This window comes from Nitrospira sp. (assembly GCA_029194535.1).
GTDB lineage: Bacteria > Nitrospirota > Nitrospiria > Nitrospirales > Nitrospiraceae > Nitrospira_C.
This window is the reverse complement of record JARFXR010000001.1, coordinates 1,208,464-1,266,134: the sequence shown is the minus strand read 5'-3', so window position 1 is coordinate 1,266,134 and position 57,671 is coordinate 1,208,464. Positions and strand designations below refer to the sequence as shown.

General features: G+C 60.9%; 54 protein-coding genes (1 of these 54 running past the window's edge). 11 read left to right on the top strand and 43 right to left on the bottom strand.

Annotation, left to right across the window (positions count from 1 at the left end; translation table 11 throughout):
- Window positions 1-77: 77 nt before the first annotated feature.
- The 28 genes from P0111_05785 to bamA form a co-directional block, all read right to left on the bottom strand.
- On the bottom strand, window positions 78-1,217 hold the full coding sequence (locus P0111_05785) for a DegT/DnrJ/EryC1/StrS family aminotransferase (GenBank protein ID MDF0643520.1): 1,140 nt from the start codon (window positions 1,215-1,217) through the stop codon (window positions 78-80).
- A gap of 16 nt (window positions 1,218-1,233) precedes the next feature.
- Window positions 1,234-2,856, bottom strand: a complete 1,623-nt coding sequence (locus P0111_05780; protein ID MDF0643519.1) for a Gfo/Idh/MocA family oxidoreductase — start codon at window positions 2,854-2,856, stop codon at window positions 1,234-1,236.
- 52 nt (window positions 2,857-2,908) lie between these two features.
- Entirely contained in the window at window positions 2,909-4,114 is a 1,206-nt protein-coding gene (gene lhgO / locus P0111_05775) for an L-2-hydroxyglutarate oxidase (GenBank protein MDF0643518.1), read from the bottom strand.
- A 48-nt stretch (window positions 4,115-4,162) separates the two neighbouring features.
- Window positions 4,163-4,693, bottom strand: coding sequence for a UpxY family transcription antiterminator (locus P0111_05770; protein ID MDF0643517.1), 531 nt, complete (start codon window positions 4,691-4,693; stop codon window positions 4,163-4,165).
- The gene (locus tag P0111_05765; protein MDF0643516.1) at window positions 4,677-5,297 is read right to left on the bottom strand and encodes a winged helix-turn-helix transcriptional regulator; all 621 of its coding nucleotides are present in this window, start codon (window positions 5,295-5,297) and stop codon (window positions 4,677-4,679) included. The genes P0111_05770 and P0111_05765 overlap by 17 nt, the downstream gene beginning before the upstream one ends.
- A 71-nt stretch (window positions 5,298-5,368) precedes the next feature.
- Window positions 5,369-6,055, bottom strand: a complete 687-nt coding sequence (locus P0111_05760) for a hypothetical protein (protein ID MDF0643515.1) — start codon at window positions 6,053-6,055, stop codon at window positions 5,369-5,371.
- Window positions 6,056-6,309: 254 nt separating this feature from the next.
- Window positions 6,310-7,353 (bottom strand): putative lipopolysaccharide heptosyltransferase III, encoded by a 1,044-nt coding sequence (gene rfaQ, locus P0111_05755; GenBank protein MDF0643514.1) that lies wholly within the window; start codon window positions 7,351-7,353, stop codon window positions 6,310-6,312.
- A gap of 2 nt (window positions 7,354-7,355) precedes the next feature.
- Window positions 7,356-8,471 (bottom strand): glycosyltransferase family 1 protein, encoded by a 1,116-nt coding sequence (locus P0111_05750; protein MDF0643513.1) that lies wholly within the window; start codon window positions 8,469-8,471, stop codon window positions 7,356-7,358.
- A complete protein-coding gene (locus P0111_05745) occupies window positions 8,455-9,606 on the bottom strand; it encodes a glycosyltransferase family 4 protein (protein MDF0643512.1) in 1,152 nt (383 codons plus the stop codon). The genes P0111_05750 and P0111_05745 overlap by 17 nt, the downstream gene beginning before the upstream one ends.
- Entirely contained in the window at window positions 9,606-10,382 is a 777-nt protein-coding gene (locus P0111_05740; GenBank protein ID MDF0643511.1) for a glycosyltransferase family 2 protein, read from the bottom strand. Before P0111_05740 ends, P0111_05745 begins: the two co-directional genes overlap by 1 nt.
- An 18-nt stretch (window positions 10,383-10,400) precedes the next feature.
- A complete protein-coding gene (locus tag P0111_05735; protein MDF0643510.1) occupies window positions 10,401-11,402 on the bottom strand; it encodes a glycosyltransferase in 1,002 nt (333 codons plus the stop codon).
- A 4-nt stretch (window positions 11,403-11,406) separates the two neighbouring features.
- Complete coding sequence (locus tag P0111_05730) at window positions 11,407-12,252, bottom strand: glycosyltransferase family 2 protein (protein ID MDF0643509.1); 846 nt, start codon at window positions 12,250-12,252, stop codon at window positions 11,407-11,409.
- Window positions 12,253-12,265: 13 nt separating this feature from the next.
- A complete protein-coding gene (locus P0111_05725) occupies window positions 12,266-13,018 on the bottom strand; it encodes a glycosyltransferase family 2 protein (protein MDF0643508.1) in 753 nt (250 codons plus the stop codon).
- Window position 13,019: 1 nt separating this feature from the next.
- On the bottom strand, window positions 13,020-14,180 hold the full coding sequence (locus P0111_05720; protein MDF0643507.1) for a glycosyltransferase family 4 protein: 1,161 nt from the start codon (window positions 14,178-14,180) through the stop codon (window positions 13,020-13,022).
- The gene (locus tag P0111_05715) at window positions 14,177-15,220 is read right to left on the bottom strand and encodes a glycosyltransferase family 9 protein (GenBank protein ID MDF0643506.1); all 1,044 of its coding nucleotides are present in this window, start codon (window positions 15,218-15,220) and stop codon (window positions 14,177-14,179) included. The genes P0111_05720 and P0111_05715 overlap by 4 nt, the downstream gene beginning before the upstream one ends.
- A 37-nt stretch (window positions 15,221-15,257) precedes the next feature.
- Window positions 15,258-16,985: a lipopolysaccharide heptosyltransferase II gene (waaF, locus tag P0111_05710; GenBank protein ID MDF0643505.1), complete on the bottom strand. Its 1,728-nt coding sequence runs from the start codon at window positions 16,983-16,985 to the stop codon at window positions 15,258-15,260.
- Window positions 16,978-18,057, bottom strand: a complete 1,080-nt coding sequence (gene lpxK / locus P0111_05705; GenBank protein MDF0643504.1) for a tetraacyldisaccharide 4'-kinase — start codon at window positions 18,055-18,057, stop codon at window positions 16,978-16,980. Before lpxK ends, waaF begins: the two co-directional genes overlap by 8 nt.
- Window positions 18,058-18,063: 6 nt before the next feature.
- Window positions 18,064-19,419, bottom strand: coding sequence for a 3-deoxy-D-manno-octulosonic acid transferase (locus P0111_05700; protein ID MDF0643503.1), 1,356 nt, complete (start codon window positions 19,417-19,419; stop codon window positions 18,064-18,066).
- Between the two features lie 118 nt (window positions 19,420-19,537).
- Window positions 19,538-20,170, bottom strand: coding sequence for a lysophospholipid acyltransferase family protein (locus P0111_05695; GenBank protein MDF0643502.1), 633 nt, complete (start codon window positions 20,168-20,170; stop codon window positions 19,538-19,540).
- Window positions 20,163-21,881 carry a lipid A export permease/ATP-binding protein MsbA gene (gene msbA / locus P0111_05690; GenBank protein MDF0643501.1) on the bottom strand — a complete coding sequence of 573 codons (1,719 nt, stop codon included), beginning with the start codon at window positions 21,879-21,881 and terminating at the stop codon, window positions 20,163-20,165. Before msbA ends, P0111_05695 begins: the two co-directional genes overlap by 8 nt.
- 14 nt (window positions 21,882-21,895) lie before the next feature.
- On the bottom strand, window positions 21,896-23,026 hold the full coding sequence (lpxB, locus tag P0111_05685; GenBank protein MDF0643500.1) for a lipid-A-disaccharide synthase: 1,131 nt from the start codon (window positions 23,024-23,026) through the stop codon (window positions 21,896-21,898).
- 16 nt (window positions 23,027-23,042) lie between these two features.
- Window positions 23,043-24,002, bottom strand: coding sequence for a Gfo/Idh/MocA family oxidoreductase (locus P0111_05680; GenBank protein MDF0643499.1), 960 nt, complete (start codon window positions 24,000-24,002; stop codon window positions 23,043-23,045).
- Window positions 23,999-24,862 (bottom strand): UDP-2,3-diacylglucosamine diphosphatase LpxI, encoded by an 864-nt coding sequence (lpxI, locus tag P0111_05675; GenBank protein ID MDF0643498.1) that lies wholly within the window; start codon window positions 24,860-24,862, stop codon window positions 23,999-24,001. The genes P0111_05680 and lpxI overlap by 4 nt, the downstream gene beginning before the upstream one ends.
- Entirely contained in the window at window positions 24,859-25,668 is an 810-nt protein-coding gene (gene lpxA, locus P0111_05670) for an acyl-ACP--UDP-N-acetylglucosamine O-acyltransferase (protein ID MDF0643497.1), read from the bottom strand. The genes lpxI and lpxA overlap by 4 nt, the downstream gene beginning before the upstream one ends.
- An 89-nt stretch (window positions 25,669-25,757) precedes the next feature.
- Window positions 25,758-26,207: a 3-hydroxyacyl-ACP dehydratase FabZ gene (gene fabZ / locus P0111_05665; protein ID MDF0643496.1), complete on the bottom strand. Its 450-nt coding sequence runs from the start codon at window positions 26,205-26,207 to the stop codon at window positions 25,758-25,760.
- Between the two features lie 128 nt (window positions 26,208-26,335).
- On the bottom strand, window positions 26,336-26,866 hold the full coding sequence (locus P0111_05660; protein MDF0643495.1) for an OmpH family outer membrane protein: 531 nt from the start codon (window positions 26,864-26,866) through the stop codon (window positions 26,336-26,338).
- A 46-nt stretch (window positions 26,867-26,912) separates the two neighbouring features.
- Window positions 26,913-27,470 (bottom strand): OmpH family outer membrane protein, encoded by a 558-nt coding sequence (locus P0111_05655; GenBank protein MDF0643494.1) that lies wholly within the window; start codon window positions 27,468-27,470, stop codon window positions 26,913-26,915.
- 23 nt (window positions 27,471-27,493) lie between these two features.
- The gene (bamA, locus tag P0111_05650; GenBank protein ID MDF0643493.1) at window positions 27,494-29,932 is read right to left on the bottom strand and encodes an outer membrane protein assembly factor BamA; all 2,439 of its coding nucleotides are present in this window, start codon (window positions 29,930-29,932) and stop codon (window positions 27,494-27,496) included.
- Between the two features lie 195 nt (window positions 29,933-30,127).
- Between bamA and galU the strand changes: the two genes are divergently transcribed.
- From galU to P0111_05625, 5 genes are all read left to right on the top strand, one after another.
- Complete coding sequence (gene galU, locus P0111_05645) at window positions 30,128-31,039, top strand: UTP--glucose-1-phosphate uridylyltransferase GalU (protein ID MDF0643492.1); 912 nt, start codon at window positions 30,128-30,130, stop codon at window positions 31,037-31,039.
- Between the two features lie 73 nt (window positions 31,040-31,112).
- On the top strand, window positions 31,113-33,617 hold the full coding sequence (gene lon, locus P0111_05640) for an endopeptidase La (protein ID MDF0643491.1): 2,505 nt from the start codon (window positions 31,113-31,115) through the stop codon (window positions 33,615-33,617).
- 1 nt (window position 33,618) lies between these two features.
- Window positions 33,619-34,680, top strand: coding sequence for a thiamine-phosphate kinase (gene thiL / locus P0111_05635; protein ID MDF0643490.1), 1,062 nt, complete (start codon window positions 33,619-33,621; stop codon window positions 34,678-34,680).
- Between the two features lie 15 nt (window positions 34,681-34,695).
- Window positions 34,696-35,226, top strand: a complete 531-nt coding sequence (locus P0111_05630) for a DUF2062 domain-containing protein (protein MDF0643489.1) — start codon at window positions 34,696-34,698, stop codon at window positions 35,224-35,226.
- Between the two features lie 14 nt (window positions 35,227-35,240).
- Window positions 35,241-36,668 carry an HD domain-containing protein gene (locus tag P0111_05625; protein MDF0643488.1) on the top strand — a complete coding sequence of 476 codons (1,428 nt, stop codon included), beginning with the start codon at window positions 35,241-35,243 and terminating at the stop codon, window positions 36,666-36,668.
- Window positions 36,669-36,889: 221 nt separating this feature from the next.
- Here the strand turns inward: P0111_05625 and P0111_05620 are convergent, their stop codons facing one another.
- Window positions 36,890-37,657 (bottom strand): hypothetical protein, encoded by a 768-nt coding sequence (locus P0111_05620; protein ID MDF0643487.1) that lies wholly within the window; start codon window positions 37,655-37,657, stop codon window positions 36,890-36,892.
- Between the two features lie 164 nt (window positions 37,658-37,821).
- Here P0111_05620 and P0111_05615 point away from each other — a divergent pair, with 164 nt between their 5' ends.
- The gene (locus tag P0111_05615; GenBank protein ID MDF0643486.1) at window positions 37,822-38,211 is read left to right on the top strand and encodes a hypothetical protein; all 390 of its coding nucleotides are present in this window, start codon (window positions 37,822-37,824) and stop codon (window positions 38,209-38,211) included.
- An 81-nt stretch (window positions 38,212-38,292) separates the two neighbouring features.
- Complete coding sequence (locus P0111_05610) at window positions 38,293-38,706, top strand: hypothetical protein (GenBank protein ID MDF0643485.1); 414 nt, start codon at window positions 38,293-38,295, stop codon at window positions 38,704-38,706.
- An 85-nt stretch (window positions 38,707-38,791) separates the two neighbouring features.
- On the opposite strand, the gene P0111_05605 is transcribed toward P0111_05610, so the two are convergent.
- The gene (locus P0111_05605) at window positions 38,792-39,349 is read right to left on the bottom strand and encodes a hypothetical protein (protein ID MDF0643484.1); all 558 of its coding nucleotides are present in this window, start codon (window positions 39,347-39,349) and stop codon (window positions 38,792-38,794) included.
- A 980-nt stretch (window positions 39,350-40,329) separates the two neighbouring features.
- Window positions 40,330-40,848, bottom strand: coding sequence for a hypothetical protein (locus tag P0111_05600; protein ID MDF0643483.1), 519 nt, complete (start codon window positions 40,846-40,848; stop codon window positions 40,330-40,332).
- 456 nt (window positions 40,849-41,304) lie between these two features.
- On the opposite strand from P0111_05600, the gene P0111_05595 reads away from it, so the two are divergent.
- The 4 genes from P0111_05595 (at window position 41,305) to P0111_05580 (ending at window position 42,869) form a co-directional block, all read left to right on the top strand.
- Window positions 41,305-41,544, top strand: a complete 240-nt coding sequence (locus P0111_05595; GenBank protein MDF0643482.1) for an addiction module protein — start codon at window positions 41,305-41,307, stop codon at window positions 41,542-41,544.
- The gene (locus tag P0111_05590; GenBank protein MDF0643481.1) at window positions 41,541-41,858 is read left to right on the top strand and encodes a type II toxin-antitoxin system RelE/ParE family toxin; all 318 of its coding nucleotides are present in this window, start codon (window positions 41,541-41,543) and stop codon (window positions 41,856-41,858) included. The genes P0111_05595 and P0111_05590 overlap by 4 nt, the downstream gene beginning before the upstream one ends.
- 598 nt (window positions 41,859-42,456) lie before the next feature.
- Window positions 42,457-42,660 (top strand): type II toxin-antitoxin system HicB family antitoxin, encoded by a 204-nt coding sequence (locus tag P0111_05585; GenBank protein ID MDF0643480.1) that lies wholly within the window; start codon window positions 42,457-42,459, stop codon window positions 42,658-42,660.
- On the top strand, window positions 42,657-42,869 hold the full coding sequence (locus tag P0111_05580) for a type II toxin-antitoxin system HicA family toxin (GenBank protein MDF0643479.1): 213 nt from the start codon (window positions 42,657-42,659) through the stop codon (window positions 42,867-42,869). Before P0111_05585 ends, P0111_05580 begins: the two co-directional genes overlap by 4 nt.
- 174 nt (window positions 42,870-43,043) lie before the next feature.
- Here the strand turns inward: P0111_05580 and P0111_05575 are convergent, their stop codons facing one another.
- From P0111_05575 to P0111_05520, 12 genes are all read right to left on the bottom strand, one after another.
- Window positions 43,044-45,734, bottom strand: coding sequence for a DEAD/DEAH box helicase family protein (locus tag P0111_05575; protein MDF0643478.1), 2,691 nt, complete (start codon window positions 45,732-45,734; stop codon window positions 43,044-43,046).
- A gap of 22 nt (window positions 45,735-45,756) precedes the next feature.
- Entirely contained in the window at window positions 45,757-46,026 is a 270-nt protein-coding gene (locus P0111_05570; GenBank protein MDF0643477.1) for a DUF2442 domain-containing protein, read from the bottom strand.
- A 20-nt stretch (window positions 46,027-46,046) separates the two neighbouring features.
- On the bottom strand, window positions 46,047-46,307 hold the full coding sequence (locus tag P0111_05565; GenBank protein ID MDF0643476.1) for a DUF4160 domain-containing protein: 261 nt from the start codon (window positions 46,305-46,307) through the stop codon (window positions 46,047-46,049).
- A gap of 49 nt (window positions 46,308-46,356) precedes the next feature.
- Window positions 46,357-48,042, bottom strand: coding sequence for a site-specific DNA-methyltransferase (locus P0111_05560; protein ID MDF0643475.1), 1,686 nt, complete (start codon window positions 48,040-48,042; stop codon window positions 46,357-46,359).
- Between the two features lie 5 nt (window positions 48,043-48,047).
- Complete coding sequence (locus tag P0111_05555) at window positions 48,048-48,530, bottom strand: DUF3368 domain-containing protein (protein MDF0643474.1); 483 nt, start codon at window positions 48,528-48,530, stop codon at window positions 48,048-48,050.
- Entirely contained in the window at window positions 48,523-48,777 is a 255-nt protein-coding gene (locus tag P0111_05550; GenBank protein MDF0643473.1) for a UPF0175 family protein, read from the bottom strand. Before P0111_05550 ends, P0111_05555 begins: the two co-directional genes overlap by 8 nt.
- Window positions 48,778-49,056 (bottom strand): addiction module protein, encoded by a 279-nt coding sequence (locus P0111_05545; protein ID MDF0643472.1) that lies wholly within the window; start codon window positions 49,054-49,056, stop codon window positions 48,778-48,780.
- A 266-nt stretch (window positions 49,057-49,322) separates the two neighbouring features.
- Window positions 49,323-51,953, bottom strand: a complete 2,631-nt coding sequence (locus tag P0111_05540; GenBank protein ID MDF0643471.1) for an AAA family ATPase — start codon at window positions 51,951-51,953, stop codon at window positions 49,323-49,325.
- A gap of 9 nt (window positions 51,954-51,962) precedes the next feature.
- A complete protein-coding gene (locus P0111_05535) occupies window positions 51,963-53,267 on the bottom strand; it encodes a DUF2130 domain-containing protein (protein ID MDF0643470.1) in 1,305 nt (434 codons plus the stop codon).
- A gap of 38 nt (window positions 53,268-53,305) precedes the next feature.
- Window positions 53,306-54,190 (bottom strand): nucleotidyl transferase AbiEii/AbiGii toxin family protein, encoded by an 885-nt coding sequence (locus P0111_05530; GenBank protein MDF0643469.1) that lies wholly within the window; start codon window positions 54,188-54,190, stop codon window positions 53,306-53,308.
- A 32-nt stretch (window positions 54,191-54,222) separates the two neighbouring features.
- Window positions 54,223-55,029, bottom strand: coding sequence for a type IV toxin-antitoxin system AbiEi family antitoxin domain-containing protein (locus P0111_05525; protein ID MDF0643468.1), 807 nt, complete (start codon window positions 55,027-55,029; stop codon window positions 54,223-54,225).
- A gap of 100 nt (window positions 55,030-55,129) precedes the next feature.
- Window positions 55,130-57,671: the 3' portion of an SNF2-related protein gene (locus tag P0111_05520; protein ID MDF0643467.1), read on the bottom strand. 308 nt of this gene lie beyond the right edge of the window; only the last 2,542 of its 2,850 coding nucleotides appear in the window; its start codon lies beyond the right edge, outside the window; the stop codon is at window positions 55,130-55,132.

The window sequence follows — 57,671 nt, the reverse complement described above, 5'->3', positions numbered from 1 at the left end:
CTCCCCGCGTCTCGGAGACCGCGACACCTGTCCACGCGCCTGCCTTCGCCAGGCTACGGCGGGAGCCGGTCCCCACATCACATCCGATAGAAGCCGGCGACGCCTTCGACGACTTCGGCCTGCTGCTCGGCGGTGAGTTCCGGATAGATCGGGATCGCGACGGTTTCCCTTGCCGCACGTTCCGATTCCGGGAAGTCGCCTGCCTTATAGCCCAGGTACCGGAAGCATTCCTGCAGATGGAACGGCACGGGATAGTAAATCTCCGCGCCGATGCCCTTCTGCTTCAGATGCGCGATCAGATCGTCCCGGCGTTCGACCCGCAGCACGAACTGGTTATAAATGTGGTGGTGAGGCTTGCCCGACGCGTGATAGACGGCTTCGGGCAGCTTGATCACACCGCGCTCGACCAGGCCGGTTTGCCGAAACAGGGTCTCATAGCGCCGTGCGTTGTCCTGCCGGCGTTTGGTCCACCCGTCGAGGTAGTTGAGCTTGACGTTCAGCACGGCGGCCTGGATGGTGTCGATGCGGAAGTTCCCCCCGATCAGTTTGTGATGGTACTTGGGCTTGCTGCCGTGGACCCGCAGCACCCTGAGCCGCTCGGCCAAGTCCGCGTCGTTTGTCACGACCATGCCCGCGTCACCGAGGCAGCCAAGGTTCTTGCTCGGGAAGAACGACAGACAGCCGACCGTGCCGATGCTGCCGGCACGCCGGCCGTCTTTGTATTCCGTGCCGATCGCCTGCGCGGCGTCTTCAATCACCGCGAGCTTGCGCCGCGCCGCCAGATCCATGATGGGGGCCATGTCGGCCGACTGCCCGTACAGATGCACGGGGATCAGCGCTTTGGTCTTGGACGTCAGCGCTCCTTCGATCTTGTCGGGATGGATGTTGAACGAGCGGGGCTCGATATCGACGAACACCGGCTTCGCGCCGAGCCGCACGACGGCCCCGGCCGTGGCGAAGAAGGAATAGGGCGTGGTCACCACCTCGTCACCCGGGCCGACGCCGAGCGCCATCAGGGAAATGAGCAGCGCATCGGTGCCCGACGACACGCCGACCCCGGCCTTAGCCTGGCAGTAGGACGCGACCCGCTCCTCGAGCTTCGCCACCTCCGGCCCCAAGATGAACGCCTGACTCTTGAACACCTGTTCGATGGCAGCCATGATCTCTTTATGCAGCGGATCATGATGCGCCGCAAGATCGAGTAATGGGACCCCCATATGCCTTCCTTCCTGTTCAGTGAGCTTGCAATCCGTTCGTACCTTTCGCACCCTTCGTATTCTTGCTGAATTTCTTTCCGCAGGTCCGGCAGACGCCCTTGGAGCCCTTGAGCGCGAGCTTCACGCCGCAGGAACACATCCACCCCGTCACCTTCGCCGGGTTTCCGCGCACCAGCGCATGATCGGGCACATCCTTGGTGACGACCGAGCCGGCGCCGATCAGGGCGTAGCGGCCGATCGTGATGCCGCACAGAATGGTCGCATTGGCCCCGATCGTGGCGCCCCTCCTCACCAGCGTGGGCCGCAGCTCGTCCATGCGGGGAATTTCGCTGCGCGGGTTGAAGACGTTGGTGAAGACCATCGACGGGCCGCAGAACACGAAGTCTTCCAGCGTGACCCCTTCATAGACCGAGACGTTGTTCTGGATCTTCACGCCGTTGCCGACCGTCACCTTGGGTCCCACCACCACATTCTGGCCGATCTTGCAGTGCTTGCCGATCCGAGACCCCTTGAGGACGTGGGAAAAATGCCAGATGCTCGTCCCCTCGCCGATGTCCGTCCCTTCGTCGATGCAGGCCGACTCGTGCGCGAAGAACGTCCGCTTCGGCGCGGGGGCCGCAGCCGGCTCCGGTTTGGCCTCGCGATGCGCGTCCTTTTCGAGGGCGTCCTGGCAGCGCTGCAGCACCGAGAGGACGCGCAGCCCTTCCTCACCGTCGGTCCTGGGTTGACGCCTGGTGGCGACGCAGTCGAGGAAATGCTCGCACTCCGTCCGCAGCGGCTCGCTCGTCTCCAGTTCGACCGGACAGGCATCCGCCTTGTTCGCGACAGGGATCTGATTCTTCCAGTCGATCGAATGGGGATAGAGCAGGAGCTTGTCCTTCTTTTCCATGTCGTCGAAGACGGCCATCTTGCGGTCGCCCACGATCACGAGCTTCTGCTCCTTGAAGGGATGCAGCCAAGACACGAAGATATGGGCCCTCACGCCGCTGGGAAAAGACAACAGACTGATCGTGACGTCGGCGATGTTTTGATGGAGGTAGTTGCCCCCTTGCGCCCGCACGCTCTCCGGCATCTCGCCCAGCAATCCGAGAATCACGGAAAGGTCGTGCGGCGCGAAGGACCAGAGAATGTTCTCCTCCCGACGGATCTTCCCGAGGTTGAGCCGATTCGAGTACACGTATTGGATGCGGCCGAGTTCCCCCGCCCGAATCAACTCTTTCAGTTTCAGGACCGCCGGATGGTACCAGAGCAGATGCCCGACCATGAGGATGCGCTGCTTCGTTTTTGCCAGCTCCACCAATTCCCGTCCGTTGCGGACATCGAGGCACAGCGGCTTCTCGACGAACACATCCTTCCCGGCCAGCAGCGCCTCGCGGACGAGATCGCCATGCGTTTCGGCCGGCGTGGCGATCGCGACGGCGCCGATCCTCCGGTCGCCGAGAATCTCCGAATAGGCGGTCACGACCTTGCGCGGCGCGTAGTCGCGGCTCAGCGTGTCCAGCAGCTCCCGGTTGCTGTCGCAGATCGCATCCAGCGCGCCGATGGCATGGAAGTTCCTTACGAGATTTTTTCCCCAATAGCCGGCCCCCACGACGGCCACATGAGGTTTCATGCCCGCGCTTGATGGTGCAATATTCATCCTCACTCCTGGGTTCGAGTGATGTTGACGTCGTCGCTTCGTCTGCCCGCGCTCAGGCTTCAACTTTCATCAGGTCCACCACGTAGTCTGCAAACGGCGCGGAGGAGGTAAAGGCCGGTGAGACGGCATTGAGTACATGCGTGGACCGAGGCCCCGGCTCGACCACAAAATCGTTCAGCAGCTCTGTGGTTGCGGTATCGACTAATTGCGCGCGGATCCCCGGTTCTTTTCCCGACAGCAGATCCCGCCGCTCAAACCCGTCAGCCAGTCGCTCCGCCTCCCGATAAAAACCGGAACGCGAGAGCTTCGTCAGTTCCCTCCAAGCGATAGATCGAAAATGGTCTCGGTTTTTGCCGAACAGCCGGAGCAAATACGCGATCATGGCGAGGCCATCTGTCATGTTTGCGCCGGCCAACCCACGGTATTGCTCTCGTCCGAGTAACGGCAACGCTGATGGGCCGACGGTCACTTCTCCGTCAGGTCGGCGGGTGAAATGCACGCCCAAAAACGGATTCCTGAGGTCCGGCACAGGATAAATGTTTCCCCGTACCTTCACCATCGATTCCGGCCTCAGGCGGTAGAACTGTCCCCGAAATGGAAGGATTCGATACTGCCGCCCCACGCCGAACCGATGCGCGATCTTGTCTGCGTACAGGCCCGCGCAGTTGACTAGATGGCCATAGGCGATGCGCCCATGAGAAGTGATCGCCGTGTTGTCGTCCTCACACCCGTGCCAAGCGCAGCCTAACCGGAATTCGACTCCCTCCTGCCCGGCATCTTCAACCAGCGCTTCCATCACGCGCTGCGGATTCACGACGGCCGTGTCTTTCACGTACAGCGCCTGTTCAAACGTCCTCGCGCAGGGCTCAATGTCCTTGAGCGACCGGCAATCGATCAGCTCCGCACGAACACCGTTCGCCTCCGACCGTGCGTGGAGCTCGCGCAGTGTCGGCAATTCCTCAGCGCTCCGCGCGACGATGACTTTCCCGTTTTCGTTCAGGGGAATCTGTTTTCTCCTGCAATACTCACGCATCCGTCTGTTGCCTTCAACGCACAGACGGGCCTTCAGCGTTCCGGCCTTGTAATAGACACCGGCGTGAAGCACGCCGCTGTTTCTTCCACTGGCATGGAGCCCCGTGGAGCGCTCCTTCTCAACCAACGTCACCTTGGCGCGATGGCGCCGACGTAACGCGAGCGCGATCGACAATCCTACGACTCCTCCGCCGATCACCACAAAATCACATACTGTTGCGGCCATCAGCCTAGCGATGCTCCAGTAGCCCGCCCGCCCCGATATGCGGACCCATTACGCAGGCACCACGTCTTTGATGTCGATTTCCACTGCCGCAGCCTGCTGGATCAAACGGATGCCCAGGATCAGGCGGTGCCGCTTCTCCTTCCGCAGCAGAATCCCGCGCGCCCCTTGGAGCGGTCCGCGGATCACTTCGACCGTCATGCCCTCGTGCAAATAGGGATGCGGATCGTAGGGCAGCACGCTGGCCATCAATGTCTGCAATGCGCTGATCTCCTCGTCGGGAATCGGCTCCGGTTGGACGCCCCCGCCCACGATGTCCACGACGCCGACCGTCTTGAGCACCGGAAGCTTCTGCTCGGAGGCGAAACGCACGAAGCAGTAGCCCGAGAACAGCGGCACTTCCACTTCCTTCTTCCGGTCTTTCCATTGGCTCAGGCGGCGGACCGTCGGCAGCAGGGGCTCGATGCCCTGGCCGTTGAGCTGATCGCGCACCAGTTTTTCATGGCGCGACCTGGTGCGCAACGCGTACCAGCGGGACCTCTCCGCCCCGCAGTCCGTCGCTCCGCTAGACGGGCCCAACATCCGCCTGTGCCTTTCTCTGCGACGTCAAGACCAGCCTCATCACCTTGTCGGGCGACACGCCGCATCCGATCAATCTCGCCTCGTGAGCGGAGGCCTGATCGAGGTCCGCGATCAGCACCTTATCGAACTCCCATCGACCGATCGCTTCCGGAAAGGAAACCGGATAGGAGAGAAACGAGTCCCGCCGCTCGTCGTCGAGAAACCCCACGCAGGTGCCGTCCATCTCCCGTAGCGACAAGTAGGTCAGCTCAGCCAGCTCACCCGTACCGAAAATGACGAACCGCCGGCCGGCAAGCCGTCCCACGGTCGCCAACATTTCCTTCAACCGGATGCGAATGTCGCGATAGTAGGCCAACGAATAATCCATGTACTCATGCGTCAGGCGAGCTTTTTCCGCGGCGCCCTGCGGCGTGAGCTGGTACCGGACTCGATTGGGGGGAATCGCCTCGATCTCGATGTAGCCCTTGCGGGCCAGTCGCTTGATGTACAGATTGGTCAGGCCGAGCGCCACACCGAGACGACTCGAGAGTGAGCGCTGGGTCAGATGCGCGTTGCGTTCAACTTCAGACAGGAGAAGCAGGTCCCGCTGACCCTGGACGTCCATTCCACCTCCGTGTTCACTTTATGAACGCTCGGAGTCGCCGAGTCAAGGGGTTTGTGGGATCTCCTCACTCGTTAGTCATGCCAGCCGATGACATACTCATCCCGAAGCTTTCGGAAGGAATCCTTTGAGCCGAACAGCCGATAGAAGCAGAGGCGACGGATCCGAGAGATTTTTTTCTTGAACGGAACGGCATCGCCGGCTTCCTTCATCGACCGCTCCAGCTCCAGACGGAATCGTCCGGTTCGCGCCTCGATGTTTTCCGGTGCGGTCTTGAATGCGATCCCAAAGACTACAAACGGGTTGTAGGAGAGCCCTTGGTAGCCGACAATCTTGGCGGGAAAAGGGTCGAGCAGTCTGGCAAAGGCCTCCGGAGTGAACCGCCAATAGTCGCTCGGGTACGCATGAATACCGCAATCCATGTGAGAGGTGACAATGAGGGCGCCCTGGTCCGACAACACTCCTTCGGCCTCATGAAAAGCGTCGAATACACGAAAAATATGTTCGACCGTCGAGACCATGATGACTGTGCCGATGGAGCCTTTCTTGATCCCCAAGCGCGTCGCATCTGCGACACAATCTACGCCGGGACCAGACGTAAAATCAGATCCAATATATTTTCTGCCTGGAAAGAACGGCCGGAGATCTTGATAGGGGTTCCCACCCTCCTGAAGCTGATGCGATCCGATCTCGAAAACCGGCTCGTGACAGTCGAATATTTTCACGAACGCCTGAACCAATAAGCGATCGAGCAGGGTCACTTCATCACCCCTTGATGTGTCCTTGCCGCCGACCCAAGAGAAAACTAGAACCTATCTCAAATTTCATTCATGATGGGATGGGATCTGTGGTCGTCATTCCCGCGCAGGCGGGAATCCAGTCTTTTTAGGTCATTCTGGATGCCCGCTTTCGCGGGCATGACCAGTTCCGACCGGAACACCCATTTTGAGATAGGTTCCAGTCGGTCGCGACAGAGCAATACACATTGCTGCGTTACAATTCAACGATGCAGTTGTCAGCGCAACGCGCCTTTCTGCATCTTCTTATTCAATTCATCCACTGCCGACATGACCTCATCAACCGAGATGAGCCTCATGCAATTCTGCTCTCCTCGATCACACGTCGGATGAAAACAAGCGCGGCAATCCAGTCCCTTGTAGAGTACGGCTGCGGCGGCAGCGCGCGGTCCCCATTCCTTCGGATCGGACGGCCCGAACAGGGCGACGAGCGGCGTCCCGACCGCGGCTGCCACATGCATGGCGCCGCTGTCGTTTCCGACGAACAGCGAGACCCGCTTGAGCACCGCGGCATAGGTCCGCATGTCCGCCTGTCCGGCCAGATTGACCGGGCGGCTCGCAGCCGTACCGCAGATCCGTTCGGCGAGGTCGAATTCCTGCGGGCTCCCTCCGATCAGGACCTGAGAGCCATACTGCTCCGCAAGTCGATCGGCCAGCGCGGCGAACCGCTCCCACGGCCAGGCTTTGAACCAGTAGCGCGCGCCCGGTTGCAACATGGCCAGGGGTTTCTTTCCGTCGACGCCATGACGGGTCAATAACTCCGCGGCGCGCCGCTCTTCTTCCGGGGCAAGCCAGAGGCGCGGCGTCTGGCCGTCGACAACGAGAGGCAACGGAGCCAGGGACGCGAGATCCCGCTCGATACGATGCGACCCCGGTTCGCCTCGTACGACCACGGTATAACAACGCCCACGGAGGCGTCCTTCGTCGTTGAATCCGACACGCACCGGCGCTCCGGTCATCCAGCTCAGCCAGGCGGACCGGTCCGCGTCGGTCAGATCAATGACCACATCGAATCGTCTCCGTCGAAGCTCGCGCAGGAACCGCCATTGGGCGAGGAGCGACCCTCGCTCGAGCGGCAGCACGTCGTCCACGTGCGGATTGCCGGCCAGCATGGCCTCGGTTCCCCGATTGATCACGACGGTCAGTCTGGCGGTAGGATAGGCCGCTTTCAACGCCTCCAGGGTGGGCGTGGCCAGCAGCACGTCTCCCAGATAGCGCAGTTTGATGACGAGAATATTACAGGGCGACATGGTCACGGCCATGGCTACGACACTCGCTCCTGACAGAGCCGTCGGTACAAGTCCAACGTCTGGACCGCAGCCGACCGCCAGGAAAACTGCTTCACACGCGCGAACCCCTTGGCCGTGAGCGAGGCCCGCAGCGACGGATTCTCTAACAGGGAGACCATCGCCTCTCCCAGCGAGCGGGCGTCTTCCGGATCGACCAGCAGCGCCGCATCGCCCGCCGCCTCGGCGACACCGGTCGTGCGGGACGTGATCACGGGAACCCCACAGGCCATCGCTTCGAGAACCGGCATGCCGAATCCTTCGTAGAGCGACGGGAAGACAAACTGGTCCGCGTAGGTATAGAGCAGCTGGAGGTCCGCCCGGCCCAGCCGGCCCGGACAACAGACGCGAGCCGTGAGTCCATATTCTTTGGCCGATTCATCATAGGAACCGAAGGCATGATCGGTCGAGCCGACCAGCAGCAGGCTGTGCCCCTGCAACGGCCGCCGCATCAGGCTTGCCGCTTCGAGAAACCGCCGATGGTTCTTGCGCGGGTCCGCGCCCCCGATGAAGAGCAGATAGGGTTTGTCCGGAAGCCGGATTCTCGTCCGCAGCTCGGCCATCGCCCGATCATCCCGGCGCGCCGCAAACACAGCGGCGACGCCGTTCGGAATCACGGCGAGCCGCTCACGCGGCACCCGATAGAGTTCGCTCAGCTCGCGCGCGGAGAAATCCGATACCGTGACGACCATCCTGGCGCGCCGCGCCGTGCGCCTGGCCTTCATCGAGGCCAGCCGCTGGCCCAGCACTTTGGTCGAGTATTGCGGAAACCGCTCCAGCCAGAGATCGTGAATCGTCACGATGCCTCCGTGCCGCCCGGCCGTGTGAAGCTTGAAGTTGGTGCCGTGATACAGGTCCAGCCGGTCGGCCCGTCCGCGCCGGCGCATCGCCCACTTGGCCGATTCGACCCAGGTGATCCGGCCGCCGGTCCGCCAGGACCGTACGTCTTCCGGCAGGACCGAGCCGGGCCGCAGGTATCCGATGAATTCGACGTTGTCCAAACCGGCCAGCATGGCCTCAAGCAAATAATAGGTGTGCCAGCCGACCCCGCCACGGTCGCCGATGATGGGGCTCGCATCAATGCCGATCCGCATCTCGGCCTCTCCCATATTCGGCTGCCGCTTCACGATACATCTGTTCGAGATCCGCAACCGTCCGGCCCAGGTCGAAGCGCTCCCGCGCGCGGGCGAGCCCTTTCGCTCCCATCCGCGCGCGCCTCGCCTCGTCTCCCAACAATTCGATGACCGCGTCCCGCATCCCGTCCGGATCGCCCGGCGCGACCAAGAGTCCCGTCTCTCCATGCTCGACCACTTCCGGCACACCGCCGGTTCTGGTCGCGACCACGGCCTTCCCGGCCGCCATCGCCTCGACCAGCGCGATGCCGAATCCTTCCATGCGAGCCGGATGCACGTAGAGGTCGAGCGTCTCGAGAAAGGGCCGGACCGGATCTTGAAACCCGACCATGTGGATTCGCTCGGCGATTCTCAGTTCTCCCGCCAACGCCCGCAGCGACCCGCCATGGACGGGCTCCGCGGTTCCGGCCAACAGATAATGGACGTCGGGATGAACCGCGAGGATGCCGGGGAGCGCCCGCAACATCACGTCATACCCTTTGCGAGGAAACAGATTGGCCGCCGTACCGAGAAGCAAGGCGGAGTCCGGAACGCCCAGCCGTCGGCGGACCGCCGACCGATCCGGTATCGCCTTGACCGGACGGGAGAAATCAAGCCCGCTGTAGACCCTACGCAGCCGCCGGGCTTCCACCCCACCGGCTTTCAACGAGTCGGCCACCTGATCGGAGATGGCGATGACCCGATCGATCCGGTCGAGCTCATAGCGGCGCACCTTATCAGGCTCGATCTCCTGGCGCACGTGGGCGACCACCGCTGGAGACGCGACGGTCCCTCGTAGCGCGCCGAGCGCATGCGGCACCCACCAGATGTCGTTAACGTGCACGAGGGTCGGACGCAGGCGATCAATCACGTCGCGCAGTCCGCCCACGCTCCGCCACCGTATGATGGGTGAAAACCATTTTCGCCAGGGGACCAGCGCGAGCGGATGTACGGTGAGATCGGCCTGCTCCAGCAGGGCCCGGAACGGTCCTTCCGGAGGACAGACCACATGGGGGTCCCAGGCACGCCGATCGAGCCGCGCCAGCACCGCCAGCAGGTCATGCTCCGCGCCGCCGACGGCGCCGATGCCGTGAACGTACAGGATTCGCCGGGCCACTAGGCGAGACCCCGAGAAGTCGCGGGCGTTCTCCTCGCATCCCACAGCTTCGCATACTTGACGAAGGTGTACATGCTGGCGAAGAGGCACACGATCAACCCACGGACTCCGTCCCGATAGCCTCGCTTGAGCAGATAAGTCTTGAAGAAGACGACCAATGGACGAGCCAGGAGATCCCGGTGCCGCACGGTCCGGACCGTCTTGCCCTTCTCGCGCGCGGCCAGCGTCGTATAGAGGCCGAACTTCCGGAAGTGGTCGTCGATGCGGCGTTCGGTCTGGTGTTCAAACGGATTGACCAATTTGCCGACGGTTCCCCGCACGATCAGATTCTCGTGCACCGGCACGTCGTTGTAGGCCGCCGTTCCCTTGCGGACCAGGCGAATCTGATAGTCGGGATACAGCCCGGCATGGCGGACCCAGGCGCCGTAGTAGAAGTTCATCCGAGGGATCTCGTAGGCGACCGGATCTCCGTCCTTCCACCGGCTCACGAGCGACCGGATCTCCTCCGCGAGCGGACCGGGCACCCGCTCGTCCGCGTCGACGATGAGGATCCAGTCCGACGAGGCTCGCTCCATGCCGAAATTCTTCTGGGGCCCGAAGCCGGGCCAGGGTCGCACCACTACGTCGGCGCCTGTGGCGCGTGCCAGCTCGACCGTCCGATCCGCGCTCTCCGCATCGATGACGAGGCGCTCCGTGGCCCAATCGAGCGACGCGAGGCAGTCGGTCATGTTGGCTTCCTCGTTCTTGGTGATGATCAGCGCGGTCACCGTCGGCACGGGCTGCTCCTCTCGCGATCAACTCAGGCGGGATGCGGCAGGAGGACCAAGTCTGGCGAACTGCCGGCGATACTGTTCGACGACCAGCTGCGGCGGCATCCAGAGCCGCCGCCACGCGCTCAGCCGATCGAGCTCCAGTGCGAGTTTCTTGAACGGCTTGCCGAACCGCCGGGTGACGGATTCTCGGAGGCCGGAACGGGCGAAATCCTCCGGCTTGCACCAGAGATCGGCCTGCTCGCGCTGGTCCCATTTCTGATCGATCGACCACCGTTCGTGCGTACAGGCGAACGGCTCCCGCTTGCTCTTGACCGTCGCGCGGATGAAATGATGCACGAACGTGGCGCCGAGCACCATGCACCGGCGCAGGTCTCCGGTGGTGATCTCCCGTTTGCGCAACGTGTAATAGAGATCCCAATCGGCCGCCTGCACTCGTTCGTCCAAGCCGCCGATCTTCTCGTAGGCCGAGCGGCGGATCATGACGCAGGATCCGACGATGCCCTCGAAGACCGTATCGGCGAAGGCCCGGTGGACCTCCTCGCAATAGCGCTCCCAATCTCCGTACATGGCCTGTACCATCGTCCGGAGCCGATCGAGCGGCTTCCCGCTGGACAGGCGCCCCTGGCCGATGGCGGCCCAGCGCCCCTGCATCCAATCGGTCAAGGCCGGGCTCGGCATCATCTCCAACCCCAGCGGTGAGGCCACGTCGAGCCCCTGCCGATCCATGGCCTCGACGAGCCGGCCGTTCCAGCCCGGGGCAACGTAGAGATCGTTATTGATGTGACACAACACATCGCCGCGCGCCGCGCGCGAACCGAGATTCATCGACTCCGGATAACAGAGGTTCCGGTCGTTGCGGATCACCCGGCACCCGCCCGCTTCGAAAAACTCGGGGGAGCCGTCCGTCGAGTGGTTGTCGATGACGATCACCTCGTAAGGACCGGTCGTATAGGCCTTCACGCCCTCCAGGAAGAGTTGGTTGTGGCCCAGCTGGTTGTGCACGGCGACGATGATGCTCAGCATGTTCCTAACCCCGAAATCCCCGCTTCAGGACTTCGCGATAGAACCGCGGGTTGAGCCACCGGCTCCGGCGCTCGGCCCAGCGCTTGGCCAAGCGGATCCGATCCTGCATCACGGCCGGATGCCGGCCCGAGAATTCCTTGAGGACCGCATAGTCGTCGAATCGGAAGGCGTCCTGCCGGTAGAGTCCGGCCTGGTCTGCTGGAGGGCTGTCCCCGTGATGGCGGCTGATCTGGTCCTTGACCTTCGCCAGCATCACCTTCGGATCCTTGACCCAGCCGTAGTGAAAAATCCGCGCGCCGGACCAAGTGAGCCATTCCTTGGGGCCGCTCTGCAAATACTGTTGCGTCGGCTTGAAGTGAAACCCCACGGCGTCGCCGCAGGACTCGACCTCGCCGTTGTTCCGGATGGCCCGCACCGCCTTGTGATAGAACCAGGGATTCGTGGACCAGTAGTCGGCCACGAAATGCAGATAGCGGAACAGCAGGCCTTTTACGGTTCTATTGTCGAACTGTTCACGCATGGCGCGACGAAGTGCCGGCAGGTCGTCCTCGTGCATGACTTCGTCGGCCTGCATGTAGAGCGCCCAATCGCCCTTGCAACGGGCGAGCGCGATGTTCGTCTGCTGCGAATAGATCAGCCCGTCCTTGCGCAGCGTCTCGTCCCAGACCGATTCGACGATCGTGATCTTGGGATCGCCGATGGAGCGGATCAATTCGAGCGTGCCGTCGTCGCTGCGTCCGACGTTCACGATGAACTCGTCGCAGATCGGCAGCACGGAGCGGATGGACTCTACCACCGGGTAGTCGTATTTCACCGCATTGCGACAAAACGTGAAGCCGCTGACTCTCATGATAGGTGAAGGTTCAATCTCTCTTCGTGAGTTCCCAGAACTTCGCGTATTTCATGACGGTGTAATAGGCATAGAGCCCGGAAAGAATCAACCCCGGCATGCCGTCGAGAAAGCCGCGCCGCTGCACGTACATCTTGGCAAAGGCGGCGAGCGGATGGGTGACGAGCTGCAGGCTCGAAAAGCGGCGGCCCTGTTCGACCATCCGCTCGGCCATCAGCGTCGAATACCGGTTCTGCTTCTGGATGTAATGGTCGATGTCTCGGAACGGATACTGGAGGGCCGGCTGCGTCAGATGCGCGACCGATCCATCACACTCGAAACCTTCATGGACCAGCTCGTCCCGGTACCGGAAGCGGCGCTTACGGAACAATTGCGGCTGGCGGTAGTCGGGATACCAGCCGCAATGCTTGATCCAGCGGCCGAGAAAGTAGTTCTTCCGCGGGACGAAGTACGCGTCGGCCCCGGGCCCCTGCTCGAGCAGGCGGCGGATTTCCTCGCGCAATTCCGGCGTCATCCGCTCGTCGCTGTCCAGGCTGAAGATCCAGTCGTGCGAGCAGTAGGCTAGGGCCTGGTTGCGCAGCCGGCCGAATCCGTTGAACTCGACCTGGTAAACCTTGTCCGTGAATTCGCGCGCGATCGCGGCCGTGCGGTCGGTGCTGTGGGAATCGACGACGACGAGTTCGTCCGCCCCTGCCGCCGACTCCAGGCAGGCCCGCATGTTGGGCTCGTCGTTGTAGGCGATCACGTAGACGGAATAGCGGGCCATGTCAGCCGTCCCGCTTGGGAGTCGTACTCTGCTCCGGATTGGACGCCGGACCCTGCGGCAGACTCTGCCCCAGGCTCTGATAGACCGCTTCCATCCGGTCCAGCATCTTGTCGATGGAGTAGCACCGTTCCACCAAGGCCCTGCCGTTCGCGCCCAGACGGGATCGCAGCCCGGCATCGCTCAATAAGCGGGCGATCCGATCCGCCAATGTCCGGCCGTCGCGCGGAGGAACGACGTAGCCGGTTTCGCCGTCGATGACGACGTCGGGAATGGAACCGACCGTCGTGGAGACGACGGGGAGGCCGAGCGCCAGGGCCTGCATCAGTACTTGCGGGATCGTGTCTCCTTCGACCGACGGGATCGCGAAGACGTCCAGAGACCGGAACACCTCCAGCAGGTCGTCGCGGAAGCCCAACAGTCTGATCCGCGACGCCCATCCCGACTGCTCGATCCGGCGGCGGATCGACTGCTCCTCCGGACCTTCGCCGACGATGACGAAGGTGACGTCGTCGCGCTGCGCCGCGATCCGCCCGGCCGCCTCGATGAAGTACTCGTGCCCTTTGTACGTGCGCAGATAGGAGATGATGCCGACCAGCAGATGCCCCGGCGGGAGCCCCAATTCGCGCCGGAGGTCACGGACGGGAGGCGCGGGCCGAAAGTGCGCGACGTCGAGTCCGATCGGAAAGGCGGCGACGCGTCCCGGCTCGAGGCCGTCGCGCTCGACCAGGTCCCGCCTGGTCCGCTCGCCGCCGGTCACCACCACCATGTCGAGCAGCCGGCGGTACAGCAGCTGCGTGGTCATGTTGCGGTTGAGCGGCGTGGAGATGTGCCGGATCCGGATGATCTTCGGCCTGGGCTGCAGCAACCGGACTGCGATGCAGCCGATCCAGCTGTCGCGGGAACTGTTGACCTGGAGGATGGCCGGACGCTCGCGGTGCATGAGCCGCCGCATCGCGAGGATCGCCTGCGGATACCGATTTCGACGCATGGAGAGGAGCGTGACCGGGAGGCGCCTCTCTTCCGCCATAGCGGCGATCGGGCTGCCCGGTTCGAGGATCAAGCGCAGCCGGTGGCCTCGCTTCGCCAATCCTTCCGCGTGCAGGAGCACAGCCAGTTCCTGTCCGCCGACCGCCGTGCTGGATTCTGAAATGAAGAGGTTCACAAGGATCGTGCCGACCGCCGAGGGAGACTTGCCACAACCGAGAAGGCCCGGTCAACCGTAATGTCGGTCAGGCAGACGAGCGGCTGGGAATTCGAGCAGGTCCGGCTGAAGCAGGGGCTGCAGGGCACCGGATGCATAAGCACCGCATGGTCGGTCCCGTAGGGTCCGGTGCGCAGCGGACTGGTCGGACCGAACATCGCCGCCACCGGCGTGCCCACGGCGGCGGCGATATGCATCGGCCCGGAATCATTCGTGATCAACAGCTCGACCCGACTCAGCAGGGCCGGCAACAGGCCCACCGGCAGCGCGCCGCTGAGATCCAACGACCGGGCCTTCATCAACCCGCGAACCTGCGCGACCTGCGCCCGCTCGTCCGACCCGCCGATGAACAGGACGGAGCCGATGTCCCGCTGGACGACCAAATCCGACAGCGCGGCGAATGAGGCGATCGGCCACCGCTTCGTGAGCCAGCGCGCGGATACGTTGACCGCGATGAGCCGTTCCCCGGCCGCCCAGCCCGCCTGCCGGAGAACCCGCTCCACCGTCTCGTGATCTCGGTGGGGAATCCGGAACTTGAATTCGGCCGGGCGCGCATCCGCTCCCAACGCCTTGGCCACCAGAAGATACCGGTCCACGGCATGCATGTTGGGATGCGGCACCGCCACACGTCTGGTGTAGAGCCAGGGGCTGCCCTCGCGCGCGTTGGCGAACCCGATGCGCTCGGGCGCGCCGCTCAACCGGCCCATCATCGCGCTGCGGAACAGGCCCTGCAGGTCGATCGCAAGATCGAACCGGTCGGCGCGCAGCGCCGGCACCAGCGACAACCAGCCCTTGACCCCCGGCTCCACTTCCCACAGGTGATCGACTCCGTCGATCCGCTCGACCAGCCCCGCCCACTGCCGCTTGACCAGCCATCCCACGGTGGCGTCCGGGTGAGCGCGCCGCACTGCCGCGAGCGTGGGCATGGCATGCACGATGTCGCCGAGAGAGCTGGGTTTGATGAACAAGATGTGCTGATAGGCCGTCATGGGTGCGCGCATGGGTGTGTCATAGACACCGGAGTGTCCGGCTCGATCGTCATCCGGCCGACCGTTCGCCGGCCTGCGCCGGAGTTCCGGCGCGCAATTCCGCATCCGTCAGAATCCATTCGGCCGCCTCGCTTATCGTCCGCGCGATGAAATCCGGCATCGCCCGCTCGGCCCTGAGCTGCTCCTTGACCGCCTCATCGATCGGCCCCGGCACGAGGAGCACGGATCTCGCGCCGACGACGTGGGCCAATTGAATGTCGCGCGCGTGATCGCCGATGAGATAGGACCGGCGCAGATCGACCTGCAGCTCGGCCACGGCCCTATCCACCATGCCGCGCGCGGGCTTGCGGCAGCGACATCCGTCGTCCGGGTGATGCGGACAGAAATAGATGGCGTCCAGCGCCGCATCGTCCGCCTCCAGCAAGCCCTGCAGCCGCGCGTGGAGAGCCTCCAAATCCTTAAGGCTCAAGAACCCGCGGCCGACACCGGATTGATTGGTCACGACCACCAGGCGCGCACCCGCCGCCTTCAGCCTGGCGAGGCTCGTCGCCACACCGGGCAAGAGCCTCAATTCCGCGGCGGATCTCAAATAGCCTGTATCCTCGTTCAATGTGCCGTCCCGATCAAGAAAGACCGTGACGCCGTCGAGGACAGGCCGAGGGCTGGACCGCTCCGCCGCAACCGGGCCCGGCGACGGCACCTCCGGCCTTGCAGGAGCGGAGCCGGGAGCGCGGATCAGCTTGGCCGCCGCCTCGTAGACCTGGTCGGCCGACACCCCGGTCATGCAACGATGATCGATCGGACATTCGCGCAGGAGGCAGGGTGCGCACTCGACCGGATGCCGGATCAAGGCATGGCCGGCGCCGGAGGGAGACGTCGTCCGCCAGTCGGTCGGGCCGAAGACGGCGACGATCGGCACACCGAACGCCGAGCCGATATGCATCGGACCCGTGTCATTGGTCACGAGCACCCCGCACCGCTTCACGGCCGCCATCAACTCACGGATCGTCGTCGCGCCTGATAGGACCATCGACCGTCCGGTCAAGCCGGCGGCGACGCTCCGCCCGAGCGCCTCCTCCCCTTTCGCGCCGAGAATCAGCACGGCCGCCGGCTTTCCCTGCGATTCCTCCAGCCGCCTGGCGAGCCGCTCAGCCACGTGCGTGAACCGCTCGGGCAACCAACGCTTGGCCCCTCCGTACGTGGAGCCGGGATTCACGCCGATAACCGGATCCTGCGCGCCGATCCCGGCTTGCATCAGTCGCGCGGCCATCGACTGATCCTCCTCCGGCGTGACCCGGAGCTCCGGCTGGAACGGCGCGCCGGACACACCGAGGGGCTTCACCAGATTCCAATAATAGTGAACTTGATGGACCAACGTGCCGGGATCGGGAGGCGCCACCGGCTCCGTCAGCAGGGCACTGCGGCCGTCGGTCGCGTAGCCGTACCGCCGGGGGATCCCGGCGAGGAACGTGATGAATGCCGCCTCGAACGCATTCTGGAAGAGGACCGCGAGGTCGAACCGTTCCCGCCGCAGGTCTCCGGCCAGAGTCCACTTGCCCGTCAGTCCCGCATGACGGGTTCGGTCCTCGTAGACGACCAGCCGGTCGATCGCGGGGTGCGCCTGGAAGAGCTGCGCGACCGCCGGCTTGACCAGCAGAAACAGCTGCATGCCCGGCCACAGGCGCTTCAAACCCCGCAGCGCCGGCTCACACATCACGGCATCGCCCAGCCAGTTGGGTCCGCGGACCAGCACTTTCTTCGGTGTTCCGTCAGGCATGTACCGTCCCCGTCCTGCCTGCCGACGCCTTCGCGATCAAGGCTTGGAGCTCCCGCTCGCCCGCGACGATGTTCGTCCCGAGGCGGACGGCCCACCACCCGCGGTCCGCGGACGTGAGCAGCGGAGCGAGCTTGCCCGCATCCTTTTCAGTCGTCACGATCACGTCCGCCTTCGTCGCCGCCGCTTTCGCACGCACCTGGTTCACGTCCTCGCCCGTATAGCGATGATGGTCCCGATAGATCATATGTTCGAGCGGTGTCATCCCCAGCCGGATCGTCATGGCATGGAACGAGGCAGGATCGGCGATCCCGCTGCACAGCACCGCCGTCTTGCCCCGGCACCAGGTGAGCGGCTGCTGCGAGCCGCTCGTGACAGAGACCAGCCCTTCCGGGCGGAACACCGCCTGTGCCACAGGCGTGGCGGCGGTGACCGGACGAAGCAACTCCGCCACGGCCGCCGCCTGCTCCGCGCGATCCGCCTTGGTCACAACGATCATGGATGCGCGGGCCGCCGCATCGATCGGCTCGCGGAGCCGGCCGGCCGGAAACACCGCGCGCAGACCGTCGGCGTCCGTCGCATCGACGAGCAGAAGATCCACATCGCGCTCCACGGCGAGATGCTGAAACCCGTCGTCGAGCAGAACGTAATCGACGGGGAACCGGTCCAGGACCCAGCGGCCGAGCTCGTAGCGGTCGGCACCGACCGCGACGACCGCGGCGGGACAGCGTCGCGCCATCAGATAGGGCTCATCCCCCGCCTCTTCCGAAGCAGCCAGCAGGCTCGCGCCGTCCGAGACGACCAGCAACGGCGCCGACCCTGCGCGCCGGTACCCTCGGCTCAAGATCGCGACCCGTTTGCCTTCTCCCGACAACCAGTCGGCCAAATGGATGACCAGCGGCGTCTTGCCCGTCCCTCCGAGCGTGAGGTTGCCGACGCTCACGACCGGCACGGGCAGTTTCCGTCTGCTCAGCCAACCGCGCAGATACAGCGCCGCACGCATCCGCCCCGCCAGGCCGTAGAGCCAACCGGCCCAGAGCAGCCACCACCGCACCTGTGACCCTGGGATGAACACAACCTGTTATCGTCCGGCCATCAGCGGCAGCTGATCGGGAGCCGCTGTCGGTTTCCGGTGCCCGGAGGCGGCGCACAGCAACCCATCCACCGCCTCAACCGTGGCCTTCAGCGCGCCCCGGTTCTGCTCGACGACGGAGCGAGCGGCAGCGCCGATGCGCGCGCCTTCGTCCGGGCGATCGAGCAGCTGCTCGATCCGGTTCGCCAACTCCTCGCCGGTCACGCGCAGGCCTCCGCCCGCCTCCAACAGCAACCCCGCGATCTCAGCGCAATGGTCCGTGTAGGGACCGAAGAGCACCGGCTTGCCCCACAGGGCCGGCTCGAGCAGGTTGTGGCCTCCCACCGGCACGAGCGTGCCGCCGACGAAGGCGACCGCGGCTTCCCGGTACAACGCAGCCAATTCGCCACGCGAATCCAGCAGGATGGCGCGCGGTCCCGACCAGGCCTCCTGTCGATTCCCCTTCATGGCGGTCCGTCGCCGCACCGGCAATCCGCGCGCGCGCAGCATCGCCTCCACCTGTTCGGCCCGTTCGATGTGTCGGGGCGCCAGGAGCAACAGCACCGACGGATGGCGCGCGACGACGGATCGATAGGCATCCACGAGCGCTTCCTCTTCGCCCGGATGCGTGCTTCCGGCGACGATCAACTGCTCGTCCTCCCGCAATCCCAAACTCACGCGGACCGACCGGCTGTCCGTCGACTCCGGAACTGGTTGATCGAACTTGATGTTCCCGGTTCGTTTCACCACGTTGGCGTCCGCTCCGAGTGCGACGATCCGTTCCGCATCCCGGTCCGACTGCATCAGGCAGAGGCTCAAGGTTTCGAGCATCGAGCGGTAGAACGACCGTACGGGCTCCCACTGCTGACGGGCGAAGGACCGGCTCGAAAGCCTCCCATTGACCAGCACCGTGGGAATGCCGGCCCGGTGCAGGCGTCGGAGAAGATTCGGCCAGAGCTCGGTTTCTACGAACAGATAGAGTGCGGGACGCAACCGGTCGATCATCCCTGAGACAACCCACGGAAAATCGAGCGGCGCATAACAGTGCTCGGCCACTCCGCCCAGCCGCTGCTCCACCGCCTCGCGGCCTGTTTCGGTGACGGTCGATACGGCGAATCGGTGGTCCGGATGCCGGCGGTGCAATTCCTTGACGAGCGGGGTCACCGCGACCACTTCGCCCAGCGAGACCGCATGGATCCAGACGAGCGGCCGTCCGTCCGGCCGGATCGGCGGCGGCGTGAAGCCGAAGCGCTGCGGCAACCCGCGCCGGCAACGTTGCTTGGCCAGCAACAGGCACAGGATGACGGGCGCGGCGAGCAGGAGCAGCGAATTGTAAAGGAGGTACCACATTAGACGACTCGTCATGCGTCAATCGTCATGCGCCGATCGTGCCTATCGCCTCGGTCGCGACCCTGCTACGACCGTCGGTTGACGCGTGGCGGCTGACGGAGCACGGCTTCATCGGCTTCGACGGTAAGCCGGTTCAGCGCGACCTCCAGTTCCACCCGCTTCGCTTCAAGCTCCTCCGGGCCTGCCGCGCGGGACACCCAGAGCGGCCCGCCCCACAGAAAGAGCCCGCGCGACCAAGGCCAGGGGAGCATGAACCGATCCCAGCTCGCGAAGAGTTTTTTTTTGAGCAGGCCGCGGTGATCGGCACGATCGGCAACCCGGTCGCCCTGGCCAACTGGATGACGCCGATCTTCGCCACCTGCGCCGGACCTTTCGGGCCATCAGGCGTCACGACCAAATCCGCGCCTGAATGCCCCAGACGGATCAGTTCGCGCAACGCCTCCACGCCGCCTCTGGTGCTCGAGCCCCTCACGGCAAGGAAGCCGAAGCGTTCGACGATGCGCGCGATGATCTCCCCGTCCTGATGCTGGCTGATGAGCACGTGCGCCCGCTCACCGCGGTAGGCGAACGGCATCAGGAGCTGGCGCGCGTGCCAGAACGCGAAGATGGCGCGCGTGCCGGCTTGATACAGCTGGTCGGCCGCTTCATGCCCTTGGCTCTCGATGCGCATGGACCGGCCGAGGCATCGGATGACCCAGGCGCCGACCGGAGGGACGACCGACAACTTGACCCACCGTTCGAGCCGTTTGCCCGCGGCGCTACTCAAGGGGCACATCCTGGAACTGCATCGCATGCAGCCGTTGATAGTGGCCGCCGCGGCGGAGCAGTTCCTCATGGGTCCCGACCTCGACGATTCTCCCCCGGCTGAGCACGACGATGCGGTCCGCACGCTGGATGGTGGACAACCGGTGCGCGATCACGACCGTGGTGCGGTGTTGCATCAGGTTTGCCAGGGCGAGTTGGACGACGCGCTCCGATTCCGTGTCGAGCGCCGACGTCGCTTCGTCGAGAATCAGCAGCGGCGGATCCCGGAGAATGGCGCGGGCGATGGCCAGCCGCTGCCGCTCGCCGCCCGAGAGCTTGACGCCCTTCTCTCCGACCACCGTGCGGTAACTCTGGGGAAGCCGCTCGATGAAATCGTGCGCGTAGGCCTGCGTGGCTGCCATCGCGATCTGCTCGTCGGTGGCGTCCCGCCGTCCAAAGGCGATGTTGGTGCGGACGGAATCGTCGAACAGGACGACATCCTGCGACACGATGCCGATCTGCGCACGCAGCGACGCCAGCGTGTAGGACTGGATATCGATGCCGTCGATGAGAATACGGCCGGTCGTCGGCTCGTAGAAACGGGGCAGCAGATTCACGAGCGTGGTCTTGCCGCTCCCGCTGCTACCGACGATGGCGACCATTTCACCGGCACGGATGGTCAGGTCGATGCCGGTGAGAGCGGGCACGCTCTGCCCTTCGTAATGGAACGTCACGTCCTCATAGGCCACGGACCGGGTGATCGGAGGCAGCACCAGCCGGCCCCGCTCGATTTCCTGCTCCGTCTGAAGATCGATGACACTGAAGACTCGCTCGGCCGCCGCCAGCGCCTGTTGGATCGTGTTGTTGGACCCGGACAGCCTCCGGATCGGCGTGTAGGCCATGAACATCGCCGTCAGAAAGGAAAAGAACGAACCGGGCGTCATGGCGCCGCTGATGACGAGGTAGCCGCCGTACCAGACGATCGCCGCGACGCCGACCACACCGATCACTTCCATGTGCGACGAGCCGAGCGAGGACACCTGGATGGCCTTCATCGTCGTGTTCAGGAACGCCTTGTTGCTGTCCTTGAACCGCTGCGCCTCCGCCTCCTCCCGACCGTAGGCCTTGACCATGCGGATGCCCGCCAACGTCTCCTGCAACGTAGACGCCATGTCCCCCATCCGCTCCTGGCCGCTCGCGGCGAGCGCGCGCAGGCGCTTGCCCATGCGCACCATGGTCACGACGGCGAGCGGAATGACGACGATCGAGAGGCCGGCGAGCTGCCAGTTCTGGTAGAAGATCACGCCGAGCATCGCGAGGAAGGTGAGACCCTGCTGGAAAATATCTTTTAAAACGCCGGCCACCGCGTTGGCCATGAGCGTCACGTCGTTGACGACGCGCGACACCAGGCGCCCGGACGTATTCGTATCATGGAAACCGACCGGCAGGCGAATCATCTTCCCGAACAGTTCCTGACGGATGTCGGTGATCACCTGGTTGCCGACGTAGTTCATGAGGTAGTTCTGACCGTAGTTGAACGCGCTCTTGAGGACCGACACGAGGAACAGCGCGAGCGGCAGCGCGAGCAGCAGCCCTTCGTTCTTGTTGATGAAGATCTCGTCCAGCACCGGCTTCACCAGCCAGGCGTAGGCTCCGGAAAACACCGCCACAAGGGCGGAGCAGACGAAGGCCGCGAGCAACCGCAGCCGGTACGGCTTGAGGTACCGGACCAACCGCCTGAACCGGTCTAAACTCGACATTCGTCCAACACCACCCGAGCGGCCCGCCTGGACGCGCCCGGTTCTCCCAACGCGCGATGCACCTGCCGCAGGCTGTCCTTCATCTCGCCGTATGCCCGCCGATCGTTCGCCAGGCGGTCGGTCTCCCGGATCAGCCGTTCGGCCGTCGCTTCGTCCTGAATGAGTTCAGGGACCACCGACCGGCCGGCGATGAGATTCACCAGGCCGATCCACCGGACCCTGATCAGGCAGCGCGCCAGCAAGTACGTGGGCAACGTGGTCTTGTACAGCAGGACCATCGGAGTCCCGACCACGGCCGCCTGCAGGGTCGCGGTGCCGGAGGCGATCCATAATATATCCGAAGCGGCCATGACTTCGCTGGACTGGTCCCGTACCACGGTCACCGGGATGGAACTGCCATGCAGTCGTTCCTGGATCAGCGCGTCCTGGATCGACGAGGCCTGCGCAAGGATGAACTGCGTCTTCGGATTGCGGGCGAGGAGCTCGGCGGCCGCCTTCAACAGCACCGGCATGAGCAGTTCGACTTCGGCGACCCGGCTTCCCGGCAGGAGCCCGACGACCGGGGCTTCCTGGTCCAATCCAAACCGCCGGCGCAACGCCGGTCGATCGTACTGTGCGGCCACCGCATCCAGCAGCGGATGGCCGACGTAGGTGCAGCGGATGCCGGCCCGGCGGTAGATCTCCTCCTCAAACGGCAGGATGACCACGACGTGGTTGACCCGCCGTTGGATCCAGTTGATCCGGCGTGGCCGCCAGGCCCAGATCTGTGGAGCGACATAATAGAGTACCTTCTGTCCGGCGGCCTTGGCGATCCGCGCAAAATGAAGGTTCAAGGCGGGATTGTCGATCAACACCACCAGATCCCAGCGTTCGGAACGCAGCACGCGCCTGATTGCGCGGATCCGCTGGACGATCGCCCGCACCGCCGAGAGGCCGACCAGGCCCATCACGTCGAGTTGCGGCACTCCCGGAATCAGCGCCACGCCCGCGGCTTTCATGCCGGCGCCGCCGATGCCGACCAATCGGGCCGAAGGATCCAGCGAGAGCACCTCCTTCGCGAGGTTGGCTCCGTGCAGATCACCGGAGGCTTCGCCGGTCACGATCAGAATGCGCGCCATGGTAGAAAGGTCAACCTCAACCTTTCTCGACTTGGTGGCGTTCAGTGAACGCTTCGATCGCTTTCAATACCTGGTGCGCCAGATCCAGCGCGAGCGCGCCGTCCTCACCGGACACGATCGGACGCCTGCCGGTCCTCGCGGATTCGAGAAAGGACGCCAGTTGCAGCTTCAGCGGCTCCTCGTCCCCTCCTTGCATCTGCTGGACGACGATGGAAGGCCTGGGTCCTCCCTGCTGCTCCCGGCGGCACACCATGCCCTGGCGCGTCTGAAAATCGATCGACACGTAACTGTCGCGCTGAAAGACCCGGAACCGGCGCATCTTGTTGGTCGAGACCCGGCTGACGGTGAGGTTGGCCACGCACCCGCCCTTGAACTGGATCCTGGCATTGGCGATGTCCACGGTGGACGACAGCACCGGCACCCCGGCCGCCCGCACTTCTTCGACGGGACCGGGGTTGAACGACAGAACCATGTCCAGGTCGTGGATCATCAGATCGAGCACCACGTCCACATCGGTGCCTCGATCACTGAAGCTGCTGAGCCGGTGACATTCGATGAAAGCGGGACGGCCGATGTGCGGCCGCATCACCTCCATGACGGGATTGAAGCGCTCGCTATGGCCCACTTGAAGACAGAGGCCCCGCTGTTCGGCCAGCGCGACCAGTTCCTGGGCCTCCGTCGAAGTCACGGCGATCGGCTTTTCCACCAGCACGTGCTTGCCCGCCGACAGACAGGCCTTGACCACCGCATGGTGCGCCGAGGTCGGGACGGCCACGCTCACGACGTCAACCTGAGACAGGAGTTCGCCGAGGTCGGGAAAGACTCTGGTGCCCAGCTTGTCGGCGATGACCTTGGCTCGGTCGGGCGAGAGGTCCACGATGCCGGCCAGCTGCGAACCGGGAATCGCTCCATAGAGACGCGCGTGGTGCTGTCCCAAATGGCCCACGCCGATCACGCCGGCCCGCAAGGGATTCATGTCGCCTGCTCGCCTCCGTTCGGTCCCGTGGTCGCCAGTCCGACCACGACGATGCGGGACTTCTGGGCCTGCTGCAACATCTGCTCGCGGTCCAGGAGGATCGTCCGGCCCGCTTCCACCGCCAGCACCGAAGCCTTGACCGCCGCCATCACTTCGATCGTCCGCGGGCCGACGGCGGGCAGGTCGAACCGTAAGTCCTGCTGCGGCTTGCACCGCTTCACGACGACGGCCCCTTCCTTCGCCAGCTGTCCGCCGCGCCTGATCGCTTCGTCCGTTCCCTCGACCGCCTCGACCGCCACGACCACCCGGTCCTTGATCACCACGCACTGGCCGATATCCAGAAGGCCGATCTCCTGGGCCACATCCCATCCGTAGCGGATGTCCTCCCACTGTTTCGAGTCCGGTTCGCGCGTGGTCAACGTCCCCTCTTCCGCCAGAATGCCGTCCAGTCCGAACGTCGACTCGCAAATGGAAATCCCTTCACGCTCGAGCTCCTTGGCGATTTCGCGCAGGATATCGTCGTCCTTCCAGAGGGCGAGTCGGGCGGCGAGCGCGAGCGCGCGGAAATCTGGCCGCACAGTGGTGAACACATGGGTCTTCTTGATCCCGCCCAGCATGACCGCCTGCCGGACCTGGTCGCCCTGAAATGCCTTGATCAGCTTGTTCAGCTGCCCGATCTTGATCCAATGGATCCGGTCCACGTGCTCGGCCAGGGCGGGATCCGTCTCGCCTTCGTGCGCAACCGCGGAGATGTGATACCCGAGCTTCCTGGCGTTGTCGGCAAAGATGATCGGAAAACGGCCGTTGCCGGCGATGAGCCCGAGCCGCTCGCCGTCCCGGAGTTCCGGCGTCTTGGTCACATGTCCTCCGACTCTTGCCCGTGGACGACCGAACGGCAGATGCCTCGCTTGGTGCCCTCGAGAAACGCCAGCACGGTCATGACGTCCGGCTGATCGTTGAATTCCGTCTTCGCGAGCTTCGCCGCTTCGGCGGTCCGGTGGCCGGACCGGAACAGCAAGTCATAGGCCCGCTTGAGCACGGAGATCCGGTCGGCCGAGAAGCCGTGCCGGCGGAGGCCGACGGAGTTGAGCCCGTACATCCGCGCGCGATAGCCTCCCGCGGCCCGCATGAAGGGGGGCAGGTCCTGCCCCAAGGCGCAACAGCCGCCCACCATCGAATAGGCCCCGATGCGCACGTACTGATGGATGCCGCTCAGGCCGCCGATGATCGCATGGTCGCCGATGGTGATGTGGCCGGCCAAACTCGCCGCATTGGCCAGAATAAGATGGCTGCCCAGATGGCAATCGTGCGCCACGTGCACGTAGGCCATGAGAAAATTGTTGGAGCCGATGGTCGTCTCGCCGCCGCCCTGGATGGTGGCCCGGTTGACGGTCACGTATTCGCGGAGGATGTTGTCGTCTCCGATGACGACCCGGGTCGGCTCCCCCTTGTACTGCAGATGCTGCGGCGGGCTTCCGACCGAGACGAAGGGATGCAGCTCGCAGCGTTCGCCGATCTGCGTCCACCCTTCGACGCTGACGTGGGAGAAGAGCGTCGTGCCCTTCCCGATGGTCACATGCTCGCCGACGACGCAGAAGGGGCCGACGACCACGTCGGCGGCCAGTTTCGCCTTGGGATGAACGATGGCTTGTGGATGAATCTGCACGCGCTACCTCCAGTCGACGTTGATCGTCACTCGCACATTCTTGATCACGCACGGGCTGAGCCCCGGCTCCCTGACGCACGTGGAACGATTCACGTCGGCGCCTGCTCCTCGGTCACCATGGCGGTCACTTCCGCTTCACAGACCAGTTCGGTCTCCACGAACGCCTTCCCCTGCATCTTCCAGAACGGCGCCCGTTTCTTCACGACGTCGATCTCGAACCGCAGCCGGTCGCCCGGCACTACGGGCTTGCGGAACTTCGCTCCGTCCACCCCGGTGAGATACACCACGGGCCGCTTGCTCTGGCCCATCGACTTGAACGCCAGCAGCCCGCCGACCTGGGCCATCGCCTCGAGAATCAGCACCCCCGGCATCACCGGCCGGCCGGGGAAGTGACCCTGGAAAAACGGTTCGTTGATCGTGACGTTCTTGATTCCCACGATCCGCCGGTCCGGGTCCAGCTCCAACACCCGGTCGACCAGAAGAAACGGATACCGGTGCGGCAAGAGCGCTTGAATGTCGGCCTGTTCCATTACGGACATCGTCGCATCCTCCATACCAAGCTTCGCTTGAGCCGCTCGCCTCGATCAAATGCGAGCGGATAGTTATTATAGATGGCAGTGCGGGACCCGCTCTTTCTACACGATCGCCTCATCCCCTATTTATTCTGCTATTTATTCTGCTTGTCGAATTCCTTCACCACTTGATCGGTCAAGTCCAGCGCCGGCTGGTGATAGATGACGATCCGGATCGCCCCCTCAGTTCCCTTGTCGATGATGGCGACATACCCTTCGCGCTGCGCGACGACACGGGCGGCGTCCTCGACCTTCTTGGCATATTCGGCGACCGTTTCCCGCTGCTTTTGCTGGATCTCCCGGTTGAAGTCGGCCAGCCGCCGCTGGTAGGCCTCGATCTTCGCCTGGAATTGGCCCTGCTTCTCCTGCTTGGCCTGGTCGCTCATGTTGGGATCCTGGATCGACTGCTCCAGCTCCTTCAACTCCTGATCGTCGGAATTGATGATCTTCTGCCGGGTCGCGGAGTAGGCCTTCAGCTCCTCCATCGCGCGGTTGCCCGCCTTCGATTTTTCGATGACGACCTGCTGGTCCATCACGGCCACCCGCAACGACTCGGCCGCCCAGACCGGCGCGGCCGCCATGGCCGCGACCATCACCGTCAACAGTGTGCCCCATCCGATGCTCATGAAATACTCCTCCTCTCGCTTGTCCGTCTCACGCTCGTCCCGCCGCTCACGGGTAGACGCGGTTGAATTCTTCGATCGCTTCGCCGGTGATGTCCAGCTCAGGTTCCCCATAGATGGCCGGACCGCCCTTGCCCTTGTCGATCACGACCTGGAGGCCGTGCCGCTTCGCCACCTTGCCGACCACGATCTCCACCTTGTCGCGAAATCCGTCAAGCACATCCTTTTGCTTTTCCTGGACCTCGCGGTTGAGCTCCCCGGCCTTTTGCTGATACTCGGCCATGCGCCGCCGGAAGATCTGCTCCCGCTCGTTCTTGGCGGCCGGACTCAGCACGCTCGCCTGCTTGATGAAGTCCTCTTCCATCCGCCGGAGTTCCTTTTCCTCGATCTCGATCAGCGCCTGGCGGCTCTTGGAGAAGGTGGTCAGCGTGTCCTTGGCCTTCTTGCCGGCGTTCGATTCGTTGAGCAGCTTGGTCGGATCGACGAGGCCGATTCGTCCTTCGATCTTCGTGCTGGCGCATCCGGCAATCGAGCCGATGGAGACGGCCAGGCAGAGCAGCAACGCCGCCTGTACTCGGCACAATCTGTGCGGGAGGATAGTAGACATGTCGCGTGTTCCTTTTGCCTAGACTAGAATAGAGAGCCGATGGTGAACTCAAACACTCCCTTGCGCTCGCCCGGCCTGGGATCGAGATTGATGCCGTAGGCCGCGCGTAGCGGGCCGAACGGCGAGATCCACCGCCCTTCGAGGCCTGCGGCAGGCCGGAGATCGAACGACACCTGTTCGCCGGCGGCAAACCCTTTTCCATAGTCGAAAAAGATGACGCCGTTCAGCTTGGCCTCCGACGAGATCGTGAAAATGAAGTCGTTGTTAAAAATCAGCTCGCGTGCGGCGCCCAAGAGCGATCCGCTTTCGGTCACGGGTCCCGCCCGGCCGAACACAAAACCGCGCATCGTGTTGATGCCTCCGACGAAGAAGAGCTCCGTCAGCGGAACAGGCTTGCCGTGGAGCCCCTCGGCGGCGCCGTACCGCGCACGGAAGGAGAATCGCGTGTCCATCGGCAACGGGGTGTATTTAATCACATCCACGAAGTACTTGATGAAATTGTTGGTGCCGCCCAGGTACGGCGTACCCAGGTCGAAGCCGACGCTCGTGCGCCATCCGGTTCGCGGATCGAGATAGTAGTCTCTGGTATCCCGCGCGAGCGAGGTGCGGAACCCCGTCGTCGTCTGGGTCCCCAACTGCTGCAGCACCACTTCCGGGGCGCCGGCGATCGGATCGCTGAAATTGAGCTGCTCCGCCACGAGACTGAAGCTCCCCGTCACGTACTCCGAGAGCCACCGGCCGAACGTGATGCTCGCACCGGCCTTTCGCTCGAAATAGGTGATGTAGTTCGTCATGCTCCGGAAGACGTCCAGCTGCATGGACGTAAGTGAATCGTTCAGGTACGGATTCCGGAAGGTGATCAGGCCGAGGGTGCGCTGCTGGCCGAGCTGGCCGCGGATTCGGCCCATCCAGCCGTTGCCGCCGATGTTGCCTTCGGTGATGTCGGCGATGGCCACCAGCCGGTCCAGGGTGCTGAACCCGCCGCCGACGCTGAACTGCCCCGTCGCCTTCTCCTTGACCCGCACGTTGAGGTCCACCTTATCCGCGTCCACCTGCTGGGGCAGGATTTCGACGGTCTCGAAGAAATTGAGGTTATTCAGCCGCTGGAAACTGCGCTTGAGAGACGGTGTGTCGATGACGTCCTGCTCGTCCACGCGCAGCTCGCGCCGGATGACGTTGTCCTTGGTCTTCTCGTTGCCGTTGATGTTGATTTGCCGGATCCGCATCATCTCGCCTTCCCTGATGTTCAGGGTGATGACGGCGGTCCGTTCTTCCGGTCTTGGCGTGACGTTGGGCACGACGTCGGCGAAGGCGTAGCCCTTGCTGCCGTACAAGTCGGTCAGCCGGGTGACCTCGTCCCGGATCTTCTGGCGCTGGAAAATTTCCCCCTCTTTGATTTTCAGTTTCTCGCGCAGCTCCGGCTCCTCGAACACCGTGTTGCCGCGGAACGCAACCTCAGCCACCGTGAACGGTTCCCCTTCGACGATGGGATAGGTCACGTTGAACCATTTCTTGTCCTCGCTCAGCTCGACCGCCGGCAGGCCGACCTGGGCGTTGAGATAGCCGCGGTTGAGCAGGATCTCCTTGATGCGCTCGACGTCGTTGTTCATTTCCTCGCGCTTCAGCACCCCGGCATCGGAGACAAAGGACGGCAGCTTGAGCTGGGTGACCAGACCGTACCAGGGCACCCATTCCCGGGTCGCCATCACTTTGAACATCTCGTCCTTGGTCGCCGCGCGCAGCCCCTCGAAGTTCACCGTCTTCACTTTGGCCTTCTCGCCCTCCTTGACGAAGAACGTCAGCCGCTTGCGATCTTCGTCGAGGGTCTGCACGACAGGGATGACTTGGCAATCGAAGAACCCGTCTTCCTGGTACGCCAAGCGAACCTTCTCGGCGCTCTCCTTGGCCTGTTGCTGGTCGAGGAACGCCTGGTTCTTGATGGTGATCTTTTCCTTCAGCTTGTCGTCGCTCAGCTCCTCGTTCCCGTCGAAGACGATCTCCGTGATGAACGGTTTCTCGCGCACCAGGAACGTGAGTCCGATGCCCTCCGCCACGGATTCCGTCTCGACCTGAACGTCCTCGAAGTAGCCGGTATCGTACAGGATCTTGATCTGCCCGCGGACGTTCTCCGGCGTGTAGGGGTCGCCCACCTTCAGCGTGAGCCGACCGGCTATGGCTTGCAGCTCGATCTTCTTGTTCCCGCGAACGTCGATCGAGGTGACTTTGATCCCGTTCGACTGGGCTAGAACTTCGACCGCCAGCGCGACGCCGCACAGCAGAGCGACCAGCAGGAGCCAGGTTGAATCGGCTGCGAGCCCCTCCCTCACTGATGTGATGCTCCATGCATAGACGACCGACGCGATCAGCGCACACTCCACCGGGCTCGAACGTGTAACGGCAACCTGTGTCGGGGCTTCCGTCGCAGGCAACGTCGATCCAAAACCATTGCTGACGGCGGCCATGAAGGTAACTGAGCTGAGAAGCCGATGTGTTCGGCGCCGACGCACCCTCACGAACGTTCCGCGCAAAACTGATGGATTATATGAAGCAAGTATTTCAATGTAAAGCGGTTTGGGCCGGTCGGCTCGTCGCGGCGCGCGGCCCGCGCCGATGACGCATTTCTTGACTTCACCTACCCCATCACATACTATCAACTCATGTCGCGTTCGAACGTCCGCAAGGCCATCATTCCCGCCGCGGGAATGGGCACCAGATTCCTCCCCGCCACCAAGGCCTCGCCCAAGGAAATGTTACCGCTGGTCGACAAGCCGCTGATCCAGTACGCGGTGGAAGAAGCCGTCGCCTCCGGCATCGAAGACATCATCGTGGTGACGGGCCGGGGCAAGCGGGCCATCGAAGACCACTTCGACCGTTCGGTTGAATTGGAAGAAAATCTCAAGGGCAACGGCAAAGCCCAGCTGCTCAGCCAGATGCGGCACATCTCCAATCTGGCCAACTTCTGCTACGTCCGGCAATCCGAAGCGCTCGGCTTGGGGCATGCGGTGCTCTGCGCGCAACGGCTGATCGGCGACGAGCCGTTCGCCGTCATCCTCGGCGACGAGATCATCGACGCCCAAGTGCCCGGGCTGGCCCAGCTCATCCACACCTACAAGCGCCGGAACGGCGCGGTGCTCGGAGTCCAGGAGGTCCCCCACCAGGAAGTGAACCGCTACGGCATCGTCTCTCCGGGAAAGCTCGCCACCGGACTGCACCGGGTGCTCGACGTGGTCGAGAAGCCGTCGCCCGCGGACGCGCCGTCGAACCTCGCCGTCATCGGCCGGTACGTGCTGCCTCCGGAGGTGTTTCCGATCCTGCGAAAGACCAGACCCGGCAAGAACGGCGAGATCCAGCTCACGGACGCCCTGAAGGAGCTGGCGCGCGCCCAGCCGATGTACGCCTTGGAGATCCAAGGGCAGCGGTACGACGCCGGCGACAAGCTGGGCTTCCTCATCGCGACGGTGGAGTTCGCGTTGAAGAACCCCGCACTCGGCTCGGAATTCGCCGACTACCTTCACGCGCGGATGACGCCCCGGAAGGGACAGCGCCGACCCCGCGCCCGCAAGGGCTGACCGCGCCGCCGATTGCTCCACCAGACCTGAGCTACCATAGTCGAGAACGCACGGCACCATAGAGACCACATCCATGAGCGATTCAATCGAGCAGGAACTGACTCCGCCGCAAAACGTCGAGATCCCCGACCAGCTGCCGCTGCTTCCTGTGCGCGACATCGTCGTCTTCCCGTACATGGTCCTTCCCCTCTTCGTCGGGCGGGACATGTCGATCAAGGCGATTGAAGCGGCCCTGGCCGGAAATCGCATGATCTTCCTCGCGACCCAGAAGGCGCTCGACGTAGAAAACCCCACGCCGGACGACATCCACGCGATCGGCACGGTCGGCATCATCATGCGGATGCTCAAGCTGCCGGACGAGCGCATCAAAATTCTCGTGCAGGGCATCTCCAAGGCCAAGATCTCCGGCTACATCCAGACCGATCCCTACTATTCCGTGCGGATCGAAAAACTGTCCGAAGCGAAGGTCGCCGGCTCGACGTTGGAAACCGAGGCGGTCATGCGCACCGTCAAGGAGCAGATCGAGCGGATCGTGAGCCTGGGCAAAGTGCTGATCCCCGACGTGATGGTCGTCATCGAGAACCTGGAGGATCCGGCCCGACTCGCCGACATGGTCGCTTCCAACCTCGGCCTCAAGGTCGAAGTGACGCAGGCGGTACTCGAGATCACCGATCCCGTGAAGCGGCTGCGCAATGTGAGCGAGATCCTCTCGAAGGAAATCGACGTGCTGTCCATGCAGCAGAAGATCCAAGCCCAGGCCAAAGGCGAAATGGACAAGACGCAGCGCGAGTATTTCCTGCGGGAGCAGCTCAAGGCGATCCAGAAGGAGCTGGGCGAGCTGGACGAGCGGACGGAGGAGATCGCCGAGTTCCGCAAGCGCGTCAAAGAAGCCAAGATGCCGGAGAAGGTCCTCAAAGAGACCGAGAAGCAACTCAAGCGGCTGGAGAAAATGCACCCCGACACCGCGGAATCCGCGACCGTCCGCACCTATCTCGAATGGATGGTCGAGCTGCCCTGGTCGAAAAAGTCGAAGGACAACCTCGATCTGAAGGCCGCGGCCAAGGTCTTGAACGACGACCATTACGATCTGGAAAAGGTGAAGGAACGGATCCTCGAGTATCTGGCCGTCCGCAAGTTGAAAGAGAAGATGAAAGGCCCGATTCTCTGCTTCGTCGGTCCTCCCGGCGTGGGCAAGACCTCGCTCGGCAAGTCCATCGCCCGAGCGCTGGGACGCGAGTTCGTCCGGATCAGCCTGGGCGGAGTGCGGGACGAGGCGGAGATCCGCGGCCACCGCCGCACCTACGTCGGCGCGCTGCCGGGCCGCATGATCCAGGGCATGAAACAGGCCGGAACAAGCAATCCGGTCTTCATGCTCGACGAGATCGACAAGGTCGGCATGGACTTCCGCGGAGATCCCTCGGCCGCCCTGTTGGAAGTGCTGGACCCGGAACAGAACAGCTCCTTTACGGACCATTATCTCGGCGTGCCGTTCGACCTGACGGAAGTGATGTTCATCACAACCGCGAACCTGATCGATCCGATCCTTCCCGCGCTACGAGACCGAATGGAAATCATCGAGATCCCCGGCTACACCGAGGAGGAAAAGCTGGGCATCGCGCAGAAGTATCTGATCCCGCGCCAGCTCAGCGAGCATGGGATCACCGAGAAGCACATCAAGATCTCGGAGCCGGCCATCCGGCAGATCATCATGCACTATACGAGGGAGGCCGGCGTCCGGAACCTCGAGCGCGAGATCGCCAACGTGATGCGGAAGGTGGCCAAGAAGGTCGCTGAGGGCAAGGGCCTGGGCTTTCCGGTCAATCCCGGCAACCTGCACAAGTACTTGGGCGTGCCGAAGTTCGTGCCGGAAGCCGAATTGGAAAAGGACGAAATCGGCGTGGCCACCGGTCTGGCCTGGACAGAATCCGGGGGCGACGTCCTCTATATCGAAGCCACCATCATGAAGGGCAAGGGAGCCCTGACCCTCACCGGGCATCTGGGGGACGTGATGAAAGAGTCCGCCCAGGCGGCGCTGAGCTACGTCCGTTCGCGGGAGAAAAACCTCGGCATCAATCCCGACATGTTCAGCAAGCAGGACCTCCATATCCACGTGCCGGCCGGGGCGATTCCGAAAGACGGGCCGTCCGCCGGCATCACCATGGCCACGGCGATCGCTTCCGCCATGGCGCAGATCCCGGCCCGGCGCGACCTGGCCATGACCGGCGAGATTACGCTGCGCGGGCGCGTGCTGCCGATCGGCGGGCTCAAGGAGAAGATTCTCGCGGCCAAGCGGGCGAAGCTCATGACCGTGATCCTGCCGAAACGGAACCGGAAGGACCTGGACGAGATCCCGAAGCACATCTTGAAGGGCATCCAGCTCGTCTTCGCCGACACAATGGACGAGGTCATGAAGGTCGCGCTGCGCAAGCCGGTCAAAACCTTCCGCACGTCGAAGACACCCCAGTCGCCACGGGAACAGCCGCGCAAGCCGCAGGCCGCCGCGATGACCCACAAACGAACCGGCCGGTCGGTCGGCGTCCACTCCGGCGTCTCGGCCGGATCGCGACCGCCGCGCTAGCATGGCATTGCCGGCCGGGCGCAAGGCACGCGCTTCGCTCCGTGAATTCGACCTGATCCGCTCGCTCCGCCGGCTCTGTGCAGGCCGCGACGCATCACTACGACGCGGCATCGGCGACGACACGGCCGTAACGGCGGGTCCGCCCGGCTTCGACATGCTGCTGACGACCGACCTCCTCGTCGAAGGGGTGCACTTCGATCGACGGACGGCCACCTTGCTCGACATCGGCTTCCGCAGCGCTGCGGCGAACTTGAGCGACATCGCGGCAATGGGCGGCGCACCGAAGTACCTGCTGATCGCCTTGGCCCTTCCCGACAGCGCGACCAGCCGTCAGGTGCGGGAGCTGTATCGAGGCATCACGGCGGCCTGCCGGCCGCATCATGTCCTGGTGATCGGGGGAGACACCTCCGCGTCGACCGGCGGCTGGTTCATCGGCGTGACCGCCACAGGGATGGTGGAACGAGGACGGGCGCTGCTGCGTAACGGCGCGAAGACGGGCGACGCGATCTATGTCACCGGCACACTGGGAGACTCGCTGGCCGGCCTGGCCTTGGCCAATGAACGCATCGGTCGCACCCGCCGGAGGTCTCGGGTCAAGACCCTATCCTCCCGGCGGCGGCAGTTTTTGCTCAAGCGGCATCTGCGGCCGGACCCCCGTGTGGACGCGGGCCGATGGCTCGCGACAGAACGGCTTGCGACCGCGGCCATCGACCTGTCGGACGGTCTCTCGGGAGACATCCGGCACCTCTGCGAAGAAAGCCGGGTCGGCGCGGAGATCGACACGACCTCGCTCCCCCTGTCGCCTGCTGCTCTGGCGTATGCGGAGGCGACCGGGTCGGATCCGGTCCGGATGGCGCTCGCCGGAGGCGAAGACTACGAACTCTTGTTCACGACGCCAGTACGGCTGTGCGGGCGGCTCGAACGAACGGCGCGGCGAAAGGGATTCCACCTGACGAAGATCGGAACGATCAGGCCGGCGCGCTTCGGCATTCTGGCCCGGTCGGCCGAAGGCCTGCGGCCGCTCCCGATCACGAGCTACCGGCACTTTCACTCACCGCGCTGAGTCCACCGACGAATCATGGCGTCCTTCCGCTCGCTCGTGCGTCAGCTCCTTCACCTGCAGGAATCGCCTGGGCGTACCGCCCTGGCCTTCGCGGTCGGCATCGCCATCGCCTTCTGCCCGTTCTACGGCCTGCACATGGTACTGGTCGTCTTCTGCACCTGGGCCTTCGGACTGAATTTCGTCGCGCTGATGGCCGGCGCGTTGGTCAACAATCCCTGGACGATCGTGCCGGTCCTCGGGGCCACCTACTGGACCGGCGCGCTGATCCTGGGCCGGACGGAGGTGCCCACCTTCGATTGGCACGACCTGAGCTTCACAGCGATCTATCAACAAGTCATGCCCTATGCCGTCCCCTTTGTGCTCGGAGGGACGATCTTGAGCCTGATCGGAGCGCTGCTGGCCTACCCGCTCGCCTACTATCTGATCAGCAAGTACCGCCGGCCCGGCCATGGGACACTGCACCAGCCCATCCAGCCGGCGGTGGTCCATGCGCCGCTGCGGGCGCCTCACCCCGAGCCATTGCCGCCCCGCGATCCGCTGGGCTAAGATGAAGTCGCCCTATGACGCCGCCGGCATTCCCGCGTCAAGTCAACGCTCCCTACGACGGTTCGGCGCTGATCGCCGATCCCATTCATAAGTACGTCTCCTTCACCGTCCCCTACGCCCAGGCCGACCAGCACGAGCGGACCGAAAAGGACTTGATCGATTCGCCCTGGGTTCAGCGGCTCCGCTACATCTATCAATTGCAGAGCGCCCGTTGGGTCTATCCCTCCGCGGAGCACACTCGGTTCGTGCATTCGCTCGGCACCATGCACGTGGCGGGACAGTTTGCCAACCACCTCTACCCGTTTCTGAAAAAGGCGGCGCCGGACGTGCCGTCCGCGCCCTATGTCGAATCGTTCCTCCGCGTCACGGCCCTCGCGCACGACATCGGACACGGCCCTTTCTGCCATTTCTTCGACGACAATTTTCTCCACACCTTCGACGCGAGCCACGAACGGTTGGGGCAGATCATTATCCGTGAACATCTCGGGCCGATCATCCGCAAGATTCGCCGCAGCCCGTCCGGGCCCTTTGCCAAGGGCGAGGAGCTCAATCCCGACCAGATCGCGCACGTGATCCTGAAGGAAAAGGGCAAGGACAACTCCCGCCTGCCGCGCTGGCTCAACGTGCTGCAGCCGGTGATCGGCGGCAGCTATACGGCGGACAATCTGGACTATGTGCTCCGCGACTCCTATATGTGCGGCGTGGCCGTGGGACCGGTCGATCTGACCAGGCTGATCCACTACACGATCCTCACCGACAAGGGCTTCACGATCCACAAGACGGGGCTGCCGGCGCTCCAGATGTTCCTGAACACGCGGATGTATCTCTACTCCAACGTGTACTTTCACCGGACAACCAGAGCCATCGACATCCATCTGCAGGACATCTTCGGCGACACGATGAAACTGATCTTCCCCCACGACCCGCGAAAGAAGATGGACGACTATCTCACGCTGACCGATTGGTCGCTGCTCGAGCAGGCGCGCAGTTGGCGGAAATCCCGGCAGACCGAAGAGCGGCGCCTCGGCGAGGAATGGGCGCGGATTCTCGATCGAAACGTGAAGTGGAAGATGGCCTACAGCACCGTGCTGAAGGAGAAGGGGCAGGAGCGGGGCATGGACTTCCCCAGCGACGAACATTTCGCCAGGCAGATCAGGAAAGAACTACCGGCGGCGCTTCAGAAGATCGAGTTCCGCGTCGATATGGCCCCCTTGGATCCTCGTCCCGATCCCAAGGACCGGCGCGGCAATCCCCTGTATGTCTACGACCCCGGCACGAAACAGGTCTCGGTGGAACCGCTGGAGGAGTTTTTAGACCTCCTTCCGACCCGCCTGGTCCAGTTCCGCATCTACTCCCCCGACCACGAACACGACGCAGCGCTCTCCCGCGCCGCCGCCACGGTCCTGAACAAGACGCCCTCCAGCCTCGAATCCAACTACTAAGCCGAGGAGACGGCCACCCTCCGCCCCGTGACGGGAACTGGCTCCCGCCGTGGCCTGGCAAAGGCGGGTGCCTGTCCCGGTTCGGACGGGTGTCCTCCTTCGAACGGGGACAGACACCACGCGCCTGCCTGCAGAAGCCATGCGGCGGGGAGGCGGCCGCAGGGAAGGGTGTCAGTCCCCGAACTCCCAATTTCGTCACGAACCGTTGTCCATAATGTGGGCTAGGCCGACACCTTCAGCGACCGGCGCTTCCAGAGCAGAGACTTTTTCTCTTCCAGGATCTTTCGCTGATCGACAGAGGGAGCGAGGAGCCCGTGCAGATGCGTGGGGAACCGCCGTTCAAATCGCTCGATTGTTCTGGATGCCTCCTCGTCGCAGCCGGTGCGTGTGAGCAGGTCAATCAGCCGAAGGTATGCCGGTGCGACGAGCCAGAGATGACGGGAATCGGCGGCGCGCTCGATCACCTGCCGATAGCCCGCGGCGGCGCGATCGACGTCGGACGTCTCGAGACACAGCCCTTCAAGCATGTGCACGTTGATCCGGTCCGTATTGGCGCTGACGCTCTGCCTCCACTCGCCCGTCACCAACCCGCGCAATTCCTCGGACGACAACCGGACCACGGTCTTCTTGGACGAGCGCTGTAGCCGCGCCACGATCTCTCTCGCCTCCGCCCATCCGCCGTACAGTCCGATCACACGACCTTGGCAACGGCCCTCGGCCTCGCAGAGTCCATCGGTAGGAGAGAACCCCTTCTTGTCGGCGTTCGTCGAGAGAAAGACCCGTCCCTGCGCCTGGCTGCAGACATGGCACAACGCCGTGCCCTGCGGCGCGGCGTACACATACATGCGGACCAATGATCGATCGAAGAGATCGACGGCAAGGATGCGCCCTGCACGAACTTGCGCCTGGTGGAACAGCCACAGTCCCAGCAACGCCGCGATGGCCAGGGCGTATATCGTCACCTCAAAGCTGAAGTATCCGTCTCCCACCGGCGCTCCATCACAAAACAATCACACAACACGAATCGGACGAATCCAGCATACCACCCCCCTTGAGAAACCCAAGGAGATCTTGAGAAACCAAATACGAGTTTCGCTGTCCTGAGCGCAGAACTCTTGCGATACTGACGCGAACAAAACCGCAGGAGGATCCTATGTCACGTCTGGCGATTTCGACGGTCATCGCCGCCGGTTTGCTCGCCGCCTCTCCGGCGTCGGCCCAAGCGCCCGGCATCCACCCGCCGGCCGGTGCCGCCGGGGTCCTGAACGCTCTTCCGCCGGACCTCTATCAGAAACTGGAACGATTAGCGCAGCTTCTTGATCAGAACATCAAGGCGGGCAAGCTGAACGATGGACAAGTGCAGCAGGAACTCTTCTCCGGCCACCTGGAACAACGCATCCGTTCACTGGGGCCGGAAGCCGATCACCTGTTCGATGAAATCAGCGCCGATATGAAAAATGGAAGCGGCTTGAACGAAGCGGCCCTGCTCCCGCTCCTTGGCGGGCTGAGCAATCCGGGACAGCGACACGAGGCCGACAGGTAACGGCAACCTGACCCGCTACCATTCCGTCTCGCCGGTTGTCCTCGACGGGCGGATTCTGTCATAGTGCGGCCTATGCGCGGAATGATCGTAGGCAGTCTCGTGGTCGTCTTATGCGGATGCGCGGCCAGCCTCGCAGACATACGAAAAACCCAGCCGCAACAATCGGGAACCTTCGCCACGCCCCCTGCCGTGCTCGCCTCCTGCGTGCAACATCGAATCGACAAAATCACCTCGCCTTATCAATCGCGTCTCGTCGTGAGTCCTGACCAAAAGGAATACTACCTCACCGCTACCCGCAACGCCGACAGCCTGGCCAAGGAGCCGCTCATCGGCTACGACCTCTTCATCGTCGGCTTCAACGACGGCTCCCTGGTCGAACTGCGCGAGGGGGCCTCCGACGGCCGCGCCCTTGCCAAACGCGTGTGGCCGATCGTGGAGGTCTGCGGTCAACAGTCCGCAGCGCCCAACACCTCAGCGCCTTTCATCCAACCCTAGACGATTTCGTGAATGTTTCGATGGGATCCAACGCCGACCGCTACCACGCGCGAACAGAGGGAAGGGTGTCAATCCTCGAGCTGCCTTACGGCTTGGCTGGAGACGTCTCGATCCGCTCCTGAATCTTGACCCAGGCATCCCATCCATGGCGTTTCGCGGTGCTCATGATGACTTGCCGCGCCGTCGCGATGCTGCGGGTCATAAGTTCCCGGTTCGCGCCCGGCTGATGCCGCACGACGACCGCCAGCGTCTCGTGATCCGCTTCAACGACATGGAGGGAAAACAAACGATCGCCGCTCGGCTGCTCCTGCAGCTGCGCATTCACCGTCAGCGTCAGCCATTCGATGCTGGTCGGGGTGTAGGGGGTGAGACCTGGCCGTTTCGGCGCCTGTGGCTCGGTGCGATGCTCGAGCGCCGCCTGTTCGTCTCGCTCGACCTTGCACTCCCCTGCCACGCAAGCCTGCATCTGCCCCTGCCGCCGATCCTCGCACGCCTTCCGGTCTTCTGAGCTAAAGGCATTGTTGAGGCAGGTCCGCAGTCCATCCTCAACCGCATTGAGACAGCTGACACAAGGGCTCTGGGCGAGGAGCGGAGAAGCGAGAAACAGAATGAAGCCTAGTGCGAGTGTCAGATACATACTCATGCAACCCTAACGACCAAGAGCGGAGTCTTGTGATTGTGTCATCAACGGTATCGGAGGTAAACGAATCGGCTCACCGCCGGGGCATCGGCGAGGGCCTCGGCCAATCGTGGCTCGGCAAAACGGGGGTAGAGGAGGCGATCCGGCATCGGCTGATCGTAAGCCTGGCTGTCGGCTGATTGCAAGGTTCACGGGCAAGTAATCGAAACCGTTCACGCCGGCTGCGCGACGGCTCACCCGCACCGGAAGGTCTGAGAATTCAGCCGTCCAGTCGTTCGTGCACTCCGCCGCCGGCTCGGCAGGAGCCATATCGGGATCACGTTTGACTCCATGGCCGAGGCCTTCCAGCCAAGCGAGGGCTGCGTCTTCGACAACGGATTCAGCGAATGCCTTGGGCACGACGCCCCCTAGAGTGTGCGGAGCGACACCGCATACAGCCGGTCGGCTGAAGGCAAGAATCAGCGTCGGCTAAACGCCAGAGTCGATCCCGGTTGATCGAAAAGTTATGGAGCCGCGAATCGCCAGAAGTTCGATTGGTCTCTCCCGGACTCCAGGCCCCTGCGAACCGTTCGAGCCAGGGCAGCCCAAGCATCTGCACATCGTTTCAATCCTCGCCCGCCATTTCGAGCGGGCGCGACCTGTTCCTTCTCCACGCAAGTCCTACCGCCCCTCGATCCGCAGCCCACGGTCGTAGGGAGCTGGTGAGACTGCTGGGACTGGACGGATGGCCCGCACCGAAGGGATTGTCGATCGAGTTCTGGAAAAACGGGGAGCCGTACCGACCGAAGGAGTTGCTCGTGGAGGTGCTTCCACGGCTCTCACTCCAGCAGGCTCAGGATTCATCCGTTCAACTGAAGTCTCCGATTCGTCCGAGGTACCTGCAAACCAGCTTCGGGCAAACCTGGGAAAGTAGCCTATCCTCGTTTCTTGCCCTCTTTCGATACGGGTGCGCGCTGTCAAGACGATCGCTGACGCTCGAGGGATTATCGGTTGATCAACACCTGCCATCCGGCTGACAGTCCCATCCGATCCGCGAGTGCGGAGACAGCCTGTTGCTCGGCTTGAGTCGGTTGGCGAACGGCAAGGATCTGTTGCGCATCGAGGAAGTCTTGCGGTCCCCCCGCGTACAATTTGAGGAGGATGAGCGATTGCCACGAGACAACCGGCACCGCAGACCCAAAGATGGAGAGTTGCTCGATCCCGTGGAAGACGATCGCATTCCATGCTGCAGGCAACACAATCAACTGAACCGTGATGGAAACACCGTCGATCGTCATGGTCGTCTGAAACACCCCGCGCAGGGGATCTTCGGCCTCACCGGACTGGAACCGAGCCTGGAGATGGCGAGACAACGCCGCAGGATCGGCGGAGCCAAGCGCAAGGGCAAAATTCAGGTCGCGCGTGGCGCGCGGGACACCCCATGCCGCGACGGCAAACCCGCCGATCAACGCATACTGATCCAGGAGCTGATGGGCGCGCGCCTCGTCGAGGCGACGCACCATCTCGGTTAGCGCTTGGCCGAACACGCGCGCTGCAATTCGTGGCAGGTGTCGGAAAGTTCCAGGGCCAGCAGCAATCGCTGCACAGGAGAGAGCCGCCGCGCTGCGTCCACCTTGTCCTGAGACATGCGTGTACTCAACGCACTGGCGCGTCGGGTGAGGGTGCAGTGTGTTTCCTCCACGGAACTGACGCTCCAAGAGGGCTGCGGCATCTCTGCAGCGGAATCTCGGTTTCGGAGGCGGCTTGCCCCCACGCAGTTCCGGATTTCAATCCTCGCCCGTCCTGAGCCCCGCCGAAGGGCCCGCCCTTCCCGCCTGCCTGGCGTCGGGCAGGTCGAGCGGGCGCGACACCGGAGCATCAAGTGAAGCCACGACCTCCAGGCCTTTCGCGCGCCCCCATGCCCTGTTCTGCTCACGTACCGACTTTCATTTCTCCAGAAGTTCGGCTACAGTATTCCCATGGCTCCATCGACCCAACAACTCCTCAAGGATGCGCTGAAGCTACCGGATGAGCAGCGAGCTGAATTGGTGGTCGAGTTACTCGATAGCCTGCCACCGACGGAACCGGGGCACACGCGCAGTGACGAGGAATGGCTCGTGGAAATTGAGCGCCGGGCACAGGCCGCTCAAGCCGGTGAGCCAAGTCTCTCCTGGAAAGATGCGCAGAAGCAGGTGCTGGATCGCCTCCCGAAGCGATGAAACCAATCGGCTTCTCGCCTGAGGCCGTGGAAGAATTGGCTGAAGCCGCCTCCTGGTACGAAACTCGTCAATCCGGGCTCGCCCTGAGATTTCTCCAAGACATCAGTCAAGCCCAACACGCCATCCAAGCTCGTCCGCTATCATTTCCCCGGCTAACGAAGATGGCCGCTGATCTCGTCATCCGACGTGCCCTGCTCTCCCGATTCCCCTATGCCCTCGTGTTTCTTGAACTGCCGACCGAAATCCGAATCCTCGCGGTCGCCCATGCCAAACGGCATCCCGACTATTGGCTCAATCGAGTCGGAACTCCCTGAGACCGACGGGCGAGAAAAGACGCCCCGTAGATGTCTAGTTGATTTCCCAGCGGGTGCCGGTGTTCCGCGTCACGCGCTGGAGGCGAGCAAACTGGGTCTGCGAGAGGCGCATGTCACGGCGGAGGGCTTTGAGGTCGGTCGGGGTCATAAGGGTCCTTGCCAGTTAGCTGGGTTATAGCCTCCTCCACGAGCCGCCGAGCCTGGGCGACCTGGCGGCTCTTGAAGTGGTTGCGCGACTCCCGAAGAAGGCGGAGGGCCTCGGCGAGAAGGTCGATTAGCTGTGGCATGCTAGATAACTATTCTCTCGCGCACATTGAATGCCGGAGGTGAATTTTACGGTATAGGTGAGCCGGTGCACGCGATTCACTTCTCCGCCTCCAAAGCACAAATCATGGACTTCCTGCCGTTTCAATCCTCGCCTGTCCTGAGCCAAGCCTGCGGTGAGCCTACCGAACCCGCCGAAGGGCCCGCCCTTTCGAGCGGGCGTGACAGTGCTCTCATGGGCGGCCTACGCGCTGTTATTGATAAAGTTGCATGCCAACACCCTATTCCCATTCTGCTATAATGCCGGCATGGTATAAGCGCTCACGAGGTGCGTATGGAATATCCGATCGTCATAGAACAAGATCACGAGGCCGGAGGGTATGTCGTCTCTTGCCCCACGTTAAGGGGCTGCGTCTCTCAGGGCGAAACCGAAGAAGAGGCATTAGACAACATCAAAGACGCCATCAAGACCTACCTGGAAAGCGTCGAAGATCTGAAACGGCTCAAGAAACTGAGGACCGTCGAAGTCACCGTATGACGAAGCTTCCGCAGGTCTCTCATGAACGAGTCGTGAGAGCCCTGAAGCGGGAGGGCTTCTATATCTTGCGAGAAGGCAAACATATCGCCATGACGGACGAGAAACACATCGTCATTATTCCGCGCCATCACGTGCTCAAGCCGGGCACACTCAAACAGATCCTCGATGCAGCGGAAATTTCCATCGAGCGATTTCACGAACTGCTCTAGACTCAATTCTCCTCCCCTCGTTATACATTGCGAGAGCAGCCCACACGGCAAACGTTTCACTCCTCGCCTGTCCTGAGCATCGTCGAAGGACCTGTCCTGAGCCTAGTCGAAGGGCCCGCCCTTCCCGCCTGCCTGGCGTCGGGCAGGTCGAGCGGGCGCTACCAAATTGTTCAACTACGAAGCTCCAACCGCAAACTGACTAACTAACCCGGCGAGCGTCATGTTTTCAGCGATCACGTCGTGGGGGATGAGGACGTACTTCCACGGTTTGCCGCCGTTACTAGTCGAAAATGTTGTGGCATGGGAGCACCATGTCATAGCTGCCTTCTTCTTCTCTTGGACGAGGGTATCAGTCAGATCGGCGCGAGATTTGACCTCCAGCATAAAGATACTGTCCGACGTTTCGGCTACGAAGTCCGGTACGTACTCTGGCTGATCGGCTCCGAGCTTATAAAATATCTGGAACTGTCCTTTCGCCGGCTTGAACCACTTGAGCGTGTCGCGATCGAGAATCACTGAGAACCGACGCTCTGAGTCAGATTGGAATTTCTGCACGGGATAGAGGCAACGGCTAAAGCCTCGAAATAGATACTTACCGATATTATTCACATCAGGTGGAGGCTGTCTGAAATCAAGGTCTTCCTCGCGGGAGAGTCTGGTATAGGCACTCTCCTTGAGCTTTGTTTCAGTCCCTTTGCTGACCTTGAACTCATATTCGACAGGATCTTCCCAGTAATGCTGTTCCATCTGAGCATGAACGAAGCGTGCAATGTCACGTTGATAGAGGCGGAGAACCTTTTTGGTGTCGATCTCTGAGAGATAGCCGCGAAAATGATGAACGACCTGGCCGGCCAAGTCATACAGTAACTCAGCATGCTCGTCATATGCGACATCGTCGAAATCGATCAACCCGGCAACCACATAATCTTCCATTCTGGATTCATCCAGACCAGTTTTTCCGAGGGCCACGACTTCGAGCTGATTGGTTCGGAGGTGTTTAATCCAGAGCTCATCGGAGGGAGCAGGATAGTTCAACGCGCCGAGATCTACTGTAAACGGCTTGAACCCCGCATGTACTTCGCTCTTCGGGATGACAAGAATTCGTGGAATGTCGATCACTTGTTGGGTGATGACTTGCGAGGTCTCTGACACAATTACCCGAAAATCCAGCGATGGCTTGACCCCTTCCAGCTCGAGCTGGGCTGGCCGATATTGCGCCTCCACTTCCTTGACAATCTCTGCCTGGATTTCCGGCTTCAAGAGAAACATCACGTTGGGAAGTTTCTGCGGCTCCGTTTCCAACTTTCTGATGACGTTGTAGGCAATCTGAGCAGCTTTCTGCTCCTCCGGGGTTGTAAACACAGGAGGAGAGTCCGTGCTCGCCACTATGGTGTTCGGCGACGGATGGGCCGGTTGCAGCCCAAGGCGGTTCAATAGCTGGGGTTGAGACACGACGGTGACGGTCTTTCGGGACAATTCATCCGGAGTAAGGGCAACGTGCTGAATCCGGAATGGGGAATCGGGCTTATTGGCTTCATCGATAATTTCTTGAAAATGGTCATGAGCAATAACATTCAGCCGGTCAACCACCGTGACACCCGTTCGTTTCCCATACGGCAGGCGAAGGCCCCGACCAATCGTTTGCTCAATCAGTCGTGGGGCCGATGCAGCACGCAAGGGAATAATGGTGTAGAGATTGGTGACATCCCATCCCTCTTGGAGCATATTGACGTGGATCACAATCTCCGTCGCTTCATCCCTGTGTTCGACTTTGAGAAGGCGATCCACAAAATCTTCTTCTTTCGTACTGGAATCGACTTGGATCACCTTGTCCTTATAGCGTCCCTCGAAGAAGTCGTCAGACTGGATGCGCTTGAGAAGCTCAGCAGCGTGAGCAGTATCTTGCGCCACCACCAGCACAAACGGCTTAACGATGGCTTGCCCATGCTCGCGTGCGTAGGTTTCTAGGAGCACCTTGGTCTGTTCATGAAGGTGGACACCGTCCTCTAGCTTGAGGTGGTCGATATCCTTGGGGCTCATTCCGTATGGATTGAAATTTTTCCGGGTCACCACAGCCGGTTCTTTCACGAATCCGTCTTCCATAGCCCGGCCCAGGGGGAAATTGTAAATAACGTTCTTGAAATACTGACGGTTTTGAATGGTCGTGCCGATGAACGGCGTAGCCGTCAATTCCAGTCCGAGGATCGGTCGTAATTCATTGATGGCTCGTATTCCAGCAGAAGCCCGATATCGATGTGACTCGTCCATGATCAGAACGAGAGCTTCGAGTCCAGCCAAGTATTCGAAGTAACTTTGGCCGATATACTCTGACAATCGTTTGATCCGAGGAGCTTTGTTTCCGCGAACCTCCGTATTGATCTTCGAAATGTTAAACACGTTCACCTTGCAGCGTGTAAATACATCGAAGAGCGACCGCGCCTTCGCCTCATAGTCATCCCCAGTGATTAACTCTGGTGGCTCAGTAGCAAACTCGGCAATACCTTTAAAGACATACTTGGAGGTATTCGGAGTAAAGTCGGTAATGAGCTTGTTATAGATGGTGAGATTCGGGGCAAGAACAAAGAAGTTGTTTATCCCGTGTGCCAGGTGGAGATAGCTGATGAAGGCGCCCATGAGCCTGGTTTTCCCGACACCGGTTGCCAGGGCAAAGCAGAGAGACGGAAACTCGCGTTCGAAGTCGGTGACCGTGGGAAACTCGCTCTTGATAGCAGCCAGGGCTGAAGCCAGATCGGCGTTCTTCTTGGGCGGAACAATCTCCGTGACGCGGTCCAGGATCTCCAGCGACTGCCGCTGGGGAAGCCTGAGGCTCAGTCGTCCGGCAATCGCATTGACGTGGCGATTCATCTAAAAACGCAGCGCCCCTCCTTCACTCGACAATCCACCGGCCGTGGGCTTTGATCGCGTCATACATGGCATCGGGAGCGAGATCCGCGCCATTCGCCCATTGGACCACGCCCATCACCACTCCAACCTGAGCAAAGGCGCTTGGGTCGCGTAGCGGCTCGAACACCGTTCCCGTCGCCTGCGGACTGCTCAGAAAGGTCCGCAAGTCCACCTCGCCTGTGGTGCCATCGACAAAGGTCACGCTCAAGCGCAAGTCTGAAACGACAGTGACGGACACAATCCGCCAAGGCACAACATGCCGAATATCCGGTTCTACTTCAGGGGATCGATTGGTTTTGGGGATTTGAGTTGGCTGCATAGATTCCAATCCTCCATCAATTCGTCTCGATGCTCATTCGCCCATTCCAAGACCAACCCCATGGCGCGGCGAGGCAACGATCCCCGCAATACGCGCAACTCACGCAGATCGAATACCGCCTCATATTCCCCATAGAGAGCGTGAAAGTGGGGTGGGTTGTGTTCCCGCCAAAACATTTGTATCACAATCCCGTAGAAGACGCTGATCGTGGGCATCCCGTGCTCCTTACAAACTGTGGACTCATATCGGACGTCCACCCACTCTTCAACTGATTTCCAGCTCCAGCCCCTGCTGGCCAGACTTGTCCTCCCCCTCTCCCCCTGGGAGAGGGTTGGGGTGAGGGGCCTTGGGTAAGTTCTCGATCTTCAGGCTGTAATCATCATGGCCCCACTCGCAGCGGGAGAGGACCGTCTTGGGGATCTTCTTGATCGTGAGGTTGGAATAGCGATCGGCTTTCCCACGGAAGGCCGAGCACATCACTAACAGGGAGCGGCCGTCGCCGACTTCATCGCTCAACGCCTGCAACTGGTCATGGCTCAAGTTCTGCGTGGTGACGTAGATGAAGTCCCGTTCCGAAGAGTGCCCCTGCTGCCAGTAGATGGTGTCACTCGGCGCGTAGGTGAACCCTTCCAGCTTGCAAACGGCTTGCGCGAGCATCTCTGGTTTGTAGAGCTTGTTGATGACCCAGTTGCCCCACTTGTCCTTCTCCAGCAACGACGGCGCAAGGTGGTAGTAGCGGAACCCTCCGCCGCCTTTCCAACCAACCGCCTCGGTAATACCGCCTTTGTCTTCTCCGTCAATGACCTTCTTCAGGCGCGGAATGACGTGCGTGTGGCAATGCTCGCCCAACTCCACCATGATCCACCGCCGGCCCATCTTGTGAGCAACGGCACCGGTGGTACCGGAACCAGCAAAGGAATCGAGTATCAAATCTCCAGCGCTTGACCCAATCTCCAATACTTTCTGCATCAATCGCTCTGGCTTTGGGGTTGGAAAGTCGGGGAGACCGAGCGCACGAATTTCTCGTATACCGTCCTGGTTCAGCCCAAATAGTTCACCTTCCGCCCAAAGAGTGGTTGGGAGAATCCCTTCTTCGGCTTCTAAAAGAAACAGTTTGAGACGTGGTGCGCGATCCCCATTAGGACCCCACCAAATACGCTTGTCCTGATCCAGGGTACCAAATCCGTGCGGATTGCGGGACCAACAACGGTTAGCAGGTGGCCAGAACTTTTTCCCACTGGGTGACGTTACTTCATAAATATTCTCAGACTTCCCTGTCCTTGCATACTGGCGACCACGCGCTCCGCCTACAAGACTTATTGTCATGGTTACAGATTGCCATGGACCGCGACCATCATTATCCGGGTTGTCGTATCGCGCCTCTTGTTTCTCAGTTCGCGCAAACTTATTGGGGTTAAACTGAGAGCGATCCTTGCAGTACACAAGCAGGTGCTCATGGGCTGTAGAAAAGAACTGCGCATTGCTTCTAACAGCGTAGGACTTGTTCCAGACAACGTTGGCCACGAAATTGCTGCGACCGAATACCTCATCCATAAGGACTTTGCAGTAATGAGCCTCGTTGTCGTCAAGTTGGACCCAACACGAACCGTCTGGAGACAAGAGTGAGCGTAGAAGATCCAGCCGCGCGTGTATCAATGACAACCAGGTAGAGTGCTCAAGACCGTCTTCATACTGAGCAAAGGCAGAACCTGTGTTGTATGGCGGATCGATGTAGATGCATTTGATCTTGCCGGTGAATTCCTGTTCGAGCGCCTTGAGTGCAAGCAAATTGTCGCCAAAAATGAGCCGGTTGTCGAAAATGTCGTGGTCCGTCACTCGGTGCGGGGCATGGTAGGACTTCTCCGGGTCCTCCAACAGAATGCGCGGCTCCAGCTTCGGCCGGTTCTCTTTTCCAATCCAGGTGAGTTCGAGTTTGGGTTTCTGTGCCACTACTGTTACTCACGTGCCAGTTTGAGGACCGCTTCTCGGGTGTGTGAGGCCAGGCGAAAGCGCAACGTGTCCAATCGATCGAGGTAGGGGCGAATGAGGGGCACATGACCGGTCCGTTTCGCCTCCAGAAGCACTCCCAATGTTCCAATGACCCGAATGCCCCGGGTTTTGGCGATGCGACGGGCAAGCGCATCGTCGAGGATGACCAGCGGGTCTTGCGATTCCAGAGCCAATAGCAAGGTCTCCGTTTCCCCAGGGCCCAGGTCTGTGACAAGCGCGAGGGCCGACGCACTCACCGGTCGTCTGATGGTCATCCACTCGATCACCGTGGGATCAGGCAGGCTCAGCCCGGCTGCTCGTCCCTGTGCCAGTTCCTCGACGACGGCTTGGGGCACGATGATGTGTCCGGCCAAGGTCGGCAACATGTGCAACAGATCGATCTGAGCCAGGTATTGCAGGGGCGAGGTGTCGGAGATGACCTCAGGCAATCCCGGATTCCTCCCGCAGTTGCTCCTCGGTCAATCGGAACGTATCCACACCGTACTGAGCCAGCTTGGTCAGGAAGATCGTTCTGGGGATGCCGGCCAACCGCGCGGCTGCGCCGGAAGACAACCGTCCGAGTTCGAATAACTTGACCGCTGCCGCCGCCCGTAACTCCTCACTCATCGCATCCGGCTGGAGCTTCAGCGCCAACAGGATGTCCTCCGGTATGTCCATGGTGATTCTGCTCATCATTCACCTCCGGCTGTTCCGCCCATTTTCCAGGTTCGGGGGGATTATATCGCAGCCGAGATCTGTGCGAATCTGTTTGAACGCCCGCTCAACCGGCACCCCCGTTCGCGTCCCACGCCGCCAAGCGGAAAACCGACGCTCGGCCTCTTCCACCCAGGCTTCTTCCACCCGAGTCAATGGCTCCTGTTTCACGCTCCGCATGAGACGTTCAGCCAGAATTTCTCGATCTTTTACCGGCAAGCGAACCGCTTCTCGTTCGATTTTGAGCAAGGCTTTACTCATTCGTCTGCCTCCATGCGGTTGTCAACTCACGCCATGGTGCGCAAGATGATGTTGTTTGGTCCATACGGTCGGACTCGTCATCTCACACGATGAGCCGGGTGTCGAACACATCGTGGTCGGTGAGCCGGTGCGAGTCGAAGTCGGATTTCTCCAGGTCCTCTGCAGAATCCGCGGCCCCGCCTGCCAGACGGCGGGCAGGTCCAGCTTCGGCCGGTTCTCCTTCCCAATCCAAGTGAGTTCGAGTTTGGTTCGGTTGTTGCCCATGTCTAAGACGATGCTCCGGCGCTGCTCACAGGTGCTTTCTTCCCCCTGCCTTTGACTGCTTTTGCAAGCGATCTCACGTCTCTAATATCTTGTCCTAATTGCTCAGCAGTAGGGACCGGTTGATTTTTTACAGAGGAAGCATCGTGAGAATCTATAACCTCGCAACACACTTTATGAAGTCTTTCAATTTCCTTGAATTCAAATTCTGTGAAGCCCACCACTTGCTTAAGTCGATCAATACTGATTCTGTCTCGGTAGCGGTGCAAAACCCCATTAAACACAACGTCCTGGATGATACGTTCAATTGTCGCACGCAAGCGACTGTATTGCCTTCGCATCCTGGAGCGTTCTTCCTCGTTTGAATAGGCCGGCCAACTTGCTTCTAATTGCCTCTGTTCTCCCTCCAACTTATTCAGCCTGTCCTTGTAGTCCATGTGTTCCCAAGGAAGTCCTTCAATAACATGACCTGGATGGTCATTTGCCCATTCCAGATGGTGCATTTGGCAGTCAATGTTCTGTTGCTCAATTGCGTCGAGCAATTCGCACAGAAATACAGTCTCATGTGTCAGCACAATTACTTGGCGCTGTTTAGCCTCCTCGACAAGACGACGTGCCACTCGCATCCGTCGGTGATGATCAAGCGAGGACACTGGGTCATCAAATACAATCCCTCCACTGAGCCCAGCTAACTGTAATTCGGCTAAGAAAGACCCAATGGCAATCGCCCTCTGTTCTCCTTCACTCAGGATTTCGTCCAATTTTGTGGTAACGGGAAGAGCTAACACCAACTTGTGCTTCATCTTCCCTTTCTCAACACGTTCGATGAGCTTGGTTTTTATATGGCCGACTCCCAAAGCCTCAAATTCCTTATCTAGCGCTGTCTTCAGTGCGGCTGTGACAGCTTGACTCGCAAATTCCTTTGCCTTATCTGAAATCGCTTTCGTTTTCAGATCATCTTTACATTTAATCAATGCTGCCTTGACCTTCATTCTCCGAACGAGGTCTTGTACGGCTTCGGATCGCAGGGACAGGTTAAATCGAGCGCGAAGTTCGGCACGTTCAGTTTCAAGGGCTTTCCTGTGACCCTCATCACTCGCTTTCTCTAAGTCCCTTGCCTGATCGAGTAGTGTCTTGGAAATCTCTTTCAACCTTGGCCGTGGGTCACAATCCAATGGGGAAGGGCTATCCCAATCATGAGTATTAAGGGAACCCCGTAGCCATGTTCTTCGTTTCTCAACCTCCTTCTCAAAATCCTGGACACGCTGAAGCACGGCCGGATCTAGCTGCTTGAGTTCTTCAATAAGCGCGTCCTCCAATCCAAAAGCAAGAGAAGCCTTAGCAAGTTTCTGGTCAGCTAACGCGCGCTGCTGGCGTTTTTCCGTTGCTACTTTTGCAGTCTCTTGCTTCAAGAACTCGTCGAACCGTTGCATACGACTTGCTGCGTCTTGATTCAGCGGCTGTTGGCACAACAGACACTTAGCTCCTGAGCACACATGTGGAAAGGCTTCACTGGGATAGGCTGATTCCACAGAGAAACTACGCGCGGCCTCGAAAAGGGTCTTCCAAGTCAGATCGCCCGTCCCTGGAAGTAATGGTTCACCGGCTCGAAGATTCTCCGCAGCTAGAACTTCAGCTTTAATCGCAGCTTCTGTCTCGGTATCGCATGACTTGAGCTTCTGGGTCGCCGCTTCATCGACGTCTGACAGGCTTGAGTCAATGCGAGAAATGAGACCATTGATGCGCTGCGCTGAGAGCAACAATCCTTTTGCCTTGGTCTTCGGATCATTTTCCGCCAAGGTCTTTTCAAGTTCGTTTAGTCGGTCCGTTTCTGATTTCGTGAGAGTTGCCAGTTTCTTAACCAGCTCGCTGTTTGTGGTGTCGCTGAGAGTTGCGATTACCTTCCCAACCGATGTGTCTCCTATTAGATCAGCAAAAGGAGCAACGTCAGTGTTTGTCGATTCGATTTCACTGTTCAATCGGCGCAATAGCTCGGGCAGAACTTTTTGGCCGAGATTTTCTACGATGTCGAGACCATAGGGAAGGTAGGCAACATCCTGCTCGTCCAGATATTCACGAGCACATCGTCCATCAAACACAGCTATTGTTGAAAGCTCCTCAGGAGCTGGGCTATTGCGTTTCCAGTTAAGCGACCTCTGGACCGCGCCCACCGTAACGTCGAAAATTGCTTCCGGGACTTTCCCGCTGGACTGCGGATCGCTCGCATCGGCATGGACAGTTTCTGAGACGTCACGCGCACGACAAGCTCGCTTCAGCACACGAGAGTACCCAGACTTTCCTGAACCGTTACCGCCGTATACTACCGTGATCCCCTTAGGCCCGAAGGTGAGTTTCTCGCCATCTGCAATTCTATTGACGTTCTTTAACTCTCGAAGGGCATGAAGAACCACAACGCCGGCACCGGCAGACTGTACAGGAAGATGCTCTGCTGCGAGTGGACTTGGCTGGCGATTTTGAGGGTCAGGCAATCCTCGGGCAGACTTCAGCATTGCATACAAGTCATCAATGTCTTGCGAGCTGCATTCTTGATGTTGAAATAATCGACGAAGGGCATCGCGCTGCCAAGGCAGGAGGTTTGCGCTAGACCAGACAAGAATATCAGTCAATAGCGACATAATTGTGCTCTATCCCTCATTACCAATTCGATCATCTGTGTCGGTTGGATGAGAGGCAGGTGGACTCAGCGCACGTAATTCTAGCCCTTCGATTTCCTGTATTGTCTTTCCTGCAATCCCCTGTAGGTCCCCATACATTCCCGCCGTTGCCTGCATCACTCGATCAATCTGCTCTTCTCGTTTGGCCCATTGCTTGATAATCGCCTTCTTCTCTTTGTCGAGATCCTCCTGCATTGAGGAGAAGGCCTCGACGATGGCCTCGACCCGTTGACGGAAACGCGGTCCGGTGAGGTATTGGTAGATCATTTCCGTCTTGGTCTGCTGGCCTTCGGAGGCCTGGCGAGCCGAGGCGACTTCGATCAGGGAGTGGCGGAGTGTGTGTGCCAGTGGAAGCACCGTCTTCGTATGGGTGACCCACACATTCTCAACCACTCCAAACGTTTCAATTTCTTTCGGGAGTGATTGGCTGACGATGACGGCGATTTCTGCTTTGGCAGCCCGCTGATCTTCGCGGAGCTTGGCGAGCCACCCATCGCTCCAGTTCTTGGTCCGCTTCGATTCCCAAATGATAGTGCCACAGGGTTGGCCGTTCGGCCCGACGACGTGCTGAAGCGCGTCGCCCCCATGTTCGCCCTTGGGAACCGGCTCGATTGTGTCCCGAGGGAACTTGGCCCGGAGCAGCGCTTCCAGTTCCAATTCCTGGACCTCGCCCTGAAGCTGTTGCGAGCCCTGTTCAGCCTTTCGCTTCAATTCCTCGATTTGCTTCTGCATCGACACGATGGTTTGCTCTTTTTCCAACACCTTCAGCTTGAGACTTTCTTCTGCTTCTTTCTTGGCCTGCTCACGGGTCACGGACAATCCTTCCTGAACACGCTTCTCCACTGTCAGCTCAAGTTCGCGCTTGGCATCGTCCAGTTCTCGCTGCTTCTTGAGCAGATCGGCCTGGGCTTTCTGTGCCTCGGCTAGTTTTGCTTCACGTTGTTTGATGACTTCCTGAAGATCAGTGACTTCTTTCGCCATCTGATCCAAGTCAGTCTGTAGTGCGAGCTTGGCCTTCTTTGCCTCCTCTGCTGCGATTCTACTCCGCTCCTGTCGAACCTTTTCTGCTACTTGCTCGTCAAGGCGTTCTTTCTCCTTTGCGATGGCTTCTTCTCTTTCACGAATCCCAGCTTCCCGCTTGGTTGCATCGGCATCTTTCTGAGCCAATTGCTTCTCGTAGTCGCGGCGGGTGGATTCGATCAGCGGCGCGGCAAGGGACTCTGTGAGCTTGATCTCCGTCTTGCAGGAGGGGCAGATGATGGTCGGTTCGCTCATCGATTACTCCTTGGGATCACTCAAGTTGTGAGACTCGGTCACACTCCGAGTACTCTTTTGAGTTTCTCCAGGGACTCGTCGCGTTTCTTCTCGCTCATGTTCCGAATGTTCTTCAATTTCCATTGCACTGCAGGAAGTTGCTCAATGCCTTCGACACCCATGACGTTCCACTTCGGTTGCCCTTCTTTGAGCGATATGAGAAAGACCTTCTCGTCGTCGGTCAATGCTGTATTGATCGTCTCAATGAGCGCCTCTCTGGCCGCGATCAAATCTTCATACGCGATTTCGTCCACCGCCATGCCTGCGAACTCGCTTTCGTAGACGGGTCGTATGTCTTTCCGTGTAGGGTCGAGCAGTTCGCTGATGGGCCGATCGTGGCTGGCGAGATACACGACGAATGCTTTGCGTATCTCGTCTGTTACCCCCTCGTGTTCCAGCAGCAGCCTCACATCAAAGAGATCTCGTGGGTGTTGGCGGTCTAACGCTGCGCACATCTTGCCTCCATAGAGATCGGGAATTGAGAGGACGCGCGCGGTGACCGAGCGCTCAAACATCTTCTCTGCGCGCTCGGTCAGCTCACGTTCTTCGACCGGAAAGACCGCTCCTCGAATCACCTCGTTCGGCTCAATTTTGATTCTGGTCTGGCCGCACGCCACGATGAGCTTTGCGATTCGCTTGGATTCCCGCGCGTGACTTTCCTGAACGTTTATGCCTGGAATGACCCTTTTGATCGCCATCGCAATACGATGGAGGGCTTCGCTGAGCCTGTTCAGCACGGTTTCACGTGGCTCCTCGACCGGCAGATACGTCAGATCTATGTCCACGGATAGCCGCGGCATGTCTCGCACAAACAGATTGATCGCGGTTCCGCCTTTCAGGGCAAAACATGTTTCCGCGGCGACATGCGGGATCGTTTTCAGCATCAACTCCACTTGGTTGACATATCGGCTTTCTCTCACACCCGGCTCTCCGGCACCGTGATACGGTACTTGGAGTCAAACCGTCCTCCCTTGAGCAGCATGCGCTTCCCCTTGCCGAACTCGACATGTGACAGGTCAAGCTTCTTCGTCCATGCGTGCTTGCAGCTTTCAGCCAGCACCATGAACAGCCGCTTGACCTTCACCGATGCGCAGTTTTCGAGCAAGGCCTGAACCAGTCGTGGTCGCAATGTCGTCAGCCCCTCCATCAGAAGCGTTGCTTCTTCATACGATTCTTTCTTCGGCACCTCATAGAGGACCTCCATCATGGCACGCTCGGGTGTCGATGCACTGACCGAATAGAAGCCCATATCTTTTTGTGTCAGACCATGATCGCCATTGCCGACGAACAAATTGGTCGTCGCATACCGGACCTTGACGCCCCAGCGATATTGCTTGAACCACAGCGGAAGTTTGACGTCAGGAGCGCCGAACAACACGACCGTGGGGCCTTGCCCCATCGGCAAGAAATGAGCATATCCCTGCATGGACAGCGCCGTTTTCCCCCCTGCGTGTATGGGAAGGAGGAGTTGTTTCTGGAGCGCATAGAGACCACCGGTCCACTCGACCTTATCGTCCGCCCTGACATAGGCGCCACGGCCAATCCGGCGTACCCAGGCGGTTTTTTCATATTCATGAATCAGTTGCTGATAGGCTCCTTGCTTTTCCAGCCACGGCAGCACTGCGACCGCGCCGATGGGCCATTGTTTGAGAAGCCGGTTTATTTTGCTACTTGGAGCACTAGTCATGCTTGTTAAAATAGCGTAATAGTAAACCGGCTGCAACCGGAACGTTCATGAGACCTCTGATTTAACAAGAAGACCTTGTTACCCACGAACCGGAATAAACGATGGCCTGGTTACGGCCCAAACCACTCTTGAGCCCTCAGCGTACCTTCCAACGGATGGCGAATAGCTGCTCGGAGCTTACCTTTTGTTGCAGTTTCCCCTCAACCTCGGCAATCAACTGTTCCCTGCGGCGGTCGATTTCATCTTGGGCATCGAACAGGGCCCGGCGGCGTTTGCCCCGCTCGGCTTCCAGGGCCTTGATCTGTTTGTGGCCTGCCACTTTTTCTTCCAGCGTCAGTGCCGTCACGGCAGCTTTACGGGCCTCCTTGATTTGCCGATCGAATTCCTTGATCTCCCGCTCAAGACCGACCTTCAGATCGTCTGCCCAGGCATCGAGTTTATCGACTTCAATCTCGAAGAATTCGGCATTGCGCTTGGAAATCTGTCGGCTGATGGCGTCCTGGCGTTCTTCGGTTTTCGTGCGAAGCGAGGGATGGTCGAGTGGCGTTGTTCTCGATTCGGTCACTGTTCCAGGTAGGGAGAACAGCCGCCTGACGACTTCTTCATCAAGCACCTCACCGGAATCCGTTACTCCGGTGCAAATCAGATAGTCCTCCGCCTGATCCAGCGCCTCGACGGTCAAGAGCGACACGTTCAAGACGCCAGACTTCCCAATGTAGGGCTCGACGACCGTGACTTTGCCGTCGTGCTTGCCATACTCGAAGGTCAGCTCAGCCGGTTCCAGGGTACGGCCTTTCGCTTGCGCCAAGACCCGTTCAGCTAATGGATGCGCGAGTCGATAGAGATGGGCTTCTCCCGTTCGACGAGGTAGTTCATACAACCCCAGAGGAATGTCGCCTGTAAAGGGACAGGATTGCAGCTTGAAGGACGAGTCGGTGAGAAATTCCGCGTGCTCGCGCAGTTCAAAGCGGGTGAGTTGCATGAGGATGCGCTCGTATCGATTCAAGTACAGCCTGGAGCTCTCGTCACTGACCCGGAGCTTCTCGCGCACTTCGTCATCGAAGTGTTCGAAGAGGAGTTGGCGGGCGCGGGTCATGGCTTCATCGATTTGCGTGCCGAGTTCGCTCTGTAATTGGTCGAACGAGGTCTTGATCTCCTGTGGAGTCCGGCATCGCTGATAGATGTCGGCAATGCGCTTCTCGAAATCGACGCCGGATTCGATGGCACCCAGTACTTCATCGCTCGCCCCGAAGACGCCCTCGAAGAGCTGGAATTTTTCGGATAGCAGTCGGAACACGTGCTGGTCCGCTTCATTGGACTGATTCAGGAAGTTCACGACAACCACATCGTGCTTTTGTCCATAGCGATGGCAGCGGCCGATACGCTGTTCGATCCGCTGCGGATTCCAGGGCAGATCGTAGTTGACGACCAGTGAACAGAATTGGAGATTGATGCCTTCGGCTCCCGCTTCCGTGGCGATCATGATTTGGCCCTGCTCCTTGAAATAGTCCACGATGGCAGAGCGCATGTCGGCAGAGCGAGAGCCGGTGACTCGGTCGGTTCCCTGATGACGCTGGAGCCACGCTTGATAGATCTGCTTGGATTTCTCGTCGTTGTTGGAGCCGTTAAAGAGCACGATGTGGTCTTTCCAGGGACTGTCGGCGAGGACTCGGAGGAGATACTCCTGCGTGCGTCTGGATTCGGTGAAGATGATGGCTTTCTGGGCTGCGCCGAGATCCGAGGCTTTGCCGAAGGCTGTCCGCAAGGCGATCAGCAGGGCTTGCCCCTTGGCGTTATGGGTAATCGAAACAGCGAGTGTCCTGAAGCCTTCGAGGTCGTCAATCTCCTGTTGAATGGCCTTCCGATCTGCTTCGGTGAGGGGTTCAGGTGAGGGTTCTTCCTCCTCCCATTCGTCGGCGATTTCGTCCAGTGCCTCGAAATCTTTTTCCAGCGCCTGTTCCAGTGGGTTTGGTCCATCGGCCTGGCGCAGTCGTTCACGGAGCCGTTGACTCATGGACTCGAGTGCCCCGGCGATCGCGAAGGAGGACGAGGCCAGGAGCTTCCGCAACACAAGAGTCATCAGGGTCCGTTGGCTGGCCGGTAGGGCTTGAAGATTGTCTCGTCGCAGGTAGTCGGAGACCAGATGATAGAGCCGGTCCTCGCTCTCTGCCGGCGTGAAGGGCTGGACCATCGGCAGGCGCTTGGTGTAGCGCACATAAGGCAAGACTTGGCGACGCAGCGTTCGCTTGCACAGCGGCTGCATGCGCGATTTCAAGATATCGAAGGTCGGCTTGTTGTGCAGATTGGCAAACTGTTCCTTGAAGCTCTTGAGGTCCCCGAAGATCCGGTCATCCACGACACTTACGAGGCCATAGAGTTCAAGCAACGAGTTTTGTAATGGCGTGGCAGTCAGGAGCAACTTGAGCGCGTCCTTCAGAGACTGCTTCAGCGTGTTGGCAATGACGTTGGTGGGTTTGTAGACGTTCCGCAAGCGATGCGCTTCGTCGATGACAACCAGATCCCAACGCATGAGGCTGATCTCCGCCGCCTTCGAACGTGCGAACTGGTAGGAACAGATGACGATGTCGTGAATTTCAAATGGGCGGACATTTCCTTGCCGGGCGGCCTGGTTGTAGGACTTCGTTTCCAGAATGCGACAGGGCAGAAAGAACTTCTCT

Excerpts from the sequence above, each read along its gene's own strand:
- lhgO (MDF0643518.1), bottom strand. The coding sequence starts at position 4,114 with ATGGCCGCAACAGTATGTGATTTTGTGGTGATCGGCGGAGGAGTCGTA.
- P0111_05750 (MDF0643513.1), bottom strand. The coding sequence starts at position 8,471 with ATGCGGATCGGCATTGATGCGAGCCCCATCATCGGCGACCGTGGCGGG.
- P0111_05545 (MDF0643472.1), bottom strand. The coding sequence starts at position 49,056 with ATGAGTAAAGCCTTGCTCAAAATCGAACGAGAAGCGGTTCGCTTGCCG.
- P0111_05605 (MDF0643484.1), bottom strand. The coding sequence starts at position 39,349 with ATGAGTATGTATCTGACACTCGCACTAGGCTTCATTCTGTTTCTCGCT.
- P0111_05780 (MDF0643519.1), bottom strand. The coding sequence starts at position 2,856 with ATGAATATTGCACCATCAAGCGCGGGCATGAAACCTCATGTGGCCGTC.
- lon (MDF0643491.1), top strand. The coding sequence starts at position 31,113 with ATGAGCGATTCAATCGAGCAGGAACTGACTCCGCCGCAAAACGTCGAG.
- P0111_05535 (MDF0643470.1), bottom strand. The coding sequence starts at position 53,267 with ATGAGCGAACCGACCATCATCTGCCCCTCCTGCAAGACGGAGATCAAG.
- P0111_05770 (MDF0643517.1), bottom strand. The coding sequence starts at position 4,693 with ATGTTGGGCCCGTCTAGCGGAGCGACGGACTGCGGGGCGGAGAGGTCC.
- P0111_05615 (MDF0643486.1), top strand. The coding sequence starts at position 37,822 with ATGTCACGTCTGGCGATTTCGACGGTCATCGCCGCCGGTTTGCTCGCC.
- rfaQ (MDF0643514.1), bottom strand. The coding sequence starts at position 7,353 with ATGGCCGTGACCATGTCGCCCTGTAATATTCTCGTCATCAAACTGCGC.
- P0111_05680 (MDF0643499.1), bottom strand. The coding sequence starts at position 24,002 with ATGAATCCCTTGCGGGCCGGCGTGATCGGCGTGGGCCATTTGGGACAG.
- P0111_05590 (MDF0643481.1), top strand. The coding sequence starts at position 41,541 with ATGAAACCAATCGGCTTCTCGCCTGAGGCCGTGGAAGAATTGGCTGAA.
- P0111_05660 (MDF0643495.1), bottom strand. The coding sequence starts at position 26,866 with ATGAGCATCGGATGGGGCACACTGTTGACGGTGATGGTCGCGGCCATG.
- P0111_05540 (MDF0643471.1), bottom strand. The coding sequence starts at position 51,953 with ATGTCGCTATTGACTGATATTCTTGTCTGGTCTAGCGCAAACCTCCTG.
- P0111_05600 (MDF0643483.1), bottom strand. The coding sequence starts at position 40,848 with ATGGTGCGTCGCCTCGACGAGGCGCGCGCCCATCAGCTCCTGGATCAG.
- P0111_05725 (MDF0643508.1), bottom strand. The coding sequence starts at position 13,018 with ATGGCCCGCTATTCCGTCTACGTGATCGCCTACAACGACGAGCCCAAC.
- P0111_05715 (MDF0643506.1), bottom strand. The coding sequence starts at position 15,220 with ATGCGCGCACCCATGACGGCCTATCAGCACATCTTGTTCATCAAACCC.
- thiL (MDF0643490.1), top strand. The coding sequence starts at position 33,619 with ATGGCATTGCCGGCCGGGCGCAAGGCACGCGCTTCGCTCCGTGAATTC.
- P0111_05730 (MDF0643509.1), bottom strand. The coding sequence starts at position 12,252 with ATGAGAGTCAGCGGCTTCACGTTTTGTCGCAATGCGGTGAAATACGAC.
- P0111_05575 (MDF0643478.1), bottom strand. The coding sequence starts at position 45,734 with ATGAATCGCCACGTCAATGCGATTGCCGGACGACTGAGCCTCAGGCTT.
- waaF (MDF0643505.1), bottom strand. The coding sequence starts at position 16,985 with ATGCCTGACGGAACACCGAAGAAAGTGCTGGTCCGCGGACCCAACTGG.
- P0111_05585 (MDF0643480.1), top strand. The coding sequence starts at position 42,457 with ATGGAATATCCGATCGTCATAGAACAAGATCACGAGGCCGGAGGGTAT.
- P0111_05625 (MDF0643488.1), top strand. The coding sequence starts at position 35,241 with ATGACGCCGCCGGCATTCCCGCGTCAAGTCAACGCTCCCTACGACGGT.
- P0111_05700 (MDF0643503.1), bottom strand. The coding sequence starts at position 19,419 with ATGACGAGTCGTCTAATGTGGTACCTCCTTTACAATTCGCTGCTCCTG.
- P0111_05785 (MDF0643520.1), bottom strand. The coding sequence starts at position 1,217 with ATGGGGGTCCCATTACTCGATCTTGCGGCGCATCATGATCCGCTGCAT.
- P0111_05630 (MDF0643489.1), top strand. The coding sequence starts at position 34,696 with ATGGCGTCCTTCCGCTCGCTCGTGCGTCAGCTCCTTCACCTGCAGGAA.
- bamA (MDF0643493.1), bottom strand. The coding sequence starts at position 29,932 with ATGGCCGCCGTCAGCAATGGTTTTGGATCGACGTTGCCTGCGACGGAA.
- P0111_05530 (MDF0643469.1), bottom strand. The coding sequence starts at position 54,190 with ATGCTGAAAACGATCCCGCATGTCGCCGCGGAAACATGTTTTGCCCTG.
- P0111_05765 (MDF0643516.1), bottom strand. The coding sequence starts at position 5,297 with ATGGACGTCCAGGGTCAGCGGGACCTGCTTCTCCTGTCTGAAGTTGAA.
- P0111_05580 (MDF0643479.1), top strand. The coding sequence starts at position 42,657 with ATGACGAAGCTTCCGCAGGTCTCTCATGAACGAGTCGTGAGAGCCCTG.
- P0111_05595 (MDF0643482.1), top strand. The coding sequence starts at position 41,305 with ATGGCTCCATCGACCCAACAACTCCTCAAGGATGCGCTGAAGCTACCG.
- fabZ (MDF0643496.1), bottom strand. The coding sequence starts at position 26,207 with ATGTCCGTAATGGAACAGGCCGACATTCAAGCGCTCTTGCCGCACCGG.
- P0111_05655 (MDF0643494.1), bottom strand. The coding sequence starts at position 27,470 with ATGTCTACTATCCTCCCGCACAGATTGTGCCGAGTACAGGCGGCGTTG.
- P0111_05565 (MDF0643476.1), bottom strand. The coding sequence starts at position 46,307 with ATGCCCACGATCAGCGTCTTCTACGGGATTGTGATACAAATGTTTTGG.
- P0111_05550 (MDF0643473.1), bottom strand. The coding sequence starts at position 48,777 with ATGATGAGCAGAATCACCATGGACATACCGGAGGACATCCTGTTGGCG.
- galU (MDF0643492.1), top strand. The coding sequence starts at position 30,128 with ATGTCGCGTTCGAACGTCCGCAAGGCCATCATTCCCGCCGCGGGAATG.
- P0111_05735 (MDF0643510.1), bottom strand. The coding sequence starts at position 11,402 with ATGCTGAGCATCATCGTCGCCGTGCACAACCAGCTGGGCCACAACCAA.
- lpxB (MDF0643500.1), bottom strand. The coding sequence starts at position 23,026 with ATGGCGCGCATTCTGATCGTGACCGGCGAAGCCTCCGGTGATCTGCAC.
- P0111_05610 (MDF0643485.1), top strand. The coding sequence starts at position 38,293 with ATGATCGTAGGCAGTCTCGTGGTCGTCTTATGCGGATGCGCGGCCAGC.